Origin of the sequence: Aromatoleum evansii, assembly GCF_045689615.1 — a bacterium.
Lineage (GTDB): Bacteria > Pseudomonadota > Gammaproteobacteria > Burkholderiales > Rhodocyclaceae > Aromatoleum > Aromatoleum evansii.
This window is the reverse complement of the sequence record NZ_CP141259.1, coordinates 1308675-1364962: the sequence shown is the minus strand read 5'-3', so window position 1 is coordinate 1364962 and position 56288 is coordinate 1308675. Positions and strand designations below refer to the sequence as shown.

The window sequence follows — 56288 nt, the reverse complement described above, 5'->3', positions numbered from 1 at the left end:
GCCGAGGAAGCCCATGAAGAGCGCCGTCGTCGCACCGATGACCAGAACGAAGGACAGGGCCACGTCGGACAGTTCGAACAGCGGCGACATGCGCGCCACCATGAAGATACCGGCCGTGACCATGGTCGCGGCATGGATCAGCGCCGAGATCGGCGTCGGACCTTCCATCGAATCCGGCAGCCAGACGTGCAGCGGAACCTGCGCCGACTTGCCCATGGCACCGATGAACAGGCAGATGCAGATCGCAGTGATCAGCGGCCAGCCCGTCACGGCCATGTCCTGCGCCGCGAGCTCGCTGCCCTTCGCAAACACTTCGGCATAGTTGAGGCTGCCGGCGTATGCGGCGATCAGACCGATACCCAGGAGGAACCCGAAGTCACCGACACGGTTCACCAGGAAGGCCTTGAGGTTGGCGTAGATCGCCGTCGGCCGCTCGTACCAGAAACCGATCAGCAGATACGACACCAGACCCACCGCTTCCCAGCCGAAGAACAACTGGAGGAAGTTGTTCGACATGACCAGCATCAGCATCGAGAAGGTGAACAGCGAGATGTAGCTGAAGAAACGCTGGTAACCGGGATCCTCGTGCATGTAGCCGATGGTATAGATATGGACCATCAGGGACACGAAGGTCACCACGAGCATCATCATGACCGTGAGCGAGTCGATGAGGAATCCGACCTCGAAGGTCAGGTTCCCGCTCTTCATCCACGTGTAGACGGTGCCGTTGAAAGTATTGCCGGCCTGAACGTCCTGGAAGATCACCACCGAGGCGACCAAAGCAACCGCGACCCCGAGGATCGTCACGATATGAGCGCCGGCACGGCCGATGGCCTTGCCGAACAGTCCCGCAAGAATCGCCCCCGCCAGCGGCGCAAGCGGTACCAGGAGATAGAGCTTTTGCATGTCCGTCATCGAGCCGCTTCCTTAACCCTTGAGGCTATCCAGATCATCAACGTGGATCGTCCGCAGGTTGCGGAACAGCACGACCAGAATTGCGAGACCGATCGCCGACTCGGCCGCCGCCACGGTGAGGATGAAGAAAACAAAAATCTGTCCGGCCAGATCGCCAAGATAGTGCGAGAAGGCGACGAAGTTCAGATTGACCGCGAGCAGCATCAGCTCGATCGCCATCAGCAGCACGATCAGGTTCTTCCGGTTGAGGAAGATCCCGACCACGCTGATCGCGAACAGGATCGCGCCCAGAATCAGATAGTGGGAAAGCGAAAGCATCTATAACCCCTTGGTTGCACCAGTTCCCGCGAAACTGCCGCAGTTCTTATTCTTTCTCGGCGGGCATCGAAACGAGTTCGACGCGGTCGCCACGCTTGACGGTCACCTGATCCGACGGATTCACCTGACGCAACCCCTTGCGCTTGCGCAGGGTCAGCGACACGGCCACGACCATCGCCACCAGCAGCAGCAGCGAGGCAAGCTCGAACGGATAGACGTAATCGGTGTACAGGAGGCGCCCCAGTTCGCGCGTATTGCTGTAACCGGCCTGCGCCGCGGGCGGTTCGGGCATTGCTTCCAGACCGAAGTAGCGGCCGCCGAGCACCAGCGCCATTTCGACGACCAGCAGGATCCCGATCAGTGCGCCCACCGGCAGGTAGCTCCAGAACCCCTCCCGCAAGCGGTCGAGATTGATGTCCAGCATCATCACGACGAAGAGGAAGAGCACCATGACCGCCCCCACGTAGACCATTACGAGGACGATCGCGAGGAACTCGGCAGCGAGCAGCAGCCAGATGCCACCCGCCGTGACGAAGGAGAGCACCAGGAACAGTGCGGCATGCACCGGGTTCCGTGACGTTATCACCCGAAGCGCGGCGAACACCATGATCGCCGACAGGATGTAGAAAACGAGAGTCTTGAAATCCATGTCCTTTGCGGCGCCCGCAGGCGCCCTCCCTTAGCGGTACTTCGAGTCGGCTTCCCGGTCTGCAGCGATCTGCGCTTCGTTCCGGTCACCGACCGCGAGCAGCATCTGCTTCGTGTAATACAGGTCGCCGCGTTGCTCGCCGTGGTACTCGAGCACGCGCGTCTCGACGATCGCATCCACCGGACAGGCCTCCTCGCAGAAGCCGCAGAAGATGCACTTCGTCAGATCGATGTCATAACGCGTCGTCCGACGCGAACCGTCGTCGCGCTGATCGGACTCGATCGTGATCGCCATCGCCGGACAGATGGCCTCGCACAACTTGCACGCGATGCAACGCTCCTCCCCGTTGGGATAGCGACGCAGCGCATGGAGGCCGCGAAAACGCGGGCTCTGCGGAGTCTTCTCCTCCGGAAACTGCACCGTGATCTTGCGCGCGAACAGGTGGCGCCCGGTAAGCGCCATGCCCTTGAACAGTTCCGTGAGGAACAGGCTCCCGATGTAATCCTTGGCACCCATCTTCAGCCTCTCACTTCCAGATAGACAGCGGCGACATCATCCACACCGCCACCACAATCACCCACACCAGGGTAATCGGAATAAACACCTTCCAGCCCAACCGCATGATGTGGTCGTAGCGGAAGCGCGGAAATGTCGCACGCACCCAGAGGAACACGAACAGGAAGAATGCCGTCTTCAGCGCCAGCCAGTGGAAACCGTCGGGAATCGCGCCGATCGGCGACAGCCAGCCACCCATGAAGAGCACCGCCGTCATCACCGACACGAGGAACATGTTCGCGTATTCGGCGAGGAAGAACAGCGCGAAGGCCATGCCGGAATACTCGACCATGTGGCCCGCAACCACCTCCGACTCGCCCTCGACCACGTCGAACGGCGCGCGGTTGGTTTCGGCGATGCCCGAGATCAGGAAGACGATGAACATCGGCAGGAGCGGCAGCCAGTTCCATGACAGGAACGACAGGCCCATTTCATGGAACCTGCCCTGCCCCTGGGAATGCACGATGTCGCTCAGGTTGAGGCTCGACGAGATCAGCAGCACGCAGATGAGCGCGAAGCCCATCGCCACCTCGTACGACACCATCTGGGCCGCAGCGCGCATGGATCCGAGGAAGGGATATTTCGAGTTCGAGGCCCAGCCCGCGATGATGACGCCGTAGACTTCCATCGACGTGATCGCCAGCAGCAGCAGCAGGCCGGCATTCACGTTTGCGAGCACCAGGCCGTCATCGAACGGCACCACCGACCACGCCGCAAGGGAGGGGGCGATCGCGAGGATCGGCCCCAGGATGAAGAGCCCCTTGCTCGCGCCGGACGGAACGATGATCTCCTTGAACAGGAGCTTCATGCCGTCGGCGATCGGCTGCAACAGTCCTTTCGGGCCGACGCGGTTCGGGCCGATACGCACCTGCATGTAGCCGATGACCTTGCGCTCGGCAAGCGTCAGATAGGCCACGCCGATCATGAGCGGGGCGATGATCGCGACGATCTTCGCCAGCGTCCACACGGCAGGCCACGCGGGCCCGAAAAATTGGGACACGGGTTCCAGCAACGCTTCCATCAGACACGCTCCACGCTGATCTCGCCGCACATTGCGCCGAGGACGGAGGTTGCCGCGGTGGCCGCAGCAACACGCACGCAGTTCGCCGCGACCGACTCGTCGGCGACGATCGGCACCTCGACCGAAGCCTGCCCCTGCTTCAGGCGCACACGCCCACCCGACTCGACACCGATCGCCGCGAGGGTCGCGGCGCTCGCGCTGGCCACAGGTGCCTTGGCGTCACGCGTCTTCTGCAGCGACTTGGCGCGCCGCACCAGCGGGTCGGCGGCGTAGATCGGCACATCGCTGACACGCTCGAGTCCGGCGACCGTTTGTGCGGCGAAATTGAACTCGAGACCGAACAGGCGATTGCCCAGATCCGGGCGACTACCTGCCGCAAGCGCTTCTGCGGCGACGGTTTCGGAATCGTTGTGCTCGAAACCCTCGAACTCCAGGAGGTTGCCGAGAACCCGCAGCACCTTCCAGCCGGGGCGGGTATCGCCGAGCGGACGAGCCACCGCGTTGAAATTCTGCGCACGCCCTTCGCAGTTGACGAAGGTGCCCGACGTCTCGGTGAAGGGAGCGATCGGCAGCAACACGTCAGCGGCCGCGAGCAGAGACTCGGACTTGAATGCCGACAAGGCGACGACCAGGGGGGCCGCTCCGAGCACCGACTGCGCGAGTGCCGGGTTGGCGAAATCCAGAGCCGGCTCGGCATTCAGCAGCAGATAGGCCTTGCGCGGCTGCTCCAGCATCTGCTTCGCATTGAGCCCGCCGACCAGCGGCACCGCCTTCGCGAGATAACCGCCGACGCTGTTCGCCGCCTCTCCGATGACGCCGAATGCACCTTCGGTCAGGCGGGCGATCTCCTCGGCAAGCTGCTGAATCTCGGTCGCGTACTCGCACTGCACCGCCAGGTTGCCGAGCCAGACGGCGACCTTGCGACCGGAAGCGAGGCTCTGGGCGATCGCACGGGCGTCGTCGGAAACCGAGGCGGGCATGGCCGCGGCGAGGTGCTCTGCGACGGCAACACCCTTCTCGGCTGCGAGGGCCGCAACCACCTGCAGGAGTGCGGGAACGATTGCGGACGGGGCTGCCAGCACGCGGTTCTTCACCGGCAGGAGCCACTCCTCGGCGCTCGCACCAATCGCGCTGACATGCAGACCACGCTTGGCAGCCTGTCGCACGCGCTGCGCGAGAAGCGGGCTGTCCTTGCGCAGGAAGCTGCCGATCACGAGCAGGCGGTTGAGACCCGCCACCTCGTTGATGGGGATGCCAAGCCACGGCGCGCCTTCACGGAAACCGTCAGCGCGGAAATCGCTTTGACGCAGGCGAAAATCGACGCTGTCGGAGCCGATGGCGCGGGTGAGCTTCTGCAGAAGATACAGCTCTTCGATCGTCGAATGCGGCGAAGCGAGGGCGCCGATCGAATCCGGACCGTTCTGCTTGGCGGTCTTGCGCAGGCCGTTGCCGGCGAACTCGAGTGCCGTCTGCCAGTCCGTTTCCTTCCACACGCCGTCCTGCTTGAGCATGGGGACGGTGAGGCGGTCTTCGCTGTTGAGACCTTCATACGAGAAGCGGTCCTTGTCGGACAGCCAGCACTCGTTGATATCCTCGTTCTCGAACGGAAGCACCCGCTTGACCACATCGTGCTTCACCTGCACGATCAGGTTGGAGCCGAGCGAGTCGTGCGGGCTGACCGAACGGCGGCGCGCGAGCTCCCACGTGCGGGCGGAGAAACGGAACGGCTTCGACGTCAGGGCGCCGACGGGGCACAGGTCGATGATGTTGCCGGACAGTTCCGAGTCCACCGTCTTCTCGACGAAGGGCATGATCTCGGCATGCTCGCCACGGAAGGCCTGGCCCAACTCCATCTGGCCGGCGATCTCGGTCGTGAAGCGGACGCAGCGCGTGCAGTTGATGCAGCGCGTCATGTCGGTCGAGACGAGCGGTCCGAGATTCTTGTTCAGAACGACGCGCTTCTCTTCCTCATAGCGCGACTGGCTGCCACCGTAACCCACGGCCAGATCCTGCAGCTGACATTCGCCGCCCTGGTCGCAGATCGGACAATCCAGCGGGTGGTTGATCAGCAGGAACTCCATGACGCCCTTCTGGGCCTTCACCGCCTGCTCCGAACGGGTCCACACCTTCATCCCGTTGGTCACGGGCGTGGCGCACGCGGGAAGCGGCTTGGGGGCCTTCTCGACCTGCACCAGGCACATGCGGCAGCTCGCCGCGATGGAGAGCTTCTTGTGGTAACAGAAGTGCGGAACGAATGCACCGATCTTGGTGGCAGCATCCATGATGGTGCTGCCATCCTCGACCGTCACCTGCTTGCCGTCGATTTCGATCTCTAGCATTACGGTCTCACGTAGATTTGGCTGCCTTCATACTGAACTTCAGGCGGCACTAGACATTTCTTGTTTTCGATGTGGTACTCGAACTCTGACCCGAAGTGCTTGACGAAGCTCTGCACGGGCATCGATGCGGCATCGCCGAGCGCGCAGATCGTGCGGCCCATGATGTTTCCGGTCACCGAATTGAGAAGATCGAGGTCGTCCTTCCGGCCGAGGCCGTTTTCGATGCGATGGACCACGCGGTACAGCCAGCCGGTGCCTTCGCGGCAGGGCGTGCACTGACCACAGGACTCTTCGAAATAGAAGTACGACAGACGCTCGAGCGCCTTGACCATGCAAGTCGTTTCGTCCATCACGATGACCGCGCCGGACCCGAGCATCGACCCCGCCTTGGAGATCGAGTCGTAGTCCATCGTGCAGTCCATCATCACGCTGCCGGGAAGGACAGGCGCAGACGAGCCGCCCGGAATCACGGCCTTGAGCTTGCGCCCGCCGCGCATCCCGCCCGCCATCTCCAGCAGTTCGGAAAACGGCGTACCCATTGCGACTTCGTAATTGCCGGGACGATTCACGTGACCGGAAACCGAGAACAGCTTCGTCCCGCCGTTGTTCGGCTTGCCGAGATTGAGGAAGCCTTCCCCGCCCATGTTGATGATGAACGGCACGGAAGCAAAGGTTTCCGTGTTGTTGATCGTCGTCGGTTTCCCGTACAGGCCGTAGCTGGCGGGGAATGGCGGCTTGAAGCGCGGCTGGCCCTTCTTGCCTTCGATCGACTCGAGGAGCGCAGTTTCCTCGCCGCAGATGTACGCGCCGTAGCCGTGATGGGCGAACAGTTCGAACGAAAAATCCGATCCAAGGATGTTCTGACCGAGCAGCCCCGCCTCGCGGGCCTCGGCGAGGGCGGCCTCGAAGCGCTCATACACCTCGAAGATCTCGCCGTGAATGTAGTTGTAGCCACGCTCGCAACCCATGGCATACGCGGCGATTGTCATCCCTTCGATGACGGTGTGCGGGTTGTAGCGCAGGATGTCGCGATCCTTGAAGGTACCCGGCTCGCCCTCATCCGAGTTGCACGCAAGATACTTTGCCCCCGGAAAGGAACGGGGCATGAAGCTCCACTTCAAACCGGTCGGGAATCCGGCGCCGCCGCGGCCCCGCAGGGAAGACGCCTTCAGCTCCGCAATGATCGTCTCGGGCGGGATCTTTTCGCTGATGACCTTCCGCAGCGCGGAGTAGCCTCCACGCGCAACGTAGTCCTGCAGCCCCCAGGTGCGATCGCCGTCAACCCCGGCGAGAATCAGTCCGCTTGCGCTCATTTGTCTGCCAGCTCCGCGAGGATCTGATCGATCTTTTCCTTCGTCATCCAGCTGCACATGTGATGATTATTCACCAGCAGCACGGGGGCATCCCCGCAGGCGCCCATGCACTCGCCTTCCTTCAGCGTGAACTTCCCGTCCGGGGTAGTCTCGTTGAAATCGATACCGAGCTTTTCCTTGAGGTAGTCGGCCGCATGCACGCCACCCGACAGCGCACAGGGGAGGTTCGTGCACACGGTGATCTTGTGGCGCCCGACCGGCTCGAGGTCATACATGTTGTAGAAGCTCGCCACCTCATAAGCCGCAATCGCGGGCATCTGGAGGTAGCTGGCGACGAACTCGATCAACTCCTTCGGCAGCCAGCCCTTCTCGACCTGCGCGATGCGCAGCGCAGCCATCACGGCGGACTGCTTCTGATCGGGTGGATATTTCGCGATCTCGCGATCGATCTGTTGTAGCGATTCCTGACTCAGCATTTCGTACTCGTCTTCCCGGGTTGCCTGCCGACGTTTCAAGCTCAGGCGTTCAGCGGTCGATTTCGCCGAACACGATGTCCATGGTTCCGATGATCGCCACGACGTCCGCGATCATGTGGCCGCGCGCAATGTCGTCCATCGCCGCGAGGTGGGCGAAGCCCGGTGCGCGCATCTTCAGCCGGTAAGGCTTGTTTGCGCCGTCAGACACCGCATACACACCGAACTCGCCCTTCGGGTGCTCGACCGCCGCGTAGACTTCGCCCGCAGGGACGTGCATGCCTTCGGTGAAGAGCTTGAAGTGATGAATCAGCTCCTCCATGTTCGCCTTCATCCGCTCGCGCGGCGGCGGGGCAACCTTGTGGTTGTCGGCGATCACGGGGCCGGGGTTCTTGCGCAACCATTCGATGCACTGCTTGATGATGCGGTTGGACTGGCGCATCTCCTCCATACGGACGAGGTAACGGTCGTAGCAGTCACCCGTCTTGCCGACCGGCACGTCGAATTCGACCTGGTCGTAAACCTCGTACGGCTGCTTCTTGCGCAAATCCCAAGGCACGCCCGAGCCGCGCAGCATGACGCCGGTGAAGCCCCAGGCCTTCGCCTGCTCGGGCGTCACGACGCCGATGCCGACAGTACGCTGCTTCCAGATCCGATTGTCGGTCAGCAGCGTCTCGTAGTCGTCGCAGTAGCCGTTGAAACGGTTGGTGAAGTCCTCGAGGAAGTCGAGCATCGACCCCTGACGGCTCTCGTTCAACTGACGAACCGTGCTGGCGTTCTTGAACTTGTTGACCTCGTACTGGGGCATGCGATCGGGCAGATCGCGGTATACGCCACCGGGACGATAGTACGCAGCATGCATCCGCGCACCGGACACCGCCTCGTACACATCCATGAGATCTTCGCGCTCGCGGAAGGTGTACAGCACCATCGTCATCGCACCGATGTCGAGCGCGTGCGTGCCAATCCCCAGAAGGTGATTCAGGATCCGCGTAATCTCGTCGAACATCACGCGGATGTACTGCGCACGAATCGGCACCTCGATTCCGAGCAGCCGCTCGATCGCCATGCAGTACGCATGTTCGTTGCACATCATGGACACGTAGTCGAGACGGTCCATGTAGGGCACCGACTGGATCCACGTGCGAGTCTCGGCAAGCTTCTCGGTTCCCCGGTGCAGCAATCCGATGTGCGGGTCGGCGCGCTCGACGACCTCGCCATCGAGTTCAAGAACCAGGCGCAGCACGCCGTGCGCAGACGGGTGCTGAGGGCCGAAGTTGATCGTGTAATTGCGAATCTCAGCCATGGCCGACATCCCCGTAATTCTCTTCGCGCACGATGCGCGGCGTGTTTTCGCGCGGCTCGATTGTCACGGGCTGATACACAACCCGCCCCTGCTCCGCGTCATAGCGCATCTCGACGTACCCGGTGACCGGAAAATCCTTGCGGAACGGATGCCCCACAAAGCCGTAGTCGGTCAGAATCCGCCGCAGATCAGGGTGACCCGAGAACATGATCCCGTAGAGATCGAAGGTCTCGCGCTCGTACCAGTTCGCGCTCGGCCAGATCCCCACTACCGACTCAAGAACCGGGAAATCATCGTTGTCGGCGAAGACCTTCAGACGCAGACGCCAGTTCTTCGCAACCGAAAGGAGATGCACAGCAATCGCGAAGCGCTTTCCGCTCCAGGCGCCATTCCCGTAGGTCGAATAATCGAGACCCGACACATCGACCAGTTCTTCGAAGCACAGGTCTGCGTGATCACGCAGGCACTGGGCCACGCCGAGATAATTTTCCGGCGCAACGTCGATGGTCACCTCACCACGATCGACAACAATCGACCGCAACTTGTCACTCAGGACCTCTTGCAGGACCTGGCTCAGACGCTCAAGTTTGGGACTCATAGATGAACCATCCGTCAGCGCGCGATGGTATTCGTGCGCTTGATCTTGTTTTGGAGCTGAATGATGCCGTAGAGCAGCGCTTCAGCGGTCGGCGGACAACCCGGAACATACACATCCACCGGCACGATGCGATCACAACCGCGCACGACCGAGTAGGAATAGTGGTAGTAGCCACCGCCATTGGCACAGGACCCCATGGAAATGACCCAGCGCGGCTCCGCCATCTGCTCGTACACTTTGCGCAGCGCGGGCGCCATCTTGTTGCAGAGCGTACCCGCAACGATCATCAGGTCAGACTGGCGCGGACTCGGCCGAAACACCACACCAAAGCGGTCCAGGTCGTAACGAGAACAACCGGCATGAATCATCTCGACTGCACAGCAAGCCAGACCGAAAGTCATCGGCCAGAGCGACCCCGTGCGAGTCCAGTTGATTACCGCATCAAGCGAAGTGGTTACAAACCCTTCGCGAAAGACGCCCTCAATACTCATGCATCACTCCCAGTCGAGCGCACCGTTTTTCCACTCGACGACATAACCGATGACCAGCACGGCAATGAAGACCATAACCGAACCGAATACGAACCACGCGACCTGACCTGCCGCAATGAATTCCTGGAACACCGTCGCCCACGGAAAGAGGAAGGCGATTTCGAGATCGAAAAGAATGAAAAGGATCGCAATGAGGTAGTAGCGCACGTCGAACTTCATGCGCGCATCTTCGAAGGCTTCGAAGCCACACTCATAGGGAGACAGCTTTTCGCTGCCGGGACGATAGGGCGCAACGAGTCGCCCCAGAATGACAGGAACAAGGCCAAAACCAAGCCCCACGAGGATGAACATCAGAACAGGAAAGTAGTTTTCCAGCATTGCGTGACACCCCGTATTGAATACAGATTGTTTTAGTTTTTTTAATTAACCCACTGCATGAAAACGCCCGCTTTCGCGGGCGATTCAATATTCTGGTGCCGACGGTGAGACTCGAACTCACACGGCTTTCGCCACCACCCCCTCAAGATGGCGTGTCTACCAATTTCACCACGTCGGCACGTTTGTTACAGCTCGAAATTATACGACCTTTCCCGTATCCCGCAAAGCCCCAAGGGGAACTTATTTGGGAATCGACTGTGCCTTCGAATCATCCGCCGCGCCTGCAGGAGCAGCCTCGCCAGCAGGCGCGGGAGCCGTCACTGCAGCGTCCTGCATGATGCTGGCAGGCTTGGCGGTCGTGCCACTACTGAGGTAGCTGAGCCCGAGGCTGGTGAGGAAGAATACGGCGGCAAGCATGCCAGTCGTGCGACTGAGGAAATTCGCCGAACCGGAGGCGCCAAACACACTTCCCGATGCACCACTTCCGAACGCCGCACCTGCGTCCGCCCCCTTGCCATGCTGCATGAGAACCAGAGCAATGATGCCAAGCCCCACCAGCACATGAACGGTCAAGACAATGGAAAATAAGTAATTGCTCATAATATGACCTTGTTTTGAATCTCAACTGCCCTGCACGACCGTTGCCGCTCGACAGATTTCAACAAAGGACTGCGCATCGAGCGAAGCCCCACCGATCAAGCCTCCATCCGCATCCGGCAAGCCGAACAAGCCCCCCGCCGTCTCGGGCTTCACGCTGCCACCATACAGGATGCGACTGCGCTCAGGCGCGGATACATGCCCCCCCAGCCACCGCCTGACAAACCCCAGCACCGCCTGCACCTGCTCGACCGTGGCTGCACGCCCGCTACCGATCGCCCACACAGGCTCGTAGGCGAGCACGATTCGCTGCAGCGCCTCGGGCGACAGTGTGGCCGCCAGCGCATCGAGTTGCCGCAGGAGCACCTGCTCCGTCACGCCGGACTCGCGTTCAGCCAGCGTCTCGCCAATGCAGACGATGGGCATGACGCCGCCTTCGAGCGCCACACCCGCCTTGCGGGCCACCAACATATCCGACTCTCCGTGCAGCGCCCTTCGTTCGGAATGACCAACGATGACAAACCGCACGCCGAAGTCGCCGAGCATCGTGATGCTGACATCGCCCGTATAGGCGCCATCAGGGAATTCGCTCACATCCTGGGCGCCAAGCGCGACATCGCTGCCGCGGAGGATTTCGCCAACCTGGGCGAGATACGGAAACGGCGGACAGACCGCACAGTCTACGCCCGCAGGCACGGCACCCAGCAACTGGTCCAGCAGAGCACTGTTGCGCGCACGGTCGCCGTTCATCTTCCAGTTGCCGACGACTAGCTTTCGTTTCATGCACTGCGCCCCAGCCAAATTTTCGGATTGTATCTGCAGGCCTTCGCGAGGTAAAGAAAGGCTGCTTGACAAAGACAGGGAGGGACACTGAAACAGCGCCCCTCCCTTGTGCAGCAAACTCCCGGCGAATCTCAGCGCGCCGCGCTCGGCCGCCGACAGGACGGGACGACAGCGTGCCGACCCGACTTCATCCGGCTCAGCCGAAACGTCCGGTGATGTAATCTTCGGTTTCCTTGCGCCTCGGATTGACGAAGATCTGGTTCGTTTCGCCGAACTCCATCAGTTCGCCGAGATACATGTACGCGGTGTAATCGGAGACGCGGGCGGCCTGCTGCATGTTGTGAGTGACGATGAGGATGGTGACCTTGTCGCGCAGTTCGTGGATCAGCTCCTCGATGCTGGCCGTGGCGATCGGATCGAGCGCAGAGGTCGGCTCGTCGAAAAGCAGGACTTCAGGCTGAGTGGCGAGACAGCGCGCAATGCACAGCCGCTGCTGCTGGCCGCCGGACAAGGCGGTGGCGGGATCGTGCAAGCGGTGCTCGACCTCCGACCACAGGGCCGCGCCCCGCAGCGCCTCACGGACGCTGTCGTCAATCACGGAACGATTGCGCTCGCCCCGAATGCGCAGCCCGTAGGCGACGTTCTCGTAGATCGACTTCGGGAAAGGGTTGGGTTTCTGGAACACCATGCCGATGCGCATGCGCACTTCGATGGGGTCGACGGCGGGATCGAGCAGGTTGGTATTGTCCGGGTGCAGGCGGATCGTCCCCTCGTAGCGATTCCCCGGATACAGGTCATGCATGCGGTTGAACGTCCGCAAGAGTGTGGACTTTCCGCAACCGGACGGACCAATCAATGCCGTCACGCGCTTCTCGTGCACCGGCATGGAGATCGACTTGAGCGCCTTGAAGTCACCGTAATAGAAACTGAAGTTTTCCACGGACGCCTTCACGGGAACCCCGCCGGCATTGCGCGCAGCCATGTCGGAGGAATTCGGATTGCGTGCCTCACCCGAGGCAGCGCCGGCCTGCGCCGCGGTGTCCGCAGCGGCTTGTTCGCTCATTCGCATCGTAGCAACGCTTACCATTTGATGTCCTTGCGCACGTGGTAACGAATCCAGATAGAGACGGCGTTCATTGCCAAAGTCATCAGGACGAGGATAAAACCGGCTGCCGCAGCGTTTTGCTGGAAAGCCTCTTCCGGACGCGAGGTCCAGTTGAACATCTGGATCGGCATCACCGTGAAGCCCGACTTCAGCCACTCGAAGTTCACCCAGGGAAACTCGGGACCGATGGGCGACTCGGGGAGGAACGCGATGAAGGTGAGCGCGCCGATGGTGATGATGGGGGCCGTCTCGCCAATCGCTCGCGACATGCCGATGATGACGCCGGTCATGATGCCGGGCAGCGAGTAGGGAACGATGTGGTCGCGGGTCACCTGCCAGCGCGTTGCCCCCAGTCCGTATGCCGCCTCGCGGATGTGCAAGGGAATGGAGCGGATCGATTCGCGCGTTGCGACGATGACCACCGGCAGGATGAGCAGCCCGAGCGTCAGGCCAGCCGAGAGGATGCTCTGCCCGAAGCCGAAGGTGTATACGAACACGCCGAGCGCCAGCAGACCATAGACGATCGACGGCACGCCGGCGAGGTTGGTCACATTGATCTCGATGATGTCGGTGAACAAGTTCTTCGGCGCATATTCTTCGAGGTAGATCCCCGCCGCTACGCCCAAGGGAACGGCCGAGACCGCCGTGACCAGCATCACAAGCAGCGACCCGACCCACGCCGACAGGATGCCCGCCTGTCCGGCACGGCGCGACGGGAAGTTGGTGAAGAAATCCGGGGAGATGCGCTCCCAGCCGGCAACGGCCATCTGGGCAAACAGCGCCACGAAGGTCAGCACGCCCAACAGCAATGCAAGGAAGCCTGCGACCGCGAACAGCACCTCGAGGCGCTTGTTGCGTCGGATGATCTTCCTGATCAGGGGAATGTCTTCTGCTTTCATGCCGTTCTTCTTAATATGCTTCGCGGAATCGACGGCGCACGACGTGCCCGACGAGATTCAGTGCGAGCGTCATGAGCATCAGGCTCAGGCCGGCCGCGAAAATCGACTGGTAGCCTATCGAGCCGTGCGGGAGATCCCCAAGGGCGACCTGGACGATGTAGGCGGAAATCGTCTGGGCGGGCTCGAGCGGATTGACGGTGAAGTTGGGCTGCATCCCCGCAGCGACGGCCACGATCATGGTCTCGCCCACAGCGCGCGAAATCCCCAGGATGTAGGCCGACAGGATGCCCGACAAGGCCGCCGGGAAGACCACCCGAAATGCGGTCTGCAAGCGGGTCGCCCCCATCGCGTAAGAGCCTTCGCGCATGCTCATCGGCACCGCGCGCATGGCATCCTCGGCCAGCGAGCTGACGTACGGAATGATGGCAATGCCCATGACGATGCCGGCGCCGAGCATGTTGAATCCCGACAGCTCCGGCATGATCAGCTGAAGCAGCGGAATCACTACCATGAGGGCGAAGTAGCCGTACACGATGGTGGGAATGCCGCCGAGCAGCTCAAGGAAGGGCTTCACGACCTCACGCACCGTCGGGCGAGCGAACTCCGAAAGGTAGATCGCAATCGTCGTTCCCAGCGGAATCGCAACGAGAAGCGCGACGACGGAAGTCGTCAGCGTGCCCGCGAGCAAAGGCAGAATCCCGTAGCGGGGCTCGGCGAACAGCGGGGTCCACATGGTATCGGTGAGGAAGGACCAGATCGACACGGTGCCGAAGAAATTCACCGACTCACTGACGAGCACCCAGATGATGCCGACGGTGGTCAGCACGGAGACGCACGCAGCCCCCAGGAGCAGGAGCTCGATGACGCGCTCCTTGAAGTTGCGCAGCGCCTTCTTCGCGAGCCGGTCGCTGACGGACAGCGGCCCATAGGGTGCAACGGTCACGGCACCACCGGAATTGGTTTCTTGCATTGGAGGCCTAGAACAACAAAGTGGCGCCCGGGCTCGACACCCGGGCACCGCATGCTTCAGACACGATCAGAGCTTGGCTTCGCGAGCCAGGAGTGCCTCGATCGTCACACCGACTTCAGCCTCGCCACCGAAAACGGTACCGAGTTTCTTCTTGTTGACGTGATCCAGGGCAATTTCGTATGCCTTGGCGGGAAGCGGAACGTACTTCACCTCGGTCGCAAGTTTGCTCGCATTCTTCAGATAGTAGGTGACGAAATCACGAACCTCCGCCTTTTCGAGGGACTTTTCCGCTACGTAGATGAAGATCGGACGGGACAGCGGATTGTACGAACCATCGAGCACGGTCGCAGCACCCGGCTCGACCGGCTTGCCTTCCTTGTTGACGATCGGCACGGCCTTCAGCTTGCCCTGGTTCTCGGCGTAATAGGCGTAGCCGAAGTAACCGATCGCATTGACGTCGCGGGAGACGCCCTGCACCAGCACGTTATCGTCCTCCGACGCTGTGTAGTCACCGCGCGAGGCCTTCGCCTTGCCGACGATCGCCTCCGTGAAGTAGTCAAAGGTGCCCGAATCGGACCCGGCACCAAACAGCTTGAGCGGCGCATCCGGGAAGGAGGGATCGACCTGCTTCCAGCTCTTGATGGTGCCCTGCGCGCCCGGCTCCCAGATCTTCTTCAGCTGCTCGACGGACAGCTGCTTGATGAATGCGTTCTTGGGATTGGCCACGACGGTCAGCGCATCAAAGGCAACCGGAAGCTCGATGTACTTGATCCCGGCCTGCGCGCAGGCCTCCATTTCCTTCTTCAGGATGGGGCGCGAGGCGTCGGCGATGTCGATCTCCCCGCGGCAGAACTTCTTGAAACCACCACCGGTCCCGGAGATGCCGACCGTGACCTTCACTGCACCTTTCTTTGAGGACTGGAAGTCCTCGGCGACCGCCTCGGTGACCGGGAACACGGTGCTCGAACCGTCGATCTTGACCAGCGACTGCGCATGCGCGGCCTGCGCTCCCAGTACGAGGACGGCGGCTGCGAGCGCAGTCTGCTTGAAACCCGACATAGTGAATCTCCAGTGAATGAACCGAGTCATTGCCCGAACCGGATGCACCTGGCCAAGTCGGCATGGCATGCCGATAGCTCGGCCGGCCCGGTGCATTCCGAAGTGCGCCCACTTTAGTTGCGACACATTTCAGGAATGTGACAGTTCATATACCGGGATTAATATTGCGCGACGGTGGCCTTCGCGACGCAGTCTGCGATCTCGCGTGCAAGCCCCTCGACCTCGCCCCCATCCTGCCCTTCCACCATGACCCGCAGCAGCGGCTCGGTCCCGGACGGACGAAGGAGCACACGACCGCGGCTTCCCAGCCGCGCTTCTGCGTCCCTGGCCGCCGCGGCGATACCGGCATGCGCCTGCCAGTTGAATCCGGACGGAAGCTTCACGTTGATCAACTTTTGCGGATAGAAGACGAGGTCGGAACATGCCTCCGCAAGGCTCTTGCCCGTGAGCTGCAGGGCCGCGAGGACCTGAAGCGCGGAGATGATGCCGTCTCCGGTGGTGTGGCGATCGAGACAGATGATGTGCCCCGAGTTCTCCCCGCCGAGCTTCCAGCCCTTCTCCTGGAGCATTTCGAGGACGTAGCGGTCGCCGACCTTCGCCCGGGCAAAGGGAACACCCAGCCTGCCGACGGCATGCTCGAACCCGAGGTTGCTCATGAGGGTGCCCACGACTCCATCCAGACGCCCCTGCGCCCGTTGCGCCGATGCGATCACGTACAGCAGCTTGTCGCCGTCGTAGAGTTCTCCGCTGGCATCGACCATCATGAGACGGTCGCCGTCGCCGTCGAGCGCAATACCGAGATCCGCCTTGTTGGCCAGAACTGCGGCGCGCAGGTGTTCCGGCGAGGTAGCGCCACAGCGCTCGTTGATGTTGAGTCCGTTGGGCTCAACTCCCACCGAAACGACTTCGGCACCGAGCTCATGAAAGACGCTGGGCGCGATCTGGTAAGCCGCACCATTGGCACAGTCGAGCACGATCCTCAGTTCGCGCAGATCGAGCTCGTTCGGGAAGGTGCTCTTGCAGAATTCGACGTACCGGCCCGCGGCATCGCCAATGCGCCTCGCCTTGCCGAGCCTGGCGGAGTCCGCACAGCCCATGGGCTGCTCGACGCGCGCCTCGATCTCCATCTCCACGGCGTCGGCCAGCTTGCTTCCGTCAGCCGAGAAGAACTTGATCCCGTTGTCGTAATAGGGGTTGTGTGATGCAGAAATCACCACTCCGGCCTGCAGGCGCAGGGCGCGCGTGAGGTAGGCCACGGCGGGGGTCGGAACAGGGCCTGCGAGCAACACGTCGACACCGGCGGCAGCAAAGCCCGCCTCCAGCGCGGCTTCGAGCATGTAGCCCGAAATGCGGGTGTCCTTGCCGATCAGCACGGCCGGACGATCGCCTCGCGGGAGTTGCTCCCGCCCGACAAGCGTCACGCCCGCGGCGTAACCGAGTCGCATCACGAAATCAGGGGTTATCGCGGATTCGCCGACCTTGCCACGGACTCCGTCAGTCCCGAAATATTTGCGCGCCATGACTGCTTCCGATCAAAAAAAGGGGAATTATCGCATCCCCGGCGGCCCCCACCGCTCAGGATGCACCGAAGCGCACCGCCTCCCACACCGCGACAGCATCGCGCGTCGCCGCAACGTCGTGAACGCGCACGATGCGCGCGCCGCGCTCGATGGCGACCAGGGCGGCAGCGACACTGGCGGTGGTCCGCTCGTCAACGCCGCGCCCGGTGATCGCGCCCAGCATCGACTTGCGCGAAACGCCGATGAGCAACGGATAGCCGGTCTCGAGAAAGCGATCGAGTGCCCGCATCAAGGCGAGATTGTGCTCGAGCGTCTTGCCGAAGCCGAAACCGGGGTCGAGCAGGATGCGCGCCCTGGCGACGCCCTGTACCTCAAGCGCATGCACTTGGTGGAGCAGGAAATCGATCACCTCCCCGACGACGTCGTCGTAGCGAGGGGCCGCCTGCATGCTGCGCGGCTCGCCCTGCATGTGCATGACGCACAAGGCTGCATCGGAATCACGCACCGCCTCGACTGCCCCGGGCGCGCGGAATCCGTTGATATCGTTGATCAGGCTTGCGCCCGCGGCAAGTGAAGCACGCATGACGGCGGGCTTCACGGTGTCGATCGAGACCGGAACGGGCCAGTCGGCCAAGCGCTCGACCAGCGGGATGACCCGGTCGAGCTCCTCCTGTTCGGAGACCGATTCGGAACCGGGGCGGGTCGACTCTCCGCCGATGTCCAGAATATGCGCACCGGCCGCGACGGCGCTCTCGCAGCGTCTCAGGGCGGCATCGAGATCGTGCCCCAATCCGTCGCCGCTGAACGAATCCGGCGTCGTGTTGATGATGGCCATGATGCGCGGGCGCTCGAGATCGAGATCGAACCGCCCGCACTTGAGAACCGCCATTTTCTTCTCCTGAAAAAGAATCGGGCCGACTCGTGTCGGCCCGATTCGGTTCGTTTCAATAGCCGATCGGATCAGGCTGCGGGCGCTGCCGCCGTCGGTGCGGCACCGGGCGCATCATCGTCGCGCGAACGCCGGATCGACTGTGAAGTGGGCTTGGGCGCGCGGGGAGCCTGCCCTTCCATGATGTCGTTGATCTGGTCGGCATCCAGCGTTTCCCATTCGAGAAGCGCCTTGGTCATCGCCTCGATCTTGTCGCTGTTATCCTCGATCAGGCGGCGCGCCAGTGCGTACTGCTGGTCGATGATGCGACGAATCTCGGCGTCCACCTTCTGCATCGTGGCTTCCGAGACGTTGCGGTGAGTCGTCACCTGCCGCCCCAGGAAGATCTCTCCCTCTTCCTCGCCATACACCATGGGGCCGAGGTTGTCGGACATGCCCCACTGGGTCACCATCCGCCGCGCAAGATCGGTGGCGCGCTGGAAGTCGTTGGAAGCCCCGGTGGTCATCTGCTTCATGAAGATCTCTTCGCAGATGCGGCCGCCGAACAACACGGCGATCGTCTGCAGCAGCCGTTCGCGATCCTGGCTGTAGCGGTCGGACTCGGGCAGCTGCATGGTCACACCCAGTGCGCGGCCGCGCGGAATGATCGTGACCTTGTGCACCGGATCGGTCTTGTCGAGCAGCTTGGCGACGACCGCATGACCCGACTCGTGGTAGGCGGTGTTGCGACGCTCTTCCTCAGGCATGACCATGGAGCGGCGCTCCGAGCCCATCATGATCTTGTCCTTGGCGCGCTCGAAATCCTCCATGTCCACCAGGCGCTTGTTACCGCGGGCGGCGAACAGAGCCGCCTCATTGACCAGGTTCGCGAGATCGGCACCGGAGAAACCGGGGGTGCCGCGAGCGAGCACGACCGGCTCGACATCCGGCGCGATCGGAACCTTGCGCATGTGCACCTTGAGGATCTGTTCGCGACCGCGGATGTCAGGCAGCGGAACGACGACCTGACGGTCGAAGCGCCCCGGACGCAGGAGGGCCGGGTCGAGCACGTCGGGGCGGTTGGTGGCGGCAATCACGATCACGCCGGTCTGCCCCTCGAAACCGTCCATCTCGACCAGCAACTGGTTGAGCGTCTGCTCGCGCTCGTCGTTGCCGCCGCCCATGCCGGCACCACGCTGGCGACCGACGGCATCGATCTCGTCGATGAAGATGATGCACGGGGCGTGCTTCTTGGCCTGCTCGAACATGTCGCGGACACGCGCGGCACCGACACCGACGAACATCTCGACGAAGTCCGAACCGGAAATCGAGAAGAAGGGAACCTTCGCCTCACCGGCGATGGCCTTCGCAAGCAGGGTCTTGCCGGTACCAGGCGAGCCTACCATCAGGACGCCCTTCGGAATGTGGCCCCCCAGCTTCTGGAACTTGGACGGATCGCGCAGGAAATCGACGAGCTCGGACACTTCTTCCTTGGCCTCGTCGCAACCGGCGACATCGGCGAAGCTCAGCGAGTTCGCCGACTCGTCGAGCATGCGCGCCTTGGACTTGCCGAACGAGAAGGCACCACCGCGCCCGCCACCCTGCATCTGGCGCATGAAGAACACCCAGACGCCGATGAGCAGGAGCATCGGGAACCAGGACACGAAGATGCTCATCAGAAAGGACTGTTCCTCCTCGGGCTTCGTCGCATTGACGGCCACGCCCGCGCGGATCAGGTCGGACACCATCCAGATGTCCTGCACGCCGGGGGTGTAGACCGTTATCTGGCGGCCTTCCTGCGTGGTCGCGCGCACGAGCCGACCATCGACCGTCGCCTTCGCGATGCGACCGGCCTTCGCCTCCTCGAGGAACTGGGAGTATTCCATCGTGTTGGTCGAGACCTGGCGCGAATTGAACTGGTTGAACACCGTCATCAGCACTACGCCGATGACCATCCAGATCGCGAGATTCTTGAAGAGATTATTCAACTTCTTTCCTTATGTGCCCGTAGGGGGGGCAGCGAAACATTGACCCATTCTAGTGGCGAACGTTCCGCTGCGTAAACCAATGGCCACGATCAACACAGCCAATCGGCACCGCAGGCCCGACTCAGTCCGCCTTGCGCTTCAGCCCGAGGAGATAAACCTCGGCACTGCGGTCGCGCGAGGCCTTCGGCTTGCGTACCTGGAGCGTGGCAAAATGGCGCTGGATCTCGCTGCGGAACTCCATGAACCCGGCGCCCTGAAACACCTTGATGAGGAAATTGCCACCAGGCTTCAGGTGCCGCGCCGCAAAATCGAGCGCCAGTTCGCCGAGGTGGATCGAACGCGCCTGATCCACGGTGTCGATACCCGACATATTGGGGGCCATGTCGGAAAGTACAAGGTCGACGGGCTCACCCGCGAGTCGGCTTTCGAGGTCGGCCAGCACGACATCTTCCTGAAAGTCGCCCTGGATGAACTCCATGCCCGGCAGGGGCTCGACAGGAAGAAGGTCGAGCGCGAACACGCGCCCGGCCCTGCCTACACGCTGCAAGGCGACCTGCGTCCACGACCCCGGGGCCGCACCGAGATCGACAACGACCATGCCGGGACGCAGCAGGTGATCCTTGTCGTCGATCTCCATCAGCTTGTATGCGGCACGCGAACGGTAGCCTTCGCTCTTGGCACGCTGCACGTAGGCGTCGTTCACATGCTCGTGCATCCATGCCTTGCTGGTCTTGGTCCTAGTCATGGGAGTAGAATCCATGCCCCTGAAAGATTTGAGAAAACGATGATCGACCTATCCCCTGCCCGTCGCCGCGAATTGCGGGCGGCGGCCCATCATCTGAACCCGGTCGTCAGCGTCGCCGGCAACGGGCTGACGGCCACCGTCCTGGGCGAGATCGACCGTTCCCTGCAAGCGCACGAGCTTATCAAGATCAAGGTTCACGGCACCGAGCGCTCCGACCGCGACGCACTGATGCAGGCGATCTGCACGGAACTCGGCGCAGCGCCCGTCCAGCACATCGGGACGATCCTCATCGTGTGGAGGGAACGTCGCGAAGAACAAGCGACCGCCGCGCCGAAGCTTGCCTCGACGGGCAACGTGCCAGGAGCAGCGAAAGCGAAGTCCGCCCGTGCTTTTGCCGCGGCCGCGCGGCGCACGGCGCTGATCAAGGCCGCCGCCGACAAGAAGCGGCTGGCAGAAAAACGCACCCGAAAGATCGTTCGCAAGACGGGACCTCTCGGCGGCAGGTAATCCAGGATTGCTGCGGGACGGATGCAGCCCCGCGTCGGATCGCGAAACGGGCCGGGAACCGCACTCCCGGCCCGTTTGCGTTCAGATGTAAAGCACTTCGATGATTTCGTACTCACGCACGCCGCCCGGCGCCTGCACCTCGGCGATATCGCCGGCGTACTTGCCGATCAGCGCGCGGGCGATCGGAGAACTGATGGAAATCTTGTTCTCCTTGACGTCGGCCTCATCGTCCCCGACGATTTGATAGGTGACCGTCTGCCCGGACTCCATGTCCTCGAGGTTGACGGTGGCACCAAACACACACCGCCCATCGGCATCGAGAAGGCGCGGATCGATGATCTGCGCGTTCGCAATCTTTCCCTCGACTTCCTTGATCCGCCCCTCGATGAAGCCCTGACGCTCCTTCGCGGCATCGTACTCCGCGTTTTCGGAGAGATCGCCATGCGAGCGCGCTTCCGCGATGGCGGCGATCACGTTCGGACGATCGACGGTCTTGAGGCGATGCAATTCGGTGCGGAGCTTCTCCGCACCGTTCACAGTAAGAGGAGTCTTGTTCATGATTGCTTGTTCAGTTCCGCGTGCAGGGACTGCAGGCCATAGACCTCGAGTCCTTCGAGATGGCGCATACCCATGCAGGCTGCACGCGCCCCCTCGATGGTCGTGAACACCGTGAGCTTGGCAGCCAGCGCGCTCGTGCGGATGGAGCGCGAGTCGACGATCGCCTGGCGCTTCTCCTCAACGGTGTTGATGACCATGCTGATTTCGTTGTTCTTGATCATGTCCACGATGTGCGGACGGCCTTCGGTGACCTTATTGACGACATTCACGGGAATGCCCGCCGCCTCGATCGCCGAAGCCGTTCCGCGCGTGGCGACGACACGGAAACCGAGTTCCTGCAGTTCGCGCGCGACCTCGACCGCGGCACCACGATCGGTCGGCTTCACGCTGATGAAGGCCGTGCCCGACTGCGGCAGGCGAACGCCGGCGGCAAGCTGGGACTTCACGAATGCTTCGGCGAAACTGCGGCCGACCCCCATGACTTCACCCGTCGACTTCATCTCGGGCCCGAGGATGGTGTCGACGCCCGGGAACTTGACAAACGGGAACACCGCTTCCTTCACGGAGTAGTACGGCGGAACGATTTCACCCGTGACACCCTGGCTGGCGAGGCTCTGACCAGCCATGCAGCGCGCGGCGATCTTCGCGAGTTGCAGGCCGCAGGCCTTAGAGACGAAGGGCACGGTGCGCGAGGCACGCGGATTGACTTCGAGGACGTAGACGGTCGCCTCGTCGCCTTCGCCCTGAATGGCGAACTGCACGTTCATGAGACCGCAGACGTTGAGCGCACGCGCCATCGCTTCGGTCTGCCGGCGGAGCTCGTCCTGCAGCCGGGCCGACAGCGTGTACGGGGGCAGCGAGCACGCCGAGTCGCCGGAGTGGACGCCGGCCTGCTCGATGTGTTCCATGATGCCCCCGATGATGACCTGCTGCCCATCGGACAGCGCATCGACGTCGACTTCGGTGGCGTCGTTGAGGAAGCGATCGAGCAGCACCGGCGACTCGTTCGACACCTTCACGGCCTCGCGCATGTAGCGCTCGAGGTCCTTCTGCTCATGGACGATTTCCATCGCGCGGCCGCCGAGCACATAGCTGGGGCGGACGACGAGCGGATAGCCGATCTCCGCGGCGAGCCGAACGGCTGCTTCGGGTGTGCGGGCGGTGCGGTTGGGCGGCTGCTTGAGACCGAGGTCGTTTAGCAGCTTCTGGAAGCGCTCGCGGTCTTCGGCCGCATCGATCATGTCCGGGCTCGTGCCGATGATGGGCACACCGTTCTCCTCCAGCGCCCGCGCACGCTTGAGCGGGGTCTGGCCGCCGAACTGGACGATGACGCCGACGGGCTTCTCGATATGCACGATCTCGAGGATGTCCTCAAGCGTGATCGGCTCGAAATACAGGCGATCCGAGGTATCGTAGTCGGTCGACACGGTCTCGGGGTTGCAGTTGACCATGATGGTCTCGTAGCCGTCTTCGCGCAGGGCAAGAGCAGCGTGGACGCAGCAATAGTCGAATTCGATGCCTTGGCCGATGCGGTTCGGGCCGCCGCCGAGGACCATTATCTTCTTCTTGTCGGTCGGGCGCGCCTCGCACTCGTCCTCGTAGGACGAGTACATGTAGGCGGTGGAGGTGGCGAACTCGGCCGCGCAAGTGTCGACACGCTTGAACACCGGCCTCACGCCACTGGCGTGACGGTGTAGACGGACGGCGGTTTCATCGACGCCGAGCAGTTTGGCGATGCGGCGATCGGAAAAGCCCTTGCGCTTGAGCTCGCGCAGCTCGGGCGCCTGGATCGCCTTCAGCGAGCGGCCAGTGATGGCCTTCTCGGTGAGGACGATGTCCTCGATCTGGGCGAGGAACCAGGGATCGATCTTGGTCAGGTTGAACACCTGCTCCTGGGTGTAGCCTTCGCGGAAGGCCTGACCCACGTACCAGATGCGCTGCGCACCGGGATTGGCGAGTTCGTGCTCGAGATCGGCACGATCGGTCTCGACCTCGTCGAGACCGTAGACGCCGACTTCCAGCCCGCGCAGGGCCTTCTGGAAGGACTCCTGGAAGGTACGGCCCATCGCCATGACTTCGCCCACCGACTTCATCTGGGTGGTGAGGCGGTCGTTCGCTTGCGGGAACTTCTCGAAGGCGAAACGCGGGATCTTGGTGACGACGTAGTCGATCGAGGGTTCGAACGAGGCTGGCGTGGCACCGCCGGTGATGTCGTTCTTGAGCTCGTCGAGCGTGTACCCTACGGCAAGCTTGGCCGCGACCTTGGCGATCGGGAAGCCGGTGGCCTTCGACGCGAGCGCCGACGAACGCGACACGCGCGGGTTCATCTCGATGACGATCATGCGACCGTCCTTGGGGTTGATCGCGAACTGCACGTTGGAACCGCCGGTATCGACGCCGATCTCGCGCAGCACCGCGATCGAGGCGTTGCGCAGGATCTGGTATTCCTTGTCGGTCAGCGTCTGCGAGGGCGCAACGGTGATCGAGTCGCCAGTGTGCACGCCCATCGGATCGAGGTTTTCGATCGAGCAGACGATGATGCAGTTGTCCGCGCGGTCGCGGACGACTTCCATCTCGTACTCTTTCCAGCCGAGCAGCGACTCTTCGATCAGCAACTCGTTGGTCGGGCTCGCCTCGAGGCCGCGCTTGCAGATCTCCTGAAACTCTTCCATGTTGTAGGCGATGCCACCACCGGTGCCGCCCAGCGTGAAGCTCGGACGGATGATCGCGGGGAAGCCGATACCGCCCTGCACCTGCAGCGCCTCTTCCATGCTATGGGCGATGCCGGAGCGCGCCGAACCGAGACCGATCTTGGTCATCGCGTCCTTGAATTTCAGGCGGTCCTCGGCCTTGTCGATCGCCTCACGCGAGGCGCCGATCAGTTCGACGCCATATTTCTCCAGCACACCATGCTTGGCGAGATCGAGCGCGCAGTTGAGCGCGGTCTGGCCGCCCATGGTCGGCAGCAGCGCGTCCGGGCGCTCCTTCTCGATGATGCGCTCGACGACCTGCCAGGTGATCGGTTCGATGTAGGTGACATCGGCCGTACCCGGATCGGTCATGATCGTTGCCGGGTTCGAGTTGACGAGGATGACCTTGTAGCCTTCCTCGCGCAGCGCCTTGCAGGCCTGGGCGCCGGAATAGTCGAATTCGCACGCCTGGCCGATGATGATCGGGCCGGCGCCGATGATGAGAATGCTGTGTATGTCTGTGCGCTTAGGCATTGCCTAACCTCGGTCTTGCGTTGGGGAGCGGCAGCGCGGGCTGCCGCTTGCGAATCATTTACGCGCTTCGAGCAGCTTGATGAAGCGGTCGAACAGGTAGGCGACGTCGTGCGGACCGGGGCTCGCCTCCGGATGCCCCTGGAAGCAGAACGCCGGCACGTCGGTGCGTTCCATACCCTGCAGACTGCCGTCGAACAGCGACACATGGGTCGGACGCAGGTTCGCCGGCAGCGTGTCGGCATCGACCGCGAAGCCATGGTTCTGGCTGGTGATGAGCACCTGTCCGGTGTCGAGATCCTTGACCGGGTGGTTCGCGCCGTGATGGCCGAACTTCATCTTCACGGTCTTCGCCCCCGACGCGAGCGCCATCAGTTGATGACCGAGGCAGATGCCGAAGGTCGGGATGCCACGGGCGAGGAACTCGCGGATCGCGGCGATCGCATAGTCGCAGGGCTCGGGGTCGCCGGGACCGTTCGACAGGAAGATCCCGTCCGGATTGAGCGCGAGCACGTCCGCTGCGGGAGTCTGCGCGGGCACGACGGTGAGCCGGCAGCCGCGACTCGCCAGCATGCGCAGGATGTTGCGCTTGACCCCGAAGTCATAGGCGACGACGTGGAAGCGGGCCTTCGGGTCGGCCTGGTAGCCGGCGCCGAGGATCCATTCGCCTTCGCTCCATTCGACGGCACGGTCTGCACTCACGACCTTTGCGAGGTCCATGCCGGCAAGACCCGGGAAGGCACGCGCCTGGGCGATCGCGGCTTCCGCATTGAGCGGCGCTCCGTCGGCCGCGGTGACGATGCAGCCGGCCTGGGCGCCCTTCTCGCGCAGCACGCGCGTCAGCTTGCGGGTATCGATGCCGGCGATGGCGACCACGTTCTCGGCCTTGAGATAGGCATCGAGGGTCTGGTCCATGCGGAAGTTGGACGGAAGGATGGGAAGATCGCGGATGACGAGGCCGGCCGCGTGCACACGTCCGGACTCCACGTCCTCGCGGTTCACGCCGGTATTCCCGATGTGCGGATAAGTCAGCGTTACGATCTGGCGGCAGTAGCTCGGGTCGGTGAGGATTTCCTGGTAACCGGACATCGAGGTGTTGAACACCACCTCACCAACCGTGCTGCCGGCCGCACCGATTCCCTTGCCGAAAAATACCGTCCCATCGGCGAGTGCTAGTAGGGCGGGCGGGGAAGCAGTCACGACAAACTCCTGAGTTCAGCCGAAAAGACAGGGGCAAGCGCAGCAGGCCTGCCCGAACGTGAAAAAAACGGGACGAGCCGCTGGTCGGCCAATCCCGCTTGTCTAAACCGCTGAATTGTATCGTTTGGCGCCGCCCGAGGCAACGACGGCGACGATCCGCCGCAACGGCTCAGCGCAGGCCGAGGACGTCCTGCATGTCGAACAAGCCGCTCTTGCGCCCCGCCAGGAAACGCGCCGCACGAACAGAACCCAGCGCGTAGGGCATGCGACTGCCGGACTTGTGCGTAATCTCGATGCGCTCGCCGATGCCCGCGAACAGGACGGTATGGTCACCCACCACGTCGCCCCCGCGAATCGTCGAGAAGCCGATCGTCTCGGGCTTGCGCTCGCCGGTGACACCTTCGCGTCCGTAGATCGCGCAGTCTTCGAGATTCCGCCCGAGCTCGCGCGCGACCACCTCGCCCATGCGCAGCGCGGTGCCGGACGGCGCATCGACCTTGAAGCGGTGATGCGCCTCGATGACTTCCACGTCGTAACCCTCGTCGAGGATGCGCGCGGCGACCTCGAGGAGCTTGAACACGGCATTCACGCCGACAGCCATGTTCGGCGCGAACACCACGGGAATATCCTTCGCCGCAGCAGCGATGACTTCCTTCTCCGCCGCAGAAAAGCCTGTCGTGCCGATCACCATCGCCTTGCCAAGCTCGCGCGCGATGCCGAGATGGACAAGGGTTCCCTCCGGGCGGGTGAAGTCGATCACGCAATCGGTGGCTGCGATCGCCGCGCGCACGTCGTCGGTGACCATGACACCGCAGGCACTGCCGACCAGTTCGCCCGCATCACGACCGACAAATGGCGCTCCGCCGCGATCGAACGCCGCCGCAAGGACAACCTCGCTGTCGTTCAGCACGGCCTCGATCAGCATCCGCCCCATACGGCCGGATGCGCCTGCAATTGCAATACGCAAGGGATTCATTCAGTCAGATCCTGTGGGCGATGCGAATAACGACATCACTGCTTGGTTGCGGGCGCGATCTCGATCACGCGCGATCGCTCGGTCTGCGCCGCAGCCGCAGCGCCGGACGCATCGCCCGACTGCACATCGCCGGAAACCCGCTCGAGCTTGTCACCCACGAAGAAGACACTGAGGACCCGCTGCTGAGGTTCGCCACGCCCGGGGCGGAAGATATAAACGTAATCCCAGCGATCGGCATGAAAGACGTCGGTCACGAGCGGGGTACCGAGAGCGAAGCGCACCTGCTCTCGCGTCATGCCCTTCTTGAGGCGCGCGACCATTTCCTGATCGACGTAATTGCCCTGGCGCACGTCGACGCGATGGGGATTCAACCGATCGGTCAGGGAGGTAAAGGAACAACCGGCCACGAGGCCCGCGACGGCGACGACCGCCGGAAGAATCAATGCGCGCATGAATGGAGATCTTGGTCGTTGGCGCCGAACGGCGTATCTTTTTCAGACAAAGGCGAAAAAATATATCATACGTAGCCAGCAGCCACGCTGCCGCGCGAACTGCAAGCCAACAGAGCGACTATGTCAGAGAACTCGCAAAACCTAAAAAATATAGGCCTCAAGGCCACCTACCCGCGCCTGAAGATCCTCGATCTGTTCCAGACGTCGGACCTGCGGCATCTCACCGCCGAGGACGTGTATCGTCTGCTGATGGCGGAAGGGATGGACATCGGACTTGCCACCGTTTACCGCGTCCTGACGCAGTTCGAGCAGGCCGGCTTGCTCGAACGGCACTATTTCGAGTCGGGCAAGGCCGTCTTCGAGCTGAAGGAAAGCGGCCATCACGACCACCTCGTCTGCGTACAGTGCGGAAAGGTGGAGGAATTCTTCGACGCGGAGATCGAGCGCCGGCAGAATCAGATCGCACAGGAGCGCGGTTTCGCGGTCCGCGAGCACGCGCTGTACCTGTACGTCGATTGCCTCAGGAAAGACTGCCCGAATCGCAAGCTGTGACGCCGCGACCTTCCGGACGAGTCCTCGGCGACTATAGCGCCGGGCTTACCCCGAGCATTTCTGCGGCATGGCGGCGGGTGGTGTCGGTGATATTGACCCCCCCGAGCATGCGCGCGATCTCCTCGATCCGACCATCGGCCTCGAGCGGCGTGACGGCACTGACGACCTCGTCGCCGCGGTTCGACTTGGCGATGTTCCACTGCCAATCGGCGCATGCGGCAACCTGGGGAAGATGGGTGACGCACAGGACCTGCCGCTCCCGACCGAGCCGGTGCAGGAGCTTCCCTACAATTTCCGCGACACCGCCACCGATGCCGACATCGACCTCATCGAAGATCAGCGTCGGCGTCGCGGAATCGCGGCTCGTCATGACCTGGATCGCCAGGCCGATGCGCGACAGCTCGCCCCCCGAGGCGACCTTGGCCAGGGGGCGCAAGGGCTGGCTCGGATTGGCGGCGACGCGGAACTCGACGGTTTCGACGCCATGCGCGGAGGGCGCACACGGTTCGAGCGCCACCGCAAACTGGCCACCCGCCATCGCCAGCGTCTGCATCGCCTCGCTGATCTCGCTCGACAGGCGCTCGGCAGCCGGGCGACGCGCCGCCGAGAGGCGTGACGCCGCCTGATCGTATGCTGCCCCTGCCTGTGCTTCCTGCTCGGCAAGATGGACGGGATCCGCCTGCGCGACCAGTTCATCGAGCTTCCGCACCCACTCGTCGAGCAAGTCGGGCAGCCCCTCGGGATCAACCCGATACTTGCGCGCGAGGTCGGTCACGGCGCCGATGCGGCGCTCGATCTCGGCGAGCCGCTGCGGATCGAGGTCCAGCCGGTCGCGATAGCGCCGCAGCGCATGCAAGGCCTCGTCCGCCTGGATGGCGGCCCCGGAGAGCAGTTCCCGCAGGTCCCCGAGCCCCGGGTCGATGTCGGCCATGGCGTCGACACGCACACATATGTGACGCAACAGGGAGGTGACGGCACCCTCCCCTTCGCCCAGCGTCGCAAGGGCCTCGTCCGCCCCCTCCATGAGACCCGCGGCATGCGCCAGGCGTGCGTGCTCCTGATTGATCTCGGCCCACTCGCCGGCGTCGAACGCAAGGTTACGCAGTTCATCTATCTGCCACGCAAGCAGGGCCCGTTCGCGCTCGGAAGCGGCCGAGTCCTGCTCGGCCGCCCGGCGCAGCTCGACCAGCCGCTGCCAGTCGCGAAAGCGGTCGGCAACCTCCTTGGCGAGGTGCTCTGCAGCGGCGTGCGCATCGATCAGCGCACGCTGTGCATCGCCTCTGAGCAGGGCATGATGCGCATGCTGCCCATGAATATCGGCGAGCCGGTCCCCAGCCTCGCGCAACTGTGCCTGCGTGACCGGCACGCCGTTGATCCAGGCCCGCGACCGCCCCCCCGCCTCCACAACGCGCCGCAGGATCGCCATGCCCTCGTCGGCCGGCAAGTCCTGCGCGGCCAACCAGTCGGTGAGGCCGCCGTCAGCGGGAAGATCAAATTCGGCCGCGATATCGGCCTTGTCGCGGCCGACACGCACCGCGCCCGCGTCGGCACGCCCCCCCAGGGCAAGCCCCAGCGCGTCGAGCAGGATGGACTTGCCCGCCCCCGTCTCGCCCGTAAGCGCGCCGAAACCCGCCAGAAAATCGAGTTCGAGGCGATCGACAATCACGAAATCACGGATGGTCAGGCGGCGGAGCATAGGCGTCGCAGAAGGAGGCTGAAGTGAGAAAGGAGATCAGGGCAGTCGCGGCGTGGCGCTCCAGTGGAGCTTGCCGCGCAGCATGGCGAAGTAACTGTACCCTTCGGGGTGCAGGAAACGCACCACCTTGGGCGAACGCGTAATCCTGACGACGTCGCCGGCATGTGCATCGAAACGCGTCTGGCCGTCGAAATGGATGCGGGCGTCGTGCGGGGAGAGCAGCTCGATCGCGATCCGGCAGCTGTCCGGGAGGGTGATCGGCCGGGCGGTAAGGGCGTGCGGACACAGCGGCACGAGGGCGATGCCGCCGACCGTGGGATGCAGGATCGGGCCGTTGGCCGACAAGGCATAGGCGGTGGACCCGGTCGGCGTGGTGATGATCATGCCGTCCGAACGCTGCGTGTAGACATACTCGCCGTCGATCGACAGATCGAACTCGATCATGCGGCCGAAATCGCCCTTGTTCACGACGACGTCGTTGAACGCGAGCGTGTGGAAAACGCGCTGCCCGCCGCGAACGACTTCGGCGTCTAGCATGGTGCGCGCCTCTTCGACAAAACGTCCGTCGAGGATCTCGGCAAGCTTGTTCAAGGCTTCCTTGCGCGGGATATCCGTGAGAAAGCCCAGCCTGCCCTGGTTGATGCCGACGAGTGGCACCGCATGTTCGGACAACCGGCGGGCGGTATTCAGCATCGTGCCGTCGCCCCCGAGGACGACGGCAAGATCGGCCTGGGCGCCGATCTCGTCATAGGTCACGGTGGCGAACTCGCCGACGAGCCCGATGGAACTTGCGGTACCTTGCTCGATCCATACAGCCAGCCCCCTTTCGCGCAGGAAACTGGCTATCGAGAGGACCGCGCCAGCGACATCCGGGCTCTGGTATTTGCCGATCAGGGCAATGGTATTGAAGCTCTGGCTCATGCCGCGGATTAAACCACAATCGCCGAGAACCTTGGCAGAGGCGCCGGCACTTCCATAGAATCGGGGAAATTACTTCTTACCGTCATGAAACCGCTCGACCCGCGCTCCCAGATCCTGCTCAAGACCCTCATCGAACGCTACATCGTGGAAGGGCAGCCGGTGGGCTCGCGTTCGCTTTCGCGCTACTCGGGTCTCGAGCTGTCGCCCGCGACGGTACGCAACGTGATGAGCGACCTCGAGGAAATGGGCTTCATCGCGAGCCCCCACACTTCGGCCGGGCGCATTCCGACGGCACTCGGCTACCGCTTCTTTGTTGACTCGCTGCTGACCGTGCAACCCCTGGAACAGGCGCAGCTGCGCGAACTGAAGGGGCAGCTGCAGCCCGACCAGCCCCAACGCCTGATCAGTTCCGCATCGCACCTGCTGTCGGAGCTGACGCAGTTCGCCGGGGTCGTCGTTTCGCCGCGGCGCGACCTGATCAAGATCCGCCAGATCGAGTTCATCAGCCTGTCGGAAAACCGCATCCTGCTGATCATCGTCACGACGGCAGGGGACGTGCAGAACCGCATCATCCATACCCGGCGCTCGTACTCGCCATCGGAACTGGTGGAAGCAGCCAACTATCTCACCGAACACTGCGCCGGACTGGGATTCGACGACATTCGCACCCGCATCCGGGCCGAGCTGAAGCAGCTGCGCAGCGACATGAGCGAGCTGATGAACGCGGCGGTCGAAACCGGCAGCGCGGCAGTCCAGGACGACAGCTCCCGCTACGTGCTGTCGGGAGAAACCAATCTGCTCGACATCGAGGACCTGTCGTCGAACATGGCGCGGCTGCGCGAGCTGTTCAAGCTGTTCGAGCAGAAGACGGGACTCATCCAGCTCCTCGACCTGTCCAATCGCGCCCAGGGGGTGCAGATCTTCATCGGTGACGAATCGGGACTGTCGCAGCTCGACGGCTGCAGCGTCGTGACCGCCGGCTACGAGGTCAACGGTCGCATCGTCGGATCCGTCGGCGTGATCGGACCGACGCGCATGGCTTATGATCGCGTGATACCCATCGTCGACATCACGGCCCGCCTGCTCTCGAACGCGCTGTCGAACGCGAACTGAGCGGCGCGCAACAATCACACAAGGATCAGCATGGCCCGTTACTGGCCCGAACCCGCCTGGACGCATGGCACACCTGCACGCACCGGCGTCTTGCTCGTCAATCTTGGCTCACCGGCGGCCCCTACGGCCGCAGCCGTTCGCCCGTACCTGAAGCAATTCCTGTCCGACCCGCGCGTGGTCGAGATCCCGGCGCCGGTGTGGTGGCCCATCCTCAACGGCATCATCCTGAACACCCGCCCGCGCAAGTCGGCCGCGAAATACGCGACGATCTGGATGGATGAAGGCTCGCCGCTGAAGGTGCACACGGAACGTCAGACGAAGCTGCTTGCGGGCTACCTCGGCCACCGCGGCATCACCGGGCTGCAGGTCGAGTGGGCGATGCGCTACGGTTCGCCATCCGTGCCCGAGGTGCTCAACCGCATGAAGGCAGACGGCTGCAACCGCATCCTGATCGTGCCGATGTATCCGCAATATGCGGCGAGCACGACCGCGAGCGTGCTCGACGAAGTCGCGGATTGCCTTGGGCACTGGCGCAACCAGCCCGAGATTCGCTACGTGCGCAATTTCCACGACCATCCTGGCTATATCGCGGCACTCGCCCAGAGCGTGCGCGACCACTGGATGAAGAACGGCGAGGGCGACAAGCTGGTGATGAGTTTCCACGGCATCCCGCGGCGATCGCTCGACCTCGGCGATCCCTATCACTGCGAATGCCGTGTGACAGCACGCCTTCTCGCCAGAGAACTCGGACTGGCGGACGACCGCTGGCAGCTGACCTTCCAGTCGCGCTTCGGCAAGGCCGAATGGCTGAAACCCTACACCCAGCCAACGCTCGAATCCCTGGCGCGCCAGGGCACGGCACGGGTGGACGTTATGTGCCCGGGTTTTCCGGCAGACTGCCTGGAAACCCTCGAGGAAATCGCAATGGAATGCCGCCATGCGTTCCTGTCTTGCGGCGGCAAGGAATTCCACTACATACCCTGCCTGAACGAACGTGACGACTGGATCACCGCACTGCGTGACATTGTGCAGGACAACCTTGGCAACTGGTTGTCCCGTCCATCGGTCGAGCCGCAGGAACTCGCCGCCAGTGCCCAGCGCGCGCGTGTTGCCGGCGCCAAGTGCTGATGAATCCGCAGTGATGCTCATGCCAGAGCTCATTGGCGAGTCGCAGGTCGAGCGCCTGGCGGCCGTACAGGAGACCATGCGCGAACACTGCCTGAAAATTTTCCGGACGACCTGAAGTTCTTCAGAAATCTGCCGTTAAAACCTGCACTTAAGCAGCCCGCAGGGGACCGCGATGAAGATTGCATCGGCAGACGTACAGCTCCAGGCTTCGCACCTCTCCTTCCATCGTCGCAAAATCTCCGAGCGACTCGAGATGTGGGTCGGTGAGCGCCCGGCCGACGGGAGGAACCCCGGCATCGGCGCCCTTGCAGTCGCGGGTGCGCGCCCTGAAGTGGAGATCTCGGCCGACGCCCTCGCCGCCCGCGAAGCCGAGGCTGCCACGGACGATTCGGGCGAAGAGGCTCTCGACCCGCGATTCCGCTTTCTCAAGCATCTCATCGAGGCGCTTACGGGACGTGCGATCAACACCCTACACCCCGGCGACCTCCGCCTCGACGAGGCGGCTGAGGTAAACATCGGTCAAGCACCCGCCGCAGGCCGCGGCGCGAACGCCACGCAACGCGCCGGATTCGGCGTCGAGTATGAATACCACTCACTATCCGAGGAATACGAATACACGAACTTCAAAGCGGAAGGCGTGATCAGGACCGCCGACGGGCGCGAAATCCGCTTCGATCTGGAACTCGAGATGGAGCGCAGCTACGTCGAGGCCTCCAACGTCCAGGTGCGCCTTGGCGACGCACGCGTAAAAGACCCCCTGGTGCTTGATTTTGCCGGCACGTCGGCCCAGCTTTCGGACATGCGCTTCTCCTTCGACCTCGACACCGACGGTCAGGCCGAAAACGTACCAATGCTTGGCGGCGGCCGCGGCTACCTTGCCATCGATCGCAACCAGAACGGACGCATCGACGACGGCCGCGAGCTCTTCGGCCCGACCACCGGGGACGGATTCGCCGAACTGGCAAGCCTCGACACCGACGGCAACGGCTGGATCGATGAAGCGGACGCAAGTTTCGGCGACCTGCGCGTCTGGCTGCCGGCAGCCGACGGCACTGGCAGCGTCATGACGGCAGCGGAAGCCGGGGTCGGCGCCCTCTACCTCGGACGGGTCGCCACACCGTTCGCGCTGCGCGGCGCGGCGAACGACACGCTGGGCGAGATGCGCTCGACCAGCCTATATCTGCGCGAGGACGGCACAACCGGCACGCTCAGCCAGATCGACCTGAGCGTTTAGGGCGACCTGAACCCGCGCCTCAGTCCTCGACCAGTTGCAGGTCGAGCCCGGAGGCCGTGAACTTGCTGGCCACAGCCGGCTCACCGTCCGCCGAGAGTGCGTGCAGCGCTTCGCCGAGGCGCCGGACGGCAATCGTCGCCAGCATGACCCGGAACAGTTCGCGCAATTCGTCCGTCGCAAGCGCCAGCGCGGAAGGATTGACCTCGAGATAGGTGGTCTGACTCACCGAGGTCACCGTCGTCATGTGCCTGTGGCGGACGCTGTCGAGCCATGCGATCTCGCCGAACACCTCGCCCGCACCGAGCAGGCTCACACGGCGCCCATCGACAGACACTTCGATCTCGCCATCGACGACGACGCCGAAGCGCTGGTCCGCGTCCCCTTCGCGAATCAGGGTCGTCCCGCAGTCGACGACACGCCACGCCGACAGGCGCAACACTTCCCACAGCTCGATATCGTCGAACTCGGTGAAGAACGCCAGCTTGCGCAGCAGCGAAAACCGACTGGTGTCGGGCGGCACGTAGGTGTCGTCCACCAGCTGGTAGCGCACCGCCGACAGCTCCTTCGCGAACTCGGCACCATTCTTGTAGCGCGAATACAGATCCTTTTCGAGCGCCTTGCGGATCACCGCATCCATCTGCTCGGGCAGTTCGGGATTGAGCTGCGAGACGCGCGGCGGATCCGCATTGATGATCTTGTAGATCAGCTGGGCCGGGTTGCTCGCCCGGAACGGCAGGCGCCCGGTGAGCAGGTTGAACAGCACGACCCCGAGCGAATAAAGATCCGTCTTCTGGTTGAGCTGATAGCCCTTGATCTGCTCCGGGCTCATGTAGGCGGGCGAACCGACCCCCATGATGAAGGTCGAGTCCGACTCCACCTTCTTGCTGATGTTCAACGCGAGGCCGAAGTCGGTGATCTTCACGTTGTCCTGATCGTCGACGAGGATGTTCGCGGGTTTGATGTCGCGATGGACGATACCCTGGCGATAGGCGTAATCGAGCGCCATGCAGCACTTGAAGACGATCCCGATCGCCCGGTGGACCGGCAGCATGCGCTCGAAGCTGCAATAGCGCTCGAGCGATTCGCCCGGGAAATACTCCATCACCACATAGGCCTGCTCGGCCTCGATCACGACGTCGTGCACGTGGATGATGTGCGGATGATCGAGGCGCGTCGAGACGGCCTTTTCCGCCTTGAGCAACTTCAGCAGGCGCCGGTTCCATTTCGACTCATCCTTCGACTTGTCATTGAAACGGATCAGCTTGAGGGCGATCGGTACCGGCCAATCGGCGGATTCCGCCATATAGACGACCGCCGTCGCACCGCGCCCCACCTCCTTCACGATGCGGTACTTCCCGATTGTCAGCGGCATCTCGCTCATGTCTGGTCCGACCCGGCCTCCCGCGCCTCTGTCTGGCACCGCGCGCGGTTGAATCCTGACACACGCGGGCGCGCATCGGCAACCCGGCGAACTATTTGTAACCAAGCCCTTGAAACGACGAGACCCGCCCCCATGTTCCGCCCGTCGAAAGAACATAGGGAGTTCTACCCCATGCAGGAAAACAAGCCCTCCGCCGAGGCCCCCGAAGAGCTGCTGCAGGCCCCCACGGGACAATCCGGCGACGCCCCGCAAGTCGAAGCGGCCGACGAACGCGCGGGCGACTCGATGCCCAGCCTGGAGGAATCTCTGCGGCAGGCGGAGCTCAAGGCCGCCGAACATCACGATGCGTGGCTGCGCGCCAAGGCCGAGGCCGAGAATATCCGTCGTCGCGCACAGGAAGACATTGCCAAGGCATCGAAGTTCGCCGCGGAAAAATTCGCGAATGCCATGCTGCCGGTCAAGGACAGCCTCGAAGCGGCACTTGCGACCGAGAACCAGACCATCGAAAGCCTGCGCGAAGGGGTCGAACTGACCCTGAAGCAGCTCGCATCGGCATTCCAGACCGCAGGCGTGACGGAGGAAAATCCGGTCGGCAGCAAGTTCGACCCCAACCGCCACCAGGCCATCGCGATGATCGAGGCGGAAGGCGAGGCGAACACCGTGGTGAATGTCCTGCAGAAAGGCTATCTGCTGCATGAGCGCGTGCTGCGTCCGGCCATGGTGACCGTTTCCAAGGGCAAGAGCGCCTGAGTTCGCCCCCTTGAAATCGACGACCGCACCCCTAAATAACTGACAACACACTCCGGCAAGCCGGCCCCCGGGCGGAACAAACCGCCCGCCACCCCGGCTTCCCCCAAAACGAAAGGAACTGACATGGGCAAGATCATCGGTATCGACCTGGGCACCACCAACAGCTGCGTTTCCGTGATGGAAGGCGGCAAGCCCAAGGTCATCGAGAACTCCGAAGGGGCACGCACGACCCCGTCGATCGTCGCATACGCGGAAGACGGCGAGATCCTCGTCGGAGCGCCGGCCAAGCGCCAGGCCGTCACGAACGCGCGGAACACCCTGTTCGCGGTGAAGCGCCTCATCGGCCGCCGCTTCGAGGAAAAGGAAGTGCAGAAGGACATCGACCTGATGCCCTTCACGATCGCCAAAGCCGACAACGGCGACGCGTGGGTCGAAGTGCGTGGCAAGAAGATCGCCCCGCCGCAGGTTTCGGCCGAAGTGCTGCGCAAGATGAAGAAGACCGCCGAAGACTACCTCGGCGAGGAAGTCACCGAAGCCGTCATCACCGTGCCGGCCTACTTCAACGACAGCCAGCGCCAGGCGACCAAGGACGCCGGCCGCATCGCCGGCCTCGAAGTCAAGCGCATCATCAACGAACCGACGGCCGCTGCGCTCGCCTTCGGCATGGACAAGAAGCCGGGCGACTCGAAAATCGCCGTCTATGACCTCGGCGGCGGTACCTTCGACATCTCGATCATCGAGATCGCCGACATCGACGGCGAACACCAGTTCGAAGTGCTGGCGACCAACGGCGACACCTTCCTCGGCGGCGAGGACTTCGACCAGCGCCTGATCGACTACATCGTCACCGAATTCAAGAAGGAACAAGGCGTCGATCTGAAGAACGACGTGCTCGCGCTGCAGCGCCTGAAGGAAGCTGCCGAGAAGGCCAAGATCGAGCTCTCCTCCTCGCAGCAGACCGAGGTGAACCTGCCCTACATCACTGCCGACGCCACCGGTCCGAAGCACCTTGCGATCAAGATCACCCGCGCGAAGTTCGAGTCGCTGGTGGATGACCTCGTCGAGCGCACGATCGAGCCGTGCCGCATCGCACTCAAGGATGCCGGCGTGAAGGTCTCCGACATCGACGACGTGATCCTCGTCGGCGGCATGACGCGCATGCCCAAGGTGCAGGAGAAGGTCAAGGAGTTCTTCGCCAAGGAGCCGCGCAAGGACGTGAACCCGGACGAAGCCGTCGCGGTCGGCGCCTCCATCCAGGGCGGCGTGCTGCAGGGTGAAGTCAAGGACGTGCTGCTGCTCGACGTCACCCCGCTGTCGCTGGGCATCGAAACCCTCGGCGGCGTCATGACGAAGCTGATCCAGAAGAACACCACGATCCCGACCAAGGCCTCGCAGGTGTTCTCGACGGCCGACGACAACCAGAACGCGGTAACGATCCACGTACTCCAGGGCGAACGCGAAATGGCGGCCGGCAACAAGAGCCTCGGCCAGTTCAACCTGTCCGACATTCCGCCGGCGCCGCGCGGCATGCCTCAGATCGAAGTCACCTTCGACATCGACGCGAACGGCATTCTGCACGTCTCAGCCAAGGACAAGGCCACCGGCAAGGAAAACAAGATCAAGATCCAGGCCAACTCGGGCCTCTCGGACGACGAGATCCAGCGCATGGTGCAGGACGCCGCCGCGCACGCCGAAGAGGACAAGAAGGCCCACGAACTGGTCGACGCCCGCAACCAGTGCGACGCGCTGGTGCATTCGGTGAAGAAGTCGCTCACCGAATACGGTGACAAGATCGATGCCGACGAGAAGGCCAAGATCGAAGCCGCGATCAAGGACGCCGAAGAGTCGCTCAAGAGCAACGACAAGGCGACGATCGAAGCCAAGACCCAGGCCCTCGCAATGGCCAGCCAGAAGCTCGGCGAACAGATGTACGCCCAGGCCCAGGGCGCCGAAGCCGGCGCCGCAGGTGCAGCCGGCGGTTCGTCGGGGAGCTCGAAGGCGGCCGATGCCGACGTCGTGGACGCCGAGTTCACCGAAGTCAAAGACAAGAAGTGATCGCTCGCCGGGCGGCGAGATGATGGCCGAGCCGACGCCGGAGCAGCACTTCCGGCAGGCTCGGCCTTTGCATGACAGGGCGGCCCGTGCGGCCGCCCCAGCCTGAGCGACAGGAAATGGCAACGAAACGGGATTACTACGACGTACTTGGCGTCAATCGCGACGCCGCGGACGACGAAATCAAGAAGGCCTACCGCAAGCTGGCCATGAAACACCATCCGGACCGCAATCCGGACAACAAGGAAGCCGAGGAGAAGTTCAAGGAGGCCAAGGAGGCCTACGAGATCCTCTCTGACGCACAGAAGCGCGGCGCATACGACCGTTACGGCCACGCCGGCGTCGATCCCTCAGCCGGGCCCGGTCCGGGCGGCCAGGGCTTCGACGGCTTTGCCGACGCGTTCTCCGACATCTTCGGCGACATCTTCGGCGGAGGCGGTGGTCGCGGCCGCTCGAACGTCTATCGCGGCGCCGACCTGCGCTACAACCTCGAGATCTCGCTCGAGGAGGCCGCACGCGGCGCCGAGAAGACGATCCGCATCCCGACCGTCGAAGAGTGCGATACCTGCCACGGCAGCGGCGCAAAGCCCGGCACGCAACCCAAGCCCTGCCCCACCTGCGGCGGTGCCGGCCAGGTGCGCATCCAGCAGGGCTTCTTCTCGATCCAGCAGACCTGCCCGAAGTGCCACGGCACCGGCCGCATCATCCCCGACCCCTGCCGCGACTGCGGCGGCGCCGGTCGCGTGAAGCGCCAGAAGACGCTGGAAGTGAAGATTCCTGCCGGTATCGACGAAGGCATGCGCCTGCGCCACGCCGGCCACGGCGAGCCCGGCGTCAACGGTGGCCCTCCGGGCGACCTCTACGTCGAGATCCACATCCGGCAGCACGCCGTGTTCCAGCGTGACCACGACGACCTGCTGTGCGAGATGCCGATCAGCTTCACGACGGCCGCACTCGGTGGCGAGATCGAAATTCCGACGCTGGAGGGCATGGCACGCCTCAAGATCCCGGCCGAGACGCAGAGCGGCCGTCTGTTCCGCCTGCGCGGCAAGGGTATCCGCAACGTCCGCTCGCAGGCGCACGGCGACCTGCTGTGCCGGGTCGTCGTCGAAACCCCGGTAAACCTCACCGAGCGCCAAAAGGAACTGCTGCGGGAATTCGAGGAAGTCTCACGCGGGGACGTGGATCGCCACAACCCCAAGGCGAAGTCCTGGATGGACAAGGTTAAGGAGTTCTTCGGCGGCTGACGCCGCGCACGGATCGGCCGCGGCGGACAAACTGCGCTGCGGCCGATCCTGAATCGCCCGAACCCGCCCTGTTGCGCTCCGTAGCGCGGAGAGCACCCGGCTCAGGCGTTCAGGCGCGCCGCCACAGGGTTCCCTGCGGGGTATCCTCGAGTGCGATGCCACGCGCCAGCAGATCGGCACGGATACGGTCCGCCTCGGCAAAATTCCTCGCCTTCTTGGCCTGCGCGCGCTGTTCGATCAAGGCCTCGATCTCGCCGGCCTCGTCCGTCCCCGCCTCCGCAGCCCCCCCCTGGAGGAAGGCCACCGGATCGCGCCCGAGCAAGCCCAGCACCCCGCCCAAGCCCTTCAGCTGCGCCGCCATGGCCGCCGAGCCGCTGCGGTTCGCCTCGTTCGCGAGATCGAACAGTACGGCAACGGCCTCGGCAGTATTGAAGTCGTCATCCATCGCCTCACGGAAGCGCTGGGCGTGCGCCTCCTCCCAGTCGATCGCCACATCCGCCGGCGCAACGTTGCGCAGCGCCGTGTACAGGCGCGTGAGCGACTGGCGCGCATCCTCGAGATGAGCACCCGAGTAATTGAGCGGGCTGCGATAGTGCGCGCGGAGGATGAAGAAGCGCACCACTTCCGCGTCGTACTTCTTCAGCACATCACGGATCGTAAAGAAATTGCCGAGCGACTTGGACATCTTCTCGTCGTCGACGCGAACGAAGCCGTTGTGCATCCAGTAGTTGACGAAGGTGTGGCCGTGGGCCCCCTCGGACTGCGCGATCTCGTTCTCGTGATGGGGAAACTGAAGATCCTGCCCGCCGCCATGGATGTCGAAATGATCGCCCAGCAGGTCCGAACTCATTGCGGAGCACTCGATGTGCCAGCCGGGACGCCCCGCGCCCCAAGGCGAGGCCCACTTCACCTCTGCCGGTTCGTCCGTGCGCGCATGCTTCCACAGCACGAAATCGAGCGGATCCTGCTTCTCGCCAGCGATCTCCACGCGCTCCCCTGCGCGCAGCTCGTCGAGCGACTTGCCGGAAAGCTTGCCGTAGCCGTCGAACTTGCGCACCGAATAGCATACGTCGCGATTCTCGGCCACGTATGCGAGGCCCTTTTGGCGAAGGCGCTCGATCAGGGACTGCATCTGCCCCACGTACTCCGTCGCGCGCGGTTCGTGGTCGGGCCGCATCACGCCGAGCGCGTCGGCGTCCTCGTGCATCGCGGCGATGAAGCGGTCCGTCAGCGCACGGATCGACTCGCTATTCTCGCCGGCACGGCGAATGATCTTGTCATCGATGTCGGTAATGTTCCTGACATAAACGAGATCAAATCCGCTCGCGCGCAACCAGCGCGCCACCATGTCGAACACAACCATTACGCGAGCATGGCCGAGGTGGCAAAAATCATACACAGTCATGCCACACACATACATCCGAACCTTTCCGGGCTCGATCGGGGCAAAAATTTCTTTTTTTCGCGTCAATGAGTTGTGAATCTGAAGCATGGCATTTTCCGCAAGGCGGCGCAGAAGGACAGCATTCGACGGGACGCCTGTCCGCTCGCGGCAACACCGCGATCCGGAAAGCACGGGGAACACCCGCAGCGCTCGCACAGCGACCACCACCCCACCGTGATGCAGCTCCCGTTATTTGATAGAATGTCGCGTTAAATCCGCGTGGATCAACGGAAACCGACCGATTCTAACACAATGAACATGCGTCCCAATTCCGCCCTGGCCGTGATGGCCCTCATCGTCGGTCTCGGCGCGGCTCCGCTGCTGCAGGCAGCCGACAACGTCGCCCAGATTCAAACGCTCGTCAATCAGGGCCAGCATGCGCAGGCGCTGGCGATGGCCGACCGGGTACTTGCCGGCAATGCCAAGGAGCCGCAGGCACGTTTCCTGAAGGGAATCGCGCTCACCGAGCTTAACCGCGCGGACGAAGCGGTCGCGGTATTCCAGAAGCTCACCGAGGACTTCCCCGAACTTCCGGAGCCCTATAACAACCTCGCCGTCCTTTATGCCCAGCAGCGCCAGTACGACAAGGCGCGCTCGGCCCTGGAAATGGCGATTCGCACCCACCCGAGCTATGCGACCGCGCACGAGAACCTCGGCGACGTCTACGCGCGCCTGGCGAGCCAGGCCTATGACAAGGCCCTGCAACTCGACTCGGCCAATACGGCGGCGCAATCCAAGCTCGCGCTGATCCGCGAGATGATGTCCTCCGGCTCGAGAACGCGCACCGCCGCACAGGGCGCGCCGACGCGCACCGCGGTCGCGTCGGCGCCTGCCGTCACACCCGCACCGGCCCCGGCTCCGGCTCCGGTCACAGCGCCTGCTGCATCCCCTGCGGCTGCCGCGGCGGCAGCTTCCGCGCCAGCCTCCGCCACGGCCGCCCCTGCGGCGAAGCCAGCCACCACTGCCGCGGCTCCAGCCGCTGCGGCGGCGCCGACGCCCCCGGCCGCTTCGCCCGCCCCCATGGCGCCGTCACGCCCCGCAGCGCAGGAGCCGGCGACCGTCGCTGCAGCCGGCACCGAGCACGAAGTGCTGCAGGCGGTGGAAGCCTGGGCCAAGGCGTGGTCACGCAAGGACGTGAAGGCGTATCTCGGCTTCTACGACAAGGAGTTCCGAACCCCGGGAGGAACGTCCCGCAAGGCATGGGAGAACGAGCGCGCACAACGCGTGGGCAAGCCCGGCCGCATTGCCATCGACATCGAGAAGCCCGATGCCAAGGTGGACGGCGAAGTGGCAACGGTGCGCTTCCGCCAGAACTACGAATCCGCCGGCTTCAGCTCCAGCACGACCAAGACGCTCGAGCTCGTCAAGCGTAACGGCTCGTGGCGCATCCGCCAGGAGCGCGTCGGAGGATGAAGGTTCTGACAATCGGACGAGCTGCGTTCGTCCGAATGATCGCAACGCTCGCCGCTGCGGCGCTGCCGCTGGCGGCCGCCGCAGCACCCGCTCCGCGCGGCATTTCCGACTCCGGCCCGGACGCGTCACTCGAGTACGTTTTCACCGAAATCGAAGCCAACCGGCTCGACGCGGCGCTCCAACGCACCGAGGAACTGCTGCGGGTCTACCCGAACTTCCGCCTGGCCCATCTGATCAAGGGCGACTTGCTGCTGGCGCGTGCCAAGCCGATCGCTACGTTCGGCAACGCATCGGCACCGGCCGAACGTGTCAACGAACTGCGCGACGAGGCGACCGCGCGCCTGCGTGCATATCGCGAACGCCCCGCCGCAGCCAGCTACATCCCGCGCTACCTGTTGCAGATGGGACCGGACCAGCGCTTCGCGGTCGTCGTGGACACCAAGCGTGCGCGCCTGTACGTGTATGCAAACGAGGGCGGAAAGCCGCGCTTCGTAGCCGACTACTACATCAGCCACGGCAAGGCTGGCGCGGACAAGCGCGTCGAGGGCGACAACAAGACCCCCCTCGGCGTCTACGAAGTGACGTCCTTCATCGAGCAGGCCAAACTTCCCGACCTGTACGGCAGCGGGGCCTTCCCGATCAACTACCCGAACGAATGGGACCGGCGTCTCGGACGCACGGGGCACGGAATCTGGCTGCACGGAACGCCGAGCGACACCTATGCTCGCCCGCCGCTCTCCTCAGAGGGCTGCGTCACGCTCGCGAATCAGGATTTTCTCAAGCTTTCCAACTTCGTCCAGCCGGGGCTCACGCCGGTGATCATCAGCAACGAGATCGAGTGGCTGTCGTTGGACGACTGGCAAGCCGAGCGGCGCAACCTTCAGCTCGCAATCGAGGACTGGCGGCGCGACTGGGAGAAGACCACGGACGTGACCCGTTACCTCTCCCACTATTCGAAGGACTTCCGCAGCGACACTCAGAATCTTGCGGAATGGTCGGAACAGAAACGCAAGATCGCTGCGAGCCGCGATTGGATCAAGGTGCGTCTCGACAAGCTGAGCATGTTCCGCAATCCGGGGCGCGACGACATCGTGGTCGTGACCTTCGAACAGGACTATCGCAGCGACGACCTGTCCGACCGTGTCCGCAAGCGCCAGTACTGGCTCAAGGAAGGCGGTCGCTGGAAGATCGTCTATGAAGGCAAGGCCTGACGGCCGTCCGAAAAGTTAACTCCCCCGAACGGAAGCTAGACATGAAACGCGTTTTCGCAAGCCTCATCCTCTTCGTCTGCTGCGCCGTGGCGCAAGCCGCCAATCCCGTAGTCGAGATGCGCACCAACCAGGGTATCGTCGTACTCGAGTTGTTTGCCGACAAGGCCCCAAAATCTGTCGAGAACTTCCTCGAATACGCGAAAAGCGGCCACTATGACGGCACGATCTTTCATCGGGTCATCGATGGCTTCATGATCCAGGGCGGAGGCTTCGACGGATCGCTGAATCAGAAGCCGACCCGCGCGCCGATCCAGAACGAGGCCAAGAACGGGCTGCGCAACGACGCCGGGACGCTCGCCATGGCACGGACCTCCGACCCCCACTCCGCCACCGCGCAGTTCTTCATCAACCTCGTCGACAACAGCTTCCTCGACTACCCGTCGCGCGACGGCTGGGGCTACACCGTGTTCGGCAAGGTGAGCAGCGGCATGGACGTCGTCCGGAACATCGGCAAGACGCGCACCGGTGTCGTTCGTGGCATGCGCGACGTCCCGACCGAACCGGTCATCATCGAGTCGGTCCGCCTCGTCGAGGCTGCGAAGACCGGCCAAACCAAGTAACGAATCCCAAGGAGCTCCCAATGGCTGTCAAGCTGCATACGAACCACGGTACGATCACGCTCGAACTGGATGCCGAGAAGGCCCCCGAGACGGTCAAGAACTTCCTCGACTACGTCAGCGCCGGCCACTACGACAACACGATCTTCCATCGCGTGATCAAGAACTTCATGATCCAGGGCGGAGGGTTCGAGCCGGGCATGAAGCAGAAGCCCACCCGCGAGCCGATCAAGAACGAAGCCGACAACGGCCTGAAGAACCTCACGGGCACGATCGCCATGGCGCGCACCCAGGCTCCCCACTCGGCCAGCGCCCAGTTCTTCATCAACGTCGTCGATAACGACTTCCTCAATTTCCGCGCACCGGACATCCAGGGCTGGGGCTACTGCGTGTTCGGCCGCGTCACGGAAGGCATGGATGTCGTGAACAGCATCCGCGCGGTCCGCACCGGCTCGAGCGGCTTCCACCAGGACGTGCCGGTCGAGGACGTCATCATCGAACGCGCAGAGATCGTCTGATCTCGCCGGGCCGACCCGTTTCAACCGTCCAGTCTCACATGTCGGCCCTGTTTATCGCGGATCTGCACCTGTCCGGGAACTGCCCGGACAACACCCGCGCTTTCCTCGACCTGATCGCGGGGAAGGCGCGGGAGCTGGACGCCGTGTACATCCTCGGCGATCTGTTCGAATACTGGGCGGGCGACGACGACCGTGACGCCCCCCTGAACCGGGAGGTCGCGGAGGCCCTTGCCGCACTTGCCGACCATGGCACGCGGGTCGGCTTCGTGGCAGGCAACCGCGATTTCCTCGTCGGCACGGATTTCGCCCGGGCTGCCGGGCTCACCATCCTCCCCGACCCCAGCGAGATCGACCTCGACGGCCGCCGGGTGCTGATCACCCACGGCGACAGCCTATGCACCGACGACCACGCCTATCAGGCGTTTCGGCAGCAGGTGCGCGATCCGCAATGGCAGCGCGCATTTCTAGCCCGCCCCCTTGCGGAACGCAGGCTGGTCATCGAGGGGCTGCGCAAGCACAGCGAAACCGCAAAGCAGGAAAAGGCCGAGGAGATCATGGACGTTAACGCCGCAGCCGTTGACGCCCTCTTGCGCGCTCACGATTACCCGACCCTCATCCACGGCCACACGCATCGGCCGGCGCTCCATCTGCATCGGGTGGACGGACGGCAGTGCGAGCGCTGGGTCCTCTCCGATTGGCGCGGGAGGGCGAGCTGGCTGCAGTGGGACGGGCAGGCCTTCCGCACCGGCCCCTAAGGGAATTACCGGCGCACGTAGGCGAGCACGACGCGCTCGCCTAGGTTGAGCGCTTCAGCCGGCCAGACCGCGCGCGAGATCCGCGCGCAGATCCTCGACCGACTCGAGACCGACGGCGACCCGCAGCAAGCCCTCGGTAATGCCCGCGGCAGCACGCGCTTCGGCGGTGATGCGCCCATGCGTGGTGGACGCCGGATGGGTGATGGTGGTCTTGGTGTCGCCGAGGTTGGCCGTGATCGACATCAAACGCGTCGAATCCACGACCCTCCATGCCCCCTCGCGCCCCCCGGCGACTTCGAAACTCACGATCGCGCCCCCGGACTTCTGCTGACGCATCGCAAGATCGTGCTGCGGATGGGAAACCAGGCCGGGGTAATAGACCCTCTCCACGCCTGCCTGCTGCTCGAGCCAGCGCGCCAGCTCGAGGGCAGTGGCAGACTGCGCCTCCATGCGGATGCGCAAGGTTTCCAGCCCCTTGAGAATCACCCACGCGTTGAACGGCGAAATCGAGGGACCGGCCGTGCGCAGGAATTTCAGCACGTCGTCGACGATGACCTTACTGCCCACCACCGCACCACCGAGCACCCGCCCCTGGCCATCCAGGTATTTGGTGGCCGAATGCACGACGACGTCGGCACCCAGTTCGAGCGGACGCTGCAGTGCCGGCGTGCAGAAGCAGTTGTCGACGGCGAGGATCGCACCGCATGAATGGGCGATGTCGGCCACCGCGGCGATGTCGATAACCTCGGTGAGGGGATTCGACGGCGTCTCGATGAAAAAGAGCCGCGTGCGCGCCTTGATCGCAGCACGGTAAGCGTCCGGGTCGGTCGCGGGCACGAAGCTCGTCTCGATGCCGAATTTGGCCAGGATCGTGCCGAAGAGCTGCTGCGTGGCGCCGAAGAGCCCCATCGACGCGACCACGTGGTCGCCGGCCTGCAATGTAGCCATCGCGAGCGACAGGATCGCCGCCATGCCCGAGGCCGTCGCGACACAGGCTTCGCCCCCTTCCAGCGCAGCAAGGCGCTGCTGCATTGCCGTCACGGTCGGATTGGTGAACCGCGCGTAGACGTTGCCGTCGTCGGCCCCCGAGAAGCGTGCCGCCGCCTGGGCGGCGCTCTCGAAGACGAAGCTCGAGGTCAGATAGAGGGCTTCGCTGTGTTCATTGAACTGGCTGCGCGCAATGCCTGCGCGCACAGCCAGGGTGTCAAACTCGTACTCGCTCATTTCCGCTCGGTCGTTCTGCTCAGTTGTCCTGATTTGCCACAAGGTTCAGGTCGAGCTGGCCGCCTTCACCGTCGTCGCCCGACTTACTCTCGCCGCGCTGGTTCTCGACACCGTTCAGGTACTCGGGAGTGATGTCGCCAGTGACGTAGCAGCCGTCGAAACAGGAGGTCTCGAAGAACTTGATGGCAGGATTGACCGCGCGCACGGCAGCCTTGAGATCGTCGATGTCCTGGTAGATCAGTCCATCCGCGCCGATCACGCGGCAAATCTCGTCCTCGTTACGGTCAGCAGCGATAAGTTCGGCGCGGGTCGGCATGTCGATACCATAAACGTTGGCATAGCGGACCGGAGGCGCAGCCGACGCGAGATACACCTTCACGGCGCCCGCATCACGGGCCATCGTGACGATCTCGCGGCTCGTGGTGCCGCGAACGATCGAATCGTCGACCAGCAGAACCTTCTTGCCCCTGAACTCCTGCGGGATGGTGTTGAGCTTCTGGCGCACCGACTTACGCCGGGTGGCCTGGCCGGGCATGATGAAGGTGCGCCCGATATAGCGGTTTTTCACGAATCCTTCGCGATAAGGGAGACCCAGCCTGTGCGCCATCTCCATCGCAGCGGGGCGGCTGGAGTCCGGGATCGGGATCACGACGTCGATATCGGCGTGGGGCACGACGCGCTTGAGCTTGTCGGCGAGGAATTCGCCCATCTTTACACGCGACTCGTATACCGACACCCCGTCGATCACCGAGTCGGGACGCGCCAGATAGACGAACTCGAACATGCAGGGCGCTTCGACCGTCCGGTCGGCGCACTGGCGGCTGCGGAAATTGCCTTCGGTATCGATGAGGATCGCTTCACCGGGCGCGACGTCGCGCAGGGTCTTGAATCCGAGCACGTCCATTGCGACCGACTCGGAGGCCACGAGCCACTCATGACCGCCGTCGACGTCATTGCGCCCCACGACCAGGGGCCGGATGCCGTACGGATCACGGAAGGCCAGCAGGCCGAAACCCGCGATCATCACGACGACCGCGTAGGCGCCCCGGCAGCGGCGATGCACGCCCGCCACGGCGCGGAAGACTGCGTCTTCGTCGAGCTTGAAGCCCTTGGCGGCTGCCTGCAGCTCGTGCGCGAGCACGTTCAGCAGCACCTCCGAGTCGGAGTTGGTGTTGATGTGACGCAGATCCGACAGGAACATCTCGCGCTTCAGTTCCTCGGAATTCGTCAGGTTGCCGTTGTGGGCCAACAGCAGGCCGAACGGCGAATTCACATAGAACGGCTGCGCTTCGGCGGGATTGCATGCCGAGCCTGCGGTTGGGTAGCGGACGTGGCCGATACCCCAGTTGCCGACCAGATTGCGCATGTTGCGGGTGCGGAACACATCACGCACGAGCCCAGGCCCCTTGTGCATGAGGAAGCGCCCGCCCTCCGACGTCGCGATGCCTGCCGCATCCTGTCCGCGGTGCTGCAGCACCTGCAGGCCGTCATAGAGCAACTGATTGACCGGGGATTTCGCAACGACCCCAATGATTCCGCACATGGAATAGCACCTATCTGAATCGAATCTTTGTGGCCACCACATCGGGCAGCCACGGTTTGGCAGCAATCACCGCCGTCTCCAGCGGTGGAGCGAACATTGCGTTCGACCACCACGGTTCGCGCGCAATCCCGATCAGGCCGCCCAGCAGCACCACCGCGAGGGCGATGGCGACACCGCGGGCGACGCCGAACAGCGCGCCGAACACCCGGTCGGCGGTACCCAGCCCCACCGCCTTGAGCAGTTCGCGCAGCAAGAAACGCAACAAGGCTGCAAGCATCAACACCGCGACGAAGATCAGCGCAAATGCGGCGATCTGGCGCCAGGCGGGATCGAGAATCATGTCGGCGAGCAGCACCGCCGCGTCGCCCGCATAGTGCCAGGCCGCGAAGAGCGCGACCGCCCACGCGAGCAACGCGATCACTTCGCTCACCAAACCGCGCCACATGCCGACCGCCGCCGACAAAGCGAGAACGGCAAGGAATACGTAATCGAATACCGTCATCGAAGGAGTCGGTTCGCGCTCATTTCGGCACGACCGAACCGCTCAATCCACTCGCCCGCACGCGCTGGGCGGCTTTGTCGGCGTCGTCGCGCCCACCAAACGGCCCGATCCGCACGCGCGTCATCGCCCCAACCTTCTCAGTGTAGGCTGCAAAGCCCCTTCTTTTGAGGTCCGCCGCAATGGAAGCGGCCTTGGCTCCATCACCGAAGGCGCCGATCTGGACGACGAAACTGTTTCCCGCAGCGGGCGCGGAAGGTAGCGCCGCTTTGCCGTCGAGAATCGCCTGGGCGCGGGCGCTGTCGGATATCGTGTTCGTTGGAGCCGGTGCAAGGGCGGACTTCGACGGCTCGACCGCTGCCGATGTCGCGGGGCCGCCCTTGGGGGCGCCCTCCTGCGTTGGGGCAGGGCGTGGCGGAGACGGTACGTTCGTCGCGATTTCCTGCCGCGGCGCCTCTGAGGAGGCTGCGGTGGGCGGCTGCTCCTCGGGTGGAGGCGCGAGTTGCGGCTCGGGATCGCGTGTCGGGCGGCCGGCGATCGGGCGCGACAGCGCATTGTCGGCCTCACGGTCGGGAATCGTGACCTGGATATCCTGCGCCGGAGCGCTCGGCTCCTGGTCCATCACCATGGGAAGGATGATCGCGGCGAGCAGCGCCAAGGCGGCGGCCCCAACCAAGCGGCGCCTGGCGCGCTTCTTGAGTTCGACGTTGTCGCTATCGGTCACGCGGAGCCTCAATGACGAGCGGCACGGGCTGCAGCCAGCACATCCGCGACTGTCAGGAATGAGCCAAAGGCAATGATTCTATCACCCTCGCCGGCAGTTTTCCGGGCAGCCTCATAGCCCTCCGCGGGGCTTGCGAAACGCCGAATGTCACCACGCACCCCGACGCTGCGCAGCCGCTCTTCGAGCCGCTCGGCGCTGAGCCCGCGAGCCCCGGGGAGACTGACGAGCATCCAGTGATCGATGCGCTCCTGGATAAGCGTCACCACGCCTTCGACGTCCTTGTCCGCGAGCATGCCCAAAACAGCCCATGTCTCCGGGAAAAAACCCATGTTCGACAGGTTTTCCGACAGCACGCCCGCGGCTTGAGGATTGTGCGCGACGTCGAGCACTATCGAAGGCTTTCCCGGCAGCACCTGGAAGCGGCCGGGTAGCTCCACGAGCATCAGGCCCTGGCGCACAGCCTGCATCGACACGGGGATCCGCTGTCGCAGGGTTTCCAGTGCCATCAGCACTGCCGAGGCATTCAGCAGCTGATTGGCACCGCGCAGCGCGGGATAGGCAAGACCGCCGCGGCGGGCGGAGCCCTTGCTCCACCACGCCCACTGCGTGCGGTCACCGCTGTATCCGAAATCCTCGCCGACGAGCTTCAGGTCGGCGCCGATCGCACGCGCATGGTCGACCAAGGTGGCAGGAACCATCGGATCGGAGCAGATCGCCGGGCGGCCGGCGCGGAAAATGCCGGCCTTCTCGAAGCCGATCTTCTCGCGCGTGTCGCCCAGCCAGTCCATATGGTCCATTGCGATGCCGGTCACGATGGCACAGTCGGGGTCGATCGCATTGACCGCATCGAGGCGCCCGCCGAGGCCGACCTCGAGGATGACCACGTCGAGCGGCTCGCGGCAGAATGCCCACCAGGCGGCGAGCGTACCCTGTTCGAAATAGGTCAGCGGGGTGTCTCCGCGCGCCACCTCGACGGCACGAAAGGCATCCACCAGGACGCGGCCCTCAAGCTCGCGTCCGTCGATGCGCACGCGCTCGTTGTAGCGCAACAGATGGGGCGAGGTGTAGCAGCCGACACGATAGCCGGCGGCGAGCAGGATCGCCTCGAGCATCGCGCAGGTCGAGCCCTTGCCGTTGGTACCGCCGACGGTGATCACCACGGCGTCGCTGCGCACGGCGAGCGCATCGCGCGCGCGAGAGACGCGATCCAGGCCAAGCTGAATCTGCGCCGCATGGCGGCTTTCGAGCAACTCGAGCCAGCCGCTCAGGGTATCGGGAAGTTGCATGAAGCGGAACGGAAATCAGACGCCGATTGCGGGTTGGCGGGTCAAGAGAGTCAGAATTTCGGCAACCTTCGAGCGCATCTCTCGCCGATCGACGATCATGTCGATCGCACCTTTTTCCAACAGGAATTCGGAACGCTGGAAGCCTTCCGGCAGGGTTTCGCGCACGGTCTGCTCGATCACGCGCGGGCCGGCGAAACCGATCAGCGCGCCGGGCTCGGCGATCACCACGTCACCCATGAAGGCGAAGCTCGCCGACACGCCGCCCATCGTCGGGTCGGTGAGGATGGTGAGAAACGGCAGCTTGCGCTCGGCAAGTTGCGTGATCGCGGCCGTCGTCTTCGCCATCTGCATGAGCGAAAAGAGCCCCTCCTGCATGCGCGCCCCACCTGTGGCGGTGATGCAGATGAAGGGCAGGCGCTGCTCGAGGGCCGCCTTCGCGCCGCGCACGAAGCGCTCGCCGACCACGGAACCCATCGATCCGCCAAGAAACTCGAACTCGAAGCAGGCAACCACGACCGGCACCGTCAGGATGGCCCCCTGCATCACGACCATGGCATCGGCTTCGCCGGTGTCGTCGTTGGCCGCCGACAAGCGCTCCGTGTAGCGCCGCGAGTCCTTGAATTTCAGCGGATCCACCGGCACGACCTCATTGCCGATCTCGAAGCGCCCTTCCGCATCGAGCAGCATGTCAAGCCGGGCACGCGCACGCAGGCGTTGATGGTGGCCGCACTTCGGACACACGCTCTGATTGCTTTCAAGATCGGAACGGTAGAGCACGGCCTCGCAGGCCGGGCACTTGCTCCAAAGACCTTCCGGAATCGATTTGCGCGCAGCGCTCTCTGCGCGCTTGATCTTGGGCGGCAGCAGTTTCTGAAGCCAACTCATCGCGGAGCTCCTTGGATCTGGTCGAGCGCGGCACGCACTCCTTCAACGAAGTTCTTTACCCGCGCTACGGCCTGATCGCGGGGGCTGTTCTCGATCTCCTCGATGATGCGGCTGCCGATCACCACCGCGTCGGCCACCTCGCCGATGCGGCGGGCCGATTCGGCATCGCGGATGCCGAATCCGACGCCAACCGGCATGCCGACACCCTGGCGGATCTGCGGCATGCGCGCCGCGACGTCGTTGAAATCGAGTGCGCCCGAGCCGGTTACTCCTTTGAGCGATACGTAGTAGATGTAGCCGCTGCCGATCGTCGCGACTTCCCGGATGCGCTGCTCGGTGGAAGTCGGCGCGAGCAGGAAGATCGGATCCATGCCGCCCGCCTTGAGCGTGCGTGCAAACGCTTCGCACTCCTCCGGCGGGTAGTCGACGACAAGGGCCCCGTCCACCCCGGCTGCGCCGGCTGCGGCGACGAAACGCTCGACGCCCATGGCCTCGATCGGATTCGCATAGCCCATGAGGACGACCGGGGTGCTGGCGTTCGTCGTGCGGAACTCGGACACCAGCGCGAGCACCTTGCGCAGGCTCATTCCGTTGATGAGCGCACGCTCCGAAGCGCGCTGGATAGTCGGGCCGTCCGCCATCGGGTCGGAGAACGGAACACCCAATTCGATGATGTCTGCCCCGCCTTCAACGAGCGCATGCATCAGCGGCACGGTGAGTTCGGGAGCGGGATCGCCTGCGGTGATGAAGGGGATCAGAGCCCGCCGCCCGGAGGCTTGCAGGCTCTGAAAAACTGACTGGATTCTGGACATAAGCGGTATCGGGATGCGCGGGCCGTCAATGGCCCGCGGAGTCAGAACTGGATGCCGGATTTTTCGGCGACGGTGTGCATGTCCTTGTCGCCACGACCGGAGAGATTGACCAGCAGGATCTTGTCGCGCGGCAGGGTCGGTGCCAGCTTCGCAGCATACGCGATGGCGTGGGACGACTCGAGCGCAGGAATGATGCCTTCGAGGTGGCACAGATTGTGGAATGCAGCCAGCGCCTCCTCGTCGGTAACCCCGACATATTCGGCGCGATCGCTGTCCTTGAGCCAGGCATGCTCCGGCCCGACCCCGGGATAGTCGAGACCCGCCGATATCGAGTGCGTCTCTATGATCTGGCCATCCTCGCTCTGCAGCAGGTAGGTGCGGTTTCCGTGCAGCACGCCCGGGGTGCCGCCGGTGAGACTGGCCGAGTGACGCCCGGAGTCCAAGCCCTCGCCGTAAGCCTCCACTCCAATCAGCCTGACCCCGGGGACATCGATGTAAGGGTAGAAGATACCCATCGCATTCGATCCGCCGCCGACGCAGGCGATCACGTAATCGGGCTGGCGACCGGTCATTTCCGGCATCTGCACGAGGCATTCCGCTCCGATCACCGCCTGGAAATCGCGCACCATCATCGGGTAGGGATGAGGACCGGCAACCGTGCCGATGATGTAGAAGGTGTTGTGGATGTTCGTGACCCAATCGCGCATCGCCTCGTTGAGGGCGTCCTTCAGCGTCCTGGAGCCGGACTCCACCGGAACGACCTTCGCCCCGAGGAGCTTCATGCGATACACGTTGGCGGCCTGGCGCTTGACGTCCTCGGCCCCCATGTACACCACGCACTCCATGCCGTAGCGCGCAGCCACGGTCGCCGTGGCGACACCGTGCTGCCCCGCCCCGGTCTCCGCGATCACGCGCGGCTTGCCCATGTAGCGCGCAACGAGCGCCTGGCCGATGCAGTTGTTCACCTTGTGCGCGCCGGTGTGATTCAGATCCTCGCGCTTGAGATAGATCTGCGCACCGCCGAGCGAATCCGACATGCGCTTCGCGTGGTAGATGGGGCTCGGCCGACCGACGTAATGCTTGAGCTCGTATTCGAACTCGGCCATGAACGCCGGGTTGTTCCGGCATGCCTCGTAGGCAGCGTTGAGCTCGTCAAGCGCGGGAATCAGCGTCTCGGCAACAAAGACGCCACCGTACGGCCCGAAATGGCCGCGCGAATCAGGAAACCGGTATGGCTTGTCAGCCGTCTGCATTGCGTACTCCAGCGACGAACGCGGCAATCCGCGCCGCATCCTTGATACCCTTTCCCGATTCCACGCCGCTGGACACATCGACAGCCCACGGTCTTACGCGGCGGACTGCCTCGGCGACGTTGTCGGGATCCAGACCACCGGAAAGGATCAGCGGTCGCCCGAGGCGCTCGGGAATCAGGGACCAATCGAATACCTTGCCTCCGCCGCCATAGCCGTCGACGAACGCATCGAGCAGCAATCCGGAAGCGGACGGGTGGGAAGCGGAGAATTCTACCAGATCGATCCCGGGGCGCACTCGCGCAGCCTTGATCCAGGGACGACCGAACGCCGCGCACTGGGCCTCGCTCTCGTCGCCGTGAAACTGCAGGAGTTGCAAGGGCACCTGAGCAAGCGCCTGCCGCACGTATGCAGGATCGGGATTCACGAACAGGCCCACCGTGGTGACGAAGGGTGGCACCAGCGCTGCCAGCTCCGCGGCACGCTCGAACGCGACAAAACGCGGACTCGGTGGATAGAAAACCAGTCCGATCGCATCCGCGCCAGCCTCGACGGCAGCGAGCACGTCTTCGGCGCGGGTCAGGCCGCAGATCTTGATTCGGGTTCTGGACACTCAGACGAAAGGGATACGCGGGAGCGCGATGATACGCCCTTCATCAGGCAGCGGCCAGTGCGACGGGTACTCGACACCGGCGAGATACAACCCATCGGGAGTGAATGTCATCGCCGCCCGGCTGCGGTCGCACGACTGCAGCACTTCCGCCATCCACCCCGCAGGGAAATGCCCCTTGCCGACATACAGCAGCGAGCCGACGAGGTTACGCACCATGTGGTGCAGGAAGGCATTCGCCCAGAAATCGAAGACGATGTAGTCGCCGTCGCGCCTGACCTCGGCCTCGTGCATGAGCTTTATCGGCGACTTCGCCTGGCAGCCCGCAGCGCGGAAGGCCGAAAAGTCGTGCCAGCCGATGAGCGAACGCGCCGCCTCCGCCATCGCGGATTCATCGAGCGGGGGGTGAAACCAGCCCACGCGACCGGCGAGGAGAGCCGGCCGTACCGGCGAGTTGTACAGGATGTAGCGGTAACGGCGCGAGACGGCGCAAAAGCGTGCATGAAAATCGTCGGCAACTTCCACCGCCCAGCGTACCGAAACCGGGCCCTTCAACCTCGCATTCGTGCCGCGAACCCAACTGTAGGGTTCGCGCACGGAGGGCGTGTCGAAATGCACCACCTGCGCTGTCGCGTGAACGCCCGCATCGGTCCGCCCGGCACAGTGGAGCCGTACCGGATGACCGGCCATCCCGGAAAGTGCCGCCTCGAGATGATCCTGCACGGTCCGCCCGTGGGACTGGCTTTGCCAGCCCTGAAATGCATCGCCGGCATATTCGACACCAAGTGCGATTCTCATCGCGCCACTCCGAACCACAGCACTGCCACGACAAACATCGCGAGCAGGAGTGTCCATTCCCGCCACGCCAAAAGCTCGCGCGCAAATACGATCTTCTCGGTACCGTTGCCGCCGCTACCATCGCTGGTCAACCACTCGCGCCAGGAGGCCGGAGGCGCCGACTCGACATAGCGCAGGACAAGCATGAGGCGCACTGCGAGTCGCTCGGTGGGGAGCCCTACCCGCCCGAACGGGCTCAACAGGGCGTGCAGCCCGCCGACCAGTCGCGACACCGGAAGCCCCTCCATCAACACAGCCACGCACAAAACGACCGCGATCAGCCGCCCGACATGCTCGGCAGCCAATACCACACCTTCGCGACTCGGACTGAGCCCCGGGAACCCGGACAACAGGGCCTCGCCGGGCGTGAATCCGGCGAACAACACGAGTATCGCAAGAATCAGGAAGCGCACGCGCCGCAGCAGCTTGAGGCTACGCGACGGCGCCAGCCACCACCCCGCGACCGCACAGAGTGCAAGCGCTACGGCCAAAGCCGGCGGCGACAGGAACTGCAGGACGACGACACACGCCATCCATAATGCGATCAGAAATCCGGAGTGCATGAAAATGAACGGGCCGCCTTGCGGCGGCCCCACGACATCCGCGCAGAAGCAAATTCGGCCGTCAGCCGAGTCGCTGAGCCAGACGAGCCGCCGCCTCCCGCTGTTCGGCCGATCCCTCGCGCAACACCTCCTCGACAAGCTCCCTTGCCCCCTCGGTGTCACCCATCTCCTCATAGGCGCGCGCGAGCTCCAGCTTCGTGTTGACCTCTTCGATCACGT

Annotated in this window: 56 protein-coding genes and 1 tRNA gene (2 of these 57 cut by a window edge); 13 read left to right on the top strand and 44 right to left on the bottom strand. The window is 63.6% G+C overall.

The window, feature by feature from the left end:
- From nuoL to U5817_RS06150, 23 genes are all read right to left on the bottom strand, one after another.
- Positions 1-915, bottom strand: partial view of an NADH-quinone oxidoreductase subunit L gene (gene nuoL, locus U5817_RS06260; protein WP_169125170.1) — the 5' portion only. It extends 1107 nt beyond the left edge of the window; only the first 915 of its 2022 coding nucleotides appear in the window; it begins with the start codon at positions 913-915; its stop codon lies beyond the left edge, outside the window.
- 12 nt (positions 916-927) lie between these two features.
- Positions 928-1233: an NADH-quinone oxidoreductase subunit NuoK gene (gene nuoK / locus U5817_RS06255; RefSeq protein WP_018992227.1), complete on the bottom strand. Its 306-nt coding sequence runs from the start codon at positions 1231-1233 to the stop codon at positions 928-930.
- Between the two features lie 46 nt (positions 1234-1279).
- Positions 1280-1882, bottom strand: coding sequence for an NADH-quinone oxidoreductase subunit J (locus tag U5817_RS06250; protein ID WP_169125169.1), 603 nt, complete (start codon positions 1880-1882; stop codon positions 1280-1282).
- A gap of 30 nt (positions 1883-1912) precedes the next feature.
- The gene (gene nuoI, locus U5817_RS06245) at positions 1913-2398 is read right to left on the bottom strand and encodes an NADH-quinone oxidoreductase subunit NuoI (protein WP_169125168.1); all 486 of its coding nucleotides are present in this window, start codon (positions 2396-2398) and stop codon (positions 1913-1915) included.
- A gap of 10 nt (positions 2399-2408) precedes the next feature.
- Positions 2409-3458, bottom strand: a complete 1050-nt coding sequence (gene nuoH / locus U5817_RS06240) for an NADH-quinone oxidoreductase subunit NuoH (protein WP_169125167.1) — start codon at positions 3456-3458, stop codon at positions 2409-2411.
- Positions 3458-5797, bottom strand: coding sequence for an NADH-quinone oxidoreductase subunit NuoG (gene nuoG / locus U5817_RS06235; RefSeq protein ID WP_407280049.1), 2340 nt, complete (start codon positions 5795-5797; stop codon positions 3458-3460). Before nuoG ends, nuoH begins: the two co-directional genes overlap by 1 nt.
- Positions 5797-7110, bottom strand: a complete 1314-nt coding sequence (gene nuoF / locus U5817_RS06230) for an NADH-quinone oxidoreductase subunit NuoF (RefSeq protein WP_407280048.1) — start codon at positions 7108-7110, stop codon at positions 5797-5799. Before nuoF ends, nuoG begins: the two co-directional genes overlap by 1 nt.
- Positions 7107-7586, bottom strand: coding sequence for an NADH-quinone oxidoreductase subunit NuoE (nuoE, locus tag U5817_RS06225; protein WP_169125165.1), 480 nt, complete (start codon positions 7584-7586; stop codon positions 7107-7109). The genes nuoF and nuoE overlap by 4 nt, the downstream gene beginning before the upstream one ends.
- Before the next feature lie 49 nt (positions 7587-7635).
- Positions 7636-8889: an NADH-quinone oxidoreductase subunit D gene (locus U5817_RS06220; RefSeq protein WP_407280047.1), complete on the bottom strand. Its 1254-nt coding sequence runs from the start codon at positions 8887-8889 to the stop codon at positions 7636-7638.
- On the bottom strand, positions 8882-9487 hold the full coding sequence (locus U5817_RS06215; protein ID WP_407280046.1) for an NADH-quinone oxidoreductase subunit C: 606 nt from the start codon (positions 9485-9487) through the stop codon (positions 8882-8884). Before U5817_RS06215 ends, U5817_RS06220 begins: the two co-directional genes overlap by 8 nt.
- Positions 9488-9501: 14 nt before the next feature.
- The gene (locus U5817_RS06210; RefSeq protein WP_018992218.1) at positions 9502-9978 is read right to left on the bottom strand and encodes an NADH-quinone oxidoreductase subunit B family protein; all 477 of its coding nucleotides are present in this window, start codon (positions 9976-9978) and stop codon (positions 9502-9504) included.
- A 3-nt stretch (positions 9979-9981) separates the two neighbouring features.
- Positions 9982-10356, bottom strand: coding sequence for an NADH-quinone oxidoreductase subunit A (gene ndhC, locus U5817_RS06205; protein WP_050416614.1), 375 nt, complete (start codon positions 10354-10356; stop codon positions 9982-9984).
- Positions 10357-10449: 93 nt separating this feature from the next.
- A tRNA-Leu gene (locus U5817_RS06200) sits at positions 10450-10534 on the bottom strand.
- A 62-nt stretch (positions 10535-10596) separates the two neighbouring features.
- Entirely contained in the window at positions 10597-10956 is a 360-nt protein-coding gene (gene secG, locus U5817_RS06195; RefSeq protein WP_169125162.1) for a preprotein translocase subunit SecG, read from the bottom strand.
- Between the two features lie 21 nt (positions 10957-10977).
- Positions 10978-11736, bottom strand: a complete 759-nt coding sequence (gene tpiA, locus U5817_RS06190) for a triose-phosphate isomerase (protein WP_407280045.1) — start codon at positions 11734-11736, stop codon at positions 10978-10980.
- Positions 11737-11932: 196 nt separating this feature from the next.
- On the bottom strand, positions 11933-12718 hold the full coding sequence (gene pstB, locus U5817_RS06185) for a phosphate ABC transporter ATP-binding protein PstB (protein ID WP_169125199.1): 786 nt from the start codon (positions 12716-12718) through the stop codon (positions 11933-11935).
- 98 nt (positions 12719-12816) lie between these two features.
- Positions 12817-13740, bottom strand: coding sequence for a phosphate ABC transporter permease PstA (gene pstA, locus U5817_RS06180; protein ID WP_407280044.1), 924 nt, complete (start codon positions 13738-13740; stop codon positions 12817-12819).
- A 10-nt stretch (positions 13741-13750) separates the two neighbouring features.
- A complete protein-coding gene (gene pstC / locus U5817_RS06175) occupies positions 13751-14710 on the bottom strand; it encodes a phosphate ABC transporter permease subunit PstC (RefSeq protein ID WP_169125159.1) in 960 nt (319 codons plus the stop codon).
- A 66-nt stretch (positions 14711-14776) separates the two neighbouring features.
- Positions 14777-15769 carry a PstS family phosphate ABC transporter substrate-binding protein gene (locus U5817_RS06170; RefSeq protein WP_407280043.1) on the bottom strand — a complete coding sequence of 331 codons (993 nt, stop codon included), beginning with the start codon at positions 15767-15769 and terminating at the stop codon, positions 14777-14779.
- Positions 15770-15927: 158 nt separating this feature from the next.
- Entirely contained in the window at positions 15928-17289 is a 1362-nt protein-coding gene (glmM, locus tag U5817_RS06165) for a phosphoglucosamine mutase (RefSeq protein ID WP_407280042.1), read from the bottom strand.
- A 55-nt stretch (positions 17290-17344) separates the two neighbouring features.
- Positions 17345-18178, bottom strand: coding sequence for a dihydropteroate synthase (folP, locus tag U5817_RS06160; RefSeq protein ID WP_407280041.1), 834 nt, complete (start codon positions 18176-18178; stop codon positions 17345-17347).
- A 71-nt stretch (positions 18179-18249) separates the two neighbouring features.
- Positions 18250-20145 (bottom strand): ATP-dependent zinc metalloprotease FtsH, encoded by a 1896-nt coding sequence (ftsH, locus tag U5817_RS06155; RefSeq protein WP_169125156.1) that lies wholly within the window; start codon positions 20143-20145, stop codon positions 18250-18252.
- A 121-nt stretch (positions 20146-20266) separates the two neighbouring features.
- Positions 20267-20890 (bottom strand): RlmE family RNA methyltransferase, encoded by a 624-nt coding sequence (locus U5817_RS06150; protein ID WP_169125155.1) that lies wholly within the window; start codon positions 20888-20890, stop codon positions 20267-20269.
- A 39-nt stretch (positions 20891-20929) separates the two neighbouring features.
- Between U5817_RS06150 and U5817_RS06145 the strand changes: the two genes are divergently transcribed.
- Positions 20930-21397: a YhbY family RNA-binding protein gene (locus U5817_RS06145; protein ID WP_407280039.1), complete on the top strand. Its 468-nt coding sequence runs from the start codon at positions 20930-20932 to the stop codon at positions 21395-21397.
- An 81-nt stretch (positions 21398-21478) separates the two neighbouring features.
- Here the strand turns inward: U5817_RS06145 and greA are convergent, their stop codons facing one another.
- The 5 genes from greA to U5817_RS06120 form a co-directional block, all read right to left on the bottom strand.
- On the bottom strand, positions 21479-21955 hold the full coding sequence (greA, locus tag U5817_RS06140) for a transcription elongation factor GreA (protein WP_169125153.1): 477 nt from the start codon (positions 21953-21955) through the stop codon (positions 21479-21481).
- Positions 21952-25179 carry a carbamoyl-phosphate synthase large subunit gene (carB, locus tag U5817_RS06135; protein WP_407280038.1) on the bottom strand — a complete coding sequence of 1076 codons (3228 nt, stop codon included), beginning with the start codon at positions 25177-25179 and terminating at the stop codon, positions 21952-21954. The genes greA and carB overlap by 4 nt, the downstream gene beginning before the upstream one ends.
- 54 nt (positions 25180-25233) lie before the next feature.
- Positions 25234-26376 carry a glutamine-hydrolyzing carbamoyl-phosphate synthase small subunit gene (gene carA, locus U5817_RS06130; protein ID WP_169125151.1) on the bottom strand — a complete coding sequence of 381 codons (1143 nt, stop codon included), beginning with the start codon at positions 26374-26376 and terminating at the stop codon, positions 25234-25236.
- Between the two features lie 169 nt (positions 26377-26545).
- Complete coding sequence (gene dapB / locus U5817_RS06125; protein WP_407280037.1) at positions 26546-27352, bottom strand: 4-hydroxy-tetrahydrodipicolinate reductase; 807 nt, start codon at positions 27350-27352, stop codon at positions 26546-26548.
- Positions 27353-27387: 35 nt separating this feature from the next.
- Positions 27388-27804 (bottom strand): outer membrane protein assembly factor BamE, encoded by a 417-nt coding sequence (locus tag U5817_RS06120; RefSeq protein ID WP_407280036.1) that lies wholly within the window; start codon positions 27802-27804, stop codon positions 27388-27390.
- 120 nt (positions 27805-27924) lie between these two features.
- On the opposite strand from U5817_RS06120, the gene fur reads away from it, so the two are divergent.
- Positions 27925-28356: a ferric iron uptake transcriptional regulator gene (gene fur, locus U5817_RS06115; RefSeq protein ID WP_169125148.1), complete on the top strand. Its 432-nt coding sequence runs from the start codon at positions 27925-27927 to the stop codon at positions 28354-28356.
- Between the two features lie 31 nt (positions 28357-28387).
- On the opposite strand, the gene recN is transcribed toward fur, so the two are convergent.
- Both recN and U5817_RS06105 read right to left on the bottom strand, forming a co-directional pair.
- A complete protein-coding gene (recN, locus tag U5817_RS06110) occupies positions 28388-30052 on the bottom strand; it encodes a DNA repair protein RecN (protein WP_407280034.1) in 1665 nt (554 codons plus the stop codon).
- Between the two features lie 36 nt (positions 30053-30088).
- Positions 30089-30973, bottom strand: a complete 885-nt coding sequence (locus U5817_RS06105; RefSeq protein WP_169125146.1) for an NAD kinase — start codon at positions 30971-30973, stop codon at positions 30089-30091.
- Between the two features lie 84 nt (positions 30974-31057).
- Between U5817_RS06105 and hrcA the strand changes: the two genes are divergently transcribed.
- From hrcA to U5817_RS06090, 3 genes are all read left to right on the top strand, one after another.
- Positions 31058-32086: a heat-inducible transcriptional repressor HrcA gene (gene hrcA / locus U5817_RS06100; RefSeq protein ID WP_407280033.1), complete on the top strand. Its 1029-nt coding sequence runs from the start codon at positions 31058-31060 to the stop codon at positions 32084-32086.
- A gap of 30 nt (positions 32087-32116) precedes the next feature.
- A complete protein-coding gene (gene hemH / locus U5817_RS06095; protein WP_407280032.1) occupies positions 32117-33214 on the top strand; it encodes a ferrochelatase in 1098 nt (365 codons plus the stop codon).
- A gap of 331 nt (positions 33215-33545) precedes the next feature.
- Positions 33546-34448: a hypothetical protein gene (locus U5817_RS06090; protein ID WP_407280031.1), complete on the top strand. Its 903-nt coding sequence runs from the start codon at positions 33546-33548 to the stop codon at positions 34446-34448.
- A 19-nt stretch (positions 34449-34467) separates the two neighbouring features.
- Here the strand turns inward: U5817_RS06090 and U5817_RS06085 are convergent, their stop codons facing one another.
- A complete protein-coding gene (locus U5817_RS06085; protein ID WP_169125142.1) occupies positions 34468-35829 on the bottom strand; it encodes a serine/threonine-protein kinase in 1362 nt (453 codons plus the stop codon).
- A gap of 171 nt (positions 35830-36000) precedes the next feature.
- On the opposite strand from U5817_RS06085, the gene grpE reads away from it, so the two are divergent.
- The 3 genes from grpE to dnaJ all read left to right on the top strand — a co-directional run bounded on the left by grpE (position 36001) and on the right by dnaJ (position 39878).
- Complete coding sequence (gene grpE / locus U5817_RS06080; RefSeq protein ID WP_407280030.1) at positions 36001-36579, top strand: nucleotide exchange factor GrpE; 579 nt, start codon at positions 36001-36003, stop codon at positions 36577-36579.
- 123 nt (positions 36580-36702) lie between these two features.
- Positions 36703-38634, top strand: a complete 1932-nt coding sequence (gene dnaK / locus U5817_RS06075; RefSeq protein ID WP_169125140.1) for a molecular chaperone DnaK — start codon at positions 36703-36705, stop codon at positions 38632-38634.
- A gap of 116 nt (positions 38635-38750) precedes the next feature.
- Positions 38751-39878: a molecular chaperone DnaJ gene (gene dnaJ, locus U5817_RS06070; RefSeq protein ID WP_407280029.1), complete on the top strand. Its 1128-nt coding sequence runs from the start codon at positions 38751-38753 to the stop codon at positions 39876-39878.
- A gap of 109 nt (positions 39879-39987) precedes the next feature.
- On the opposite strand, the gene cysS is transcribed toward dnaJ, so the two are convergent.
- Positions 39988-41370, bottom strand: coding sequence for a cysteine--tRNA ligase (cysS, locus tag U5817_RS06065; RefSeq protein ID WP_407281027.1), 1383 nt, complete (start codon positions 41368-41370; stop codon positions 39988-39990).
- Between the two features lie 204 nt (positions 41371-41574).
- Here cysS and U5817_RS06060 point away from each other — a divergent pair, with 204 nt between their 5' ends.
- Genes U5817_RS06060 through U5817_RS06040 form a run of 5 tightly spaced genes read left to right on the top strand, consistent with a single transcriptional unit; the run spans position 41575 to position 45836 of the window.
- On the top strand, positions 41575-42735 hold the full coding sequence (locus tag U5817_RS06060; protein ID WP_407280028.1) for a tetratricopeptide repeat protein: 1161 nt from the start codon (positions 41575-41577) through the stop codon (positions 42733-42735).
- A gap of 35 nt (positions 42736-42770) precedes the next feature.
- Entirely contained in the window at positions 42771-43946 is a 1176-nt protein-coding gene (locus tag U5817_RS06055; protein ID WP_407280027.1) for a murein L,D-transpeptidase family protein, read from the top strand.
- A gap of 41 nt (positions 43947-43987) precedes the next feature.
- On the top strand, positions 43988-44566 hold the full coding sequence (locus U5817_RS06050; RefSeq protein ID WP_407280026.1) for a peptidylprolyl isomerase: 579 nt from the start codon (positions 43988-43990) through the stop codon (positions 44564-44566).
- Positions 44567-44586: 20 nt separating this feature from the next.
- Positions 44587-45081: a peptidylprolyl isomerase gene (locus U5817_RS06045; RefSeq protein ID WP_169125134.1), complete on the top strand. Its 495-nt coding sequence runs from the start codon at positions 44587-44589 to the stop codon at positions 45079-45081.
- Positions 45082-45119: 38 nt separating this feature from the next.
- Positions 45120-45836, top strand: a complete 717-nt coding sequence (locus U5817_RS06040; protein ID WP_169125133.1) for a UDP-2,3-diacylglucosamine diphosphatase — start codon at positions 45120-45122, stop codon at positions 45834-45836.
- A 54-nt stretch (positions 45837-45890) separates the two neighbouring features.
- Here the strand turns inward: U5817_RS06040 and U5817_RS06035 are convergent, their stop codons facing one another.
- The 12 genes in view from U5817_RS06035 to U5817_RS05980 are tightly spaced (at most 41 nt apart) and all read right to left on the bottom strand, a layout consistent with a single transcriptional unit that may run on beyond the window.
- The gene (locus U5817_RS06035) at positions 45891-47060 is read right to left on the bottom strand and encodes an O-succinylhomoserine sulfhydrylase (protein ID WP_407280025.1); all 1170 of its coding nucleotides are present in this window, start codon (positions 47058-47060) and stop codon (positions 45891-45893) included.
- 19 nt (positions 47061-47079) lie between these two features.
- Positions 47080-48603 carry an amidophosphoribosyltransferase gene (gene purF / locus U5817_RS06030; RefSeq protein WP_407280024.1) on the bottom strand — a complete coding sequence of 508 codons (1524 nt, stop codon included), beginning with the start codon at positions 48601-48603 and terminating at the stop codon, positions 47080-47082.
- A 10-nt stretch (positions 48604-48613) separates the two neighbouring features.
- Positions 48614-49105, bottom strand: a complete 492-nt coding sequence (locus U5817_RS06025; RefSeq protein WP_407280023.1) for a CvpA family protein — start codon at positions 49103-49105, stop codon at positions 48614-48616.
- 19 nt (positions 49106-49124) lie between these two features.
- Complete coding sequence (locus tag U5817_RS06020) at positions 49125-49826, bottom strand: SPOR domain-containing protein (protein ID WP_407280022.1); 702 nt, start codon at positions 49824-49826, stop codon at positions 49125-49127.
- An 8-nt stretch (positions 49827-49834) separates the two neighbouring features.
- On the bottom strand, positions 49835-51112 hold the full coding sequence (gene folC, locus U5817_RS06015; protein WP_407280021.1) for a bifunctional tetrahydrofolate synthase/dihydrofolate synthase: 1278 nt from the start codon (positions 51110-51112) through the stop codon (positions 49835-49837).
- 15 nt (positions 51113-51127) lie between these two features.
- Positions 51128-51997 carry an acetyl-CoA carboxylase, carboxyltransferase subunit beta gene (gene accD / locus U5817_RS06010; RefSeq protein ID WP_169125127.1) on the bottom strand — a complete coding sequence of 290 codons (870 nt, stop codon included), beginning with the start codon at positions 51995-51997 and terminating at the stop codon, positions 51128-51130.
- The gene (gene trpA / locus U5817_RS06005; RefSeq protein ID WP_169125126.1) at positions 51994-52809 is read right to left on the bottom strand and encodes a tryptophan synthase subunit alpha; all 816 of its coding nucleotides are present in this window, start codon (positions 52807-52809) and stop codon (positions 51994-51996) included. Before trpA ends, accD begins: the two co-directional genes overlap by 4 nt.
- 41 nt (positions 52810-52850) lie before the next feature.
- Entirely contained in the window at positions 52851-54062 is a 1212-nt protein-coding gene (gene trpB, locus U5817_RS06000) for a tryptophan synthase subunit beta (RefSeq protein WP_169125125.1), read from the bottom strand.
- On the bottom strand, positions 54049-54672 hold the full coding sequence (locus U5817_RS05995) for a phosphoribosylanthranilate isomerase (RefSeq protein WP_169125124.1): 624 nt from the start codon (positions 54670-54672) through the stop codon (positions 54049-54051). The genes trpB and U5817_RS05995 overlap by 14 nt, the downstream gene beginning before the upstream one ends.
- Positions 54673-55467 (bottom strand): tRNA pseudouridine(38-40) synthase TruA, encoded by a 795-nt coding sequence (truA, locus tag U5817_RS05990; protein WP_169125123.1) that lies wholly within the window; start codon positions 55465-55467, stop codon positions 54673-54675.
- Positions 55464-56102 (bottom strand): CbiQ family ECF transporter T component, encoded by a 639-nt coding sequence (locus U5817_RS05985; protein WP_407280020.1) that lies wholly within the window; start codon positions 56100-56102, stop codon positions 55464-55466. Before U5817_RS05985 ends, truA begins: the two co-directional genes overlap by 4 nt.
- 28 nt (positions 56103-56130) lie before the next feature.
- Positions 56131-56288: the 3' portion of a FimV/HubP family polar landmark protein gene (locus U5817_RS05980; RefSeq protein WP_407280019.1), read on the bottom strand. Its footprint extends 2641 nt past the window's final position; the window shows 158 of its 2799 coding nt (coding positions 2642-2799); the start codon falls outside the window, past its right edge; the stop codon is at positions 56131-56133.

What these genes read in the sequence shown, in the direction of transcription:
- nuoK (WP_018992227.1), bottom strand. Translation starts at nt 1,233, where the DNA reads ATGCTTTCGCTTTCCCACTATCTGATTCTGGGCGCGATCCTGTTCGCG.
- U5817_RS06250 (WP_169125169.1), bottom strand. Translation starts at nt 1,882, where the DNA reads ATGGATTTCAAGACTCTCGTTTTCTACATCCTGTCGGCGATCATGGTG.
- nuoI (WP_169125168.1), bottom strand. Translation starts at nt 2,398, where the DNA reads ATGGGTGCCAAGGATTACATCGGGAGCCTGTTCCTCACGGAACTGTTC.
- nuoH (WP_169125167.1), bottom strand. Translation starts at nt 3,458, where the DNA reads ATGGAAGCGTTGCTGGAACCCGTGTCCCAATTTTTCGGGCCCGCGTGG.
- nuoG (WP_407280049.1), bottom strand. Translation starts at nt 5,797, where the DNA reads ATGCTAGAGATCGAAATCGACGGCAAGCAGGTGACGGTCGAGGATGGC.
- nuoF (WP_407280048.1), bottom strand. Translation starts at nt 7,110, where the DNA reads ATGAGCGCAAGCGGACTGATTCTCGCCGGGGTTGACGGCGATCGCACC.
- nuoE (WP_169125165.1), bottom strand. Translation starts at nt 7,586, where the DNA reads ATGCTGAGTCAGGAATCGCTACAACAGATCGATCGCGAGATCGCGAAA.
- U5817_RS06220 (WP_407280047.1), bottom strand. Translation starts at nt 8,889, where the DNA reads ATGGCTGAGATTCGCAATTACACGATCAACTTCGGCCCTCAGCACCCG.
- U5817_RS06215 (WP_407280046.1), bottom strand. Translation starts at nt 9,487, where the DNA reads ATGAGTCCCAAACTTGAGCGTCTGAGCCAGGTCCTGCAAGAGGTCCTG.
- U5817_RS06210 (WP_018992218.1), bottom strand. Translation starts at nt 9,978, where the DNA reads ATGAGTATTGAGGGCGTCTTTCGCGAAGGGTTTGTAACCACTTCGCTT.
- ndhC (WP_050416614.1), bottom strand. Translation starts at nt 10,356, where the DNA reads ATGCTGGAAAACTACTTTCCTGTTCTGATGTTCATCCTCGTGGGGCTT.
- secG (WP_169125162.1), bottom strand. Translation starts at nt 10,956, where the DNA reads ATGAGCAATTACTTATTTTCCATTGTCTTGACCGTTCATGTGCTGGTG.
- tpiA (WP_407280045.1), bottom strand. Translation starts at nt 11,736, where the DNA reads ATGAAACGAAAGCTAGTCGTCGGCAACTGGAAGATGAACGGCGACCGT.
- pstB (WP_169125199.1), bottom strand. Translation starts at nt 12,718, where the DNA reads ATGGCTGCGCGCAATGCCGGCGGGGTTCCCGTGAAGGCGTCCGTGGAA.
- pstA (WP_407280044.1), bottom strand. Translation starts at nt 13,740, where the DNA reads ATGAAAGCAGAAGACATTCCCCTGATCAGGAAGATCATCCGACGCAAC.
- pstC (WP_169125159.1), bottom strand. Translation starts at nt 14,710, where the DNA reads ATGCAAGAAACCAATTCCGGTGGTGCCGTGACCGTTGCACCCTATGGG.
- U5817_RS06170 (WP_407280043.1), bottom strand. Translation starts at nt 15,769, where the DNA reads ATGTCGGGTTTCAAGCAGACTGCGCTCGCAGCCGCCGTCCTCGTACTG.
- glmM (WP_407280042.1), bottom strand. Translation starts at nt 17,289, where the DNA reads ATGGCGCGCAAATATTTCGGGACTGACGGAGTCCGTGGCAAGGTCGGC.
- folP (WP_407280041.1), bottom strand. Translation starts at nt 18,178, where the DNA reads ATGGCGGTTCTCAAGTGCGGGCGGTTCGATCTCGATCTCGAGCGCCCG.
- U5817_RS06150 (WP_169125155.1), bottom strand. Translation starts at nt 20,890, where the DNA reads ATGACTAGGACCAAGACCAGCAAGGCATGGATGCACGAGCATGTGAAC.
- U5817_RS06145 (WP_407280039.1), top strand. Translation starts at nt 20,930, where the DNA reads ATGATCGACCTATCCCCTGCCCGTCGCCGCGAATTGCGGGCGGCGGCC.
- greA (WP_169125153.1), bottom strand. Translation starts at nt 21,955, where the DNA reads ATGAACAAGACTCCTCTTACTGTGAACGGTGCGGAGAAGCTCCGCACC.
- carB (WP_407280038.1), bottom strand. Translation starts at nt 25,179, where the DNA reads ATGCCTAAGCGCACAGACATACACAGCATTCTCATCATCGGCGCCGGC.
- dapB (WP_407280037.1), bottom strand. Translation starts at nt 27,352, where the DNA reads ATGAATCCCTTGCGTATTGCAATTGCAGGCGCATCCGGCCGTATGGGG.
- U5817_RS06120 (WP_407280036.1), bottom strand. Translation starts at nt 27,804, where the DNA reads ATGCGCGCATTGATTCTTCCGGCGGTCGTCGCCGTCGCGGGCCTCGTG.
- fur (WP_169125148.1), top strand. Translation starts at nt 27,925, where the DNA reads ATGTCAGAGAACTCGCAAAACCTAAAAAATATAGGCCTCAAGGCCACC.
- recN (WP_407280034.1), bottom strand. Translation starts at nt 30,052, where the DNA reads ATGCTCCGCCGCCTGACCATCCGTGATTTCGTGATTGTCGATCGCCTC.
- U5817_RS06105 (WP_169125146.1), bottom strand. Translation starts at nt 30,973, where the DNA reads ATGAGCCAGAGCTTCAATACCATTGCCCTGATCGGCAAATACCAGAGC.
- hrcA (WP_407280033.1), top strand. Translation starts at nt 31,058, where the DNA reads ATGAAACCGCTCGACCCGCGCTCCCAGATCCTGCTCAAGACCCTCATC.
- hemH (WP_407280032.1), top strand. Translation starts at nt 32,117, where the DNA reads ATGGCCCGTTACTGGCCCGAACCCGCCTGGACGCATGGCACACCTGCA.
- U5817_RS06085 (WP_169125142.1), bottom strand. Translation starts at nt 35,829, where the DNA reads ATGAGCGAGATGCCGCTGACAATCGGGAAGTACCGCATCGTGAAGGAG.
- grpE (WP_407280030.1), top strand. Translation starts at nt 36,001, where the DNA reads ATGCAGGAAAACAAGCCCTCCGCCGAGGCCCCCGAAGAGCTGCTGCAG.
- dnaK (WP_169125140.1), top strand. Translation starts at nt 36,703, where the DNA reads ATGGGCAAGATCATCGGTATCGACCTGGGCACCACCAACAGCTGCGTT.
- dnaJ (WP_407280029.1), top strand. Translation starts at nt 38,751, where the DNA reads ATGGCAACGAAACGGGATTACTACGACGTACTTGGCGTCAATCGCGAC.
- cysS (WP_407281027.1), bottom strand. Translation starts at nt 41,370, where the DNA reads ATGCTTCAGATTCACAACTCATTGACGCGAAAAAAAGAAATTTTTGCC.
- U5817_RS06060 (WP_407280028.1), top strand. Translation starts at nt 41,575, where the DNA reads ATGAACATGCGTCCCAATTCCGCCCTGGCCGTGATGGCCCTCATCGTC.
- U5817_RS06055 (WP_407280027.1), top strand. Translation starts at nt 42,771, where the DNA reads ATGATCGCAACGCTCGCCGCTGCGGCGCTGCCGCTGGCGGCCGCCGCA.
- U5817_RS06050 (WP_407280026.1), top strand. Translation starts at nt 43,988, where the DNA reads ATGAAACGCGTTTTCGCAAGCCTCATCCTCTTCGTCTGCTGCGCCGTG.
- U5817_RS06045 (WP_169125134.1), top strand. Translation starts at nt 44,587, where the DNA reads ATGGCTGTCAAGCTGCATACGAACCACGGTACGATCACGCTCGAACTG.
- U5817_RS06040 (WP_169125133.1), top strand. Translation starts at nt 45,120, where the DNA reads ATGTCGGCCCTGTTTATCGCGGATCTGCACCTGTCCGGGAACTGCCCG.
- U5817_RS06035 (WP_407280025.1), bottom strand. Translation starts at nt 47,060, where the DNA reads ATGAGCGAGTACGAGTTTGACACCCTGGCTGTGCGCGCAGGCATTGCG.
- purF (WP_407280024.1), bottom strand. Translation starts at nt 48,603, where the DNA reads ATGTGCGGAATCATTGGGGTCGTTGCGAAATCCCCGGTCAATCAGTTG.
- U5817_RS06025 (WP_407280023.1), bottom strand. Translation starts at nt 49,105, where the DNA reads ATGACGGTATTCGATTACGTATTCCTTGCCGTTCTCGCTTTGTCGGCG.
- folC (WP_407280021.1), bottom strand. Translation starts at nt 51,112, where the DNA reads ATGCAACTTCCCGATACCCTGAGCGGCTGGCTCGAGTTGCTCGAAAGC.
- accD (WP_169125127.1), bottom strand. Translation starts at nt 51,997, where the DNA reads ATGAGTTGGCTTCAGAAACTGCTGCCGCCCAAGATCAAGCGCGCAGAG.
- trpA (WP_169125126.1), bottom strand. Translation starts at nt 52,809, where the DNA reads ATGTCCAGAATCCAGTCAGTTTTTCAGAGCCTGCAAGCCTCCGGGCGG.
- trpB (WP_169125125.1), bottom strand. Translation starts at nt 54,062, where the DNA reads ATGCAGACGGCTGACAAGCCATACCGGTTTCCTGATTCGCGCGGCCAT.
- truA (WP_169125123.1), bottom strand. Translation starts at nt 55,467, where the DNA reads ATGAGAATCGCACTTGGTGTCGAATATGCCGGCGATGCATTTCAGGGC.